The organism is Bradyrhizobium sp. S3.3.6 (genome assembly GCF_040546905.1).
Classification (GTDB): domain Bacteria; phylum Pseudomonadota; class Alphaproteobacteria; order Rhizobiales; family Xanthobacteraceae; genus Bradyrhizobium; species Bradyrhizobium cytisi.
This window is the reverse complement of record NZ_JBEPOT010000010.1, coordinates 1-55,371: the sequence shown is the minus strand read 5'-3', so window position 1 is coordinate 55,371 and position 55,371 is coordinate 1. Positions and strand designations below refer to the sequence as shown.

Below are 55,371 nucleotides of genomic sequence, written 5' to 3'. Positions count from 1 at the left end.
GGTACTCAGCGGCGGTCAGTCGGCGCTCGCCGGCGGCTTCTTCATCGCACAGGCCTTGACGCCCGCGGTGCCGTCGATCGCGAATGTCGCGGGCTATGCCGGGGTCGGCGCGCTCTACTTCTTCGTCTCGGCCGCATGGCTCGCCGCCAGCGACTGGCGCCGGCGCGCCGTGACGTAGCGCTGCGTCGCTTCCGGTCACGCGTCCGGATAGGGCGTGCCGTCCTTGTGCACGAACCTCCCGTCCGAATTTGCGCTCATCATGTCGATGTCCGAGCAGGTCGTGAGGTCGTCGGGCGAGCGCGAGCCGATCTCGAGATAGACGGCCACCGCGTCCGACCGGTTGATCATGTGATGGCCGTTGCCGCTGCCCTTCGGGAAGGCGGCGCAATCGCCTGCGCGCAGTACGGTTTCGCCGTCGTCCTCGATCAGCACCACCTCGCCTTCGAGCACGTAGACGAATTCGTCCTCGTGCGAATGCCAGTGCCGCTGGCTCGACCAGTTGCCCGGCGGCAGACGCATCAGATTGACGCCGAAATCAGAAAGGCCTCCGGCATTGCCGAGCCGCTTGCGGACGCGATCGGCGCAAGGAGCGTTGAAGGGCGCGGGATAGCCCGAACCCTTGCGGACTGGCAGGGCGGCAATGTCGATTTTTGGCATGGACATATTCCGTTCATTCGCAGTCGAGGCGAAGGCACATCTTGTTGGCTTGGAGCATCGACGTCTGGACCACGAACCGCTATTTTCCTGGAACGGGCGTGGCAGCGCGCCAGCATCGGCGGCGCGTTCGAACACTATAACGCTCTGGTCGAAACGGCTATGCTGCTGCCGATAATCTGGGTCGTGGAATCGCTGCAAGTGCTCTCGGACGTTCTCAAGCGAAAAGAAATCTATAGTTATTTCAACCGCTCGGCGATGGAGAAGGCGCACGCCTATCAGGCGCAGGGTCGCGTTTCGGCGGTCGGCGTCAGCGACGACCTGACCCACATCAGTTCCCGGGTGCTAGGCAGCGCGTCCTCGAATTATCGCGTTGACATCCAGCTGGAGTTCGACAACGGCAGGCTCACCGACATCGACGGCGATTGCAGTTGTCCGATGGCCCTCAACTGCAAGCATGTCGCGGCGACCCTGCTTGAAGCGCTGAGCGACAGGCAGCCGTCGACGCTGCCGCCGGTGCCACCCCCGCAGGCAGCAAAGCCTGCCAAGACGGAAGCGCCGTCGGCTCCGCCGGTCCTTGGTGTCGAGGTCAACAACTGGATCGACACTGTCGGCCGCGCGGCGCGGAGCGGCGATCATGCTGCGGACGAGAGCCAGCGATTGCTGTATTGCCTGCAGCCGTCGGACGACCCGATGCCTTACCTCGCGATAACCCTGCGATCGGTCCGGCTCCGCAAGGGCGGAGATTTTGCCGACAACTACACCAGTCCCAGCCTGTACGAATTCAAGCCGGAACGGGCGCCGAAATACTTCCGTGATGTCGACGTCGACATCGTGACGGAGGCGAACGGCCGCATCCGCAAGTCCTACACCCAAGGGCCGTGTCCGGAAGAGCTGTTGCACCGGATTGTCGCGACCGGCCGCGCATTCTGGCTTGACCACAAGCGGGCGCCGCTGAGCTGGGGCGAAGCGCGCGAGGGCCGGATCGAATGGCGCCCGGCGACCAGAGGCGTTGCACCGAACCTCGTCGTGTCGGGGGCGGTCGCGCTTAATGCCGAACCGCCGGTCTATGTCGACGAAGCCAGCGGTGTGATCGGGCCCGTACAGCTCGGCCTGCCGCCTCGGCTAGCCTGCCAGTTCCTGGCTGCACCCTCCATTCCGCGGGCGCAACTCGAAGAGGTGTCGCGCCGCCTGAGCCAGAGGCTGCCCGAGCTTCACCACGGTCTGCTGCCGGTGCCGCCGGCGGCTGCGGTGCTCGTCGACGAGGATCCGCGCCCCGTGCTGCGGCTGAAGCCGGGACATGTCGGTGCAAGCTATTACTACTATCGCAACAAGAACGAACAGTCGGGTCCCGCCGGCGTGGCCAGCCTCGGCTTCCGCTACGGCGGGTTCGACATCGATCCGAGCCAGCGAGCGAGCCGGCTGGAGCTGTTCCAAGGCGGGCAGGTCTATGCGATCGCGCGCCGCCAGGCGAAGGAAAAGCAGGCACGCAAGCGCCTCGCCGACGCCGGTCTCACCGAAGCGAGGTCGGCGCTTCCGATCCTCGACTACCGCCATGCCACGGACCTTACGCTGCGCGACCAGCGCGGCTGGTTCGATTTTCTTGCGCTGCACGCCGGGCAATTGCGGTCGGAGGGGTTCGAGATCCTGATCGACGACGATTTTCCGTTCCGGATGGCGGAGTCGTCGGGCGATTTCGATGCGGTGCTGGAGTCCAGCGGCATCGACTGGTTCGAACTGTCGCTCGGCATCGAGATCGAAGGCGAGCGGCGCGATCTCGCGCCGCTCCTGGCCGCGCTGGTTTCGACGCCCGGCTTCAGCCCCGAATCGCTGACGGCACTCGCGGACAAGGGCGAACGTTTCCTGCTGCCTCTCGCCGACGGCCGGCACGTCGCGCTGGCTGCGGATCGCTTCCTGCCGCTCGTGCTGGCGCTGCATGGCCTGCACATGAGTGGCGCTTTCGAGGACGCCTCCAGGAGCATCAGGCTGTCGCGCGCGGACGTCGTTCCGCTGCTCGGCGTCGAGAACGAGCGCTTCGCCTTTGGTGGAGCCGACAGTCTTCGCCGCCTCGCAGGCCTGCTCCAGGCGCGCGGCTTGACCGCGCCGGAACTGCCGCCGACCTTTCGCGCCACGCTTCGGCCCTATCAGGCGCAGGGTGTGGCATGGCTCGATCTGCTCCGCGAGAGCGGGCTGGGCGGAATCCTTGCCGACGACATGGGTCTGGGCAAGACCGTCCAGATCCTGGCCCTGATCGCGCTGGAGAAAGCGCGAGGTCATCTCGCCAATCCCGTGCTGGTCGTCGCGCCGACCAGCCTGATGACGAATTGGTCCGCCGAAGCGCAGAAATTTGCGCCGGAGCTGAAGGTCCTCGTCCTGCACGGGGCAGATCGCAAGCACAAGTTTCCCGCCATCGCCGAGCACGATCTGGTCCTGACCACCTATCCGCTGATCGCGCGGGATCGCGAAATTCTGCTGGCGCGGGAGTGGCATATGGCCGTGCTGGACGAGGCGCAGACGGTGAAGAATCCGGATGCCGCCACTACGCGATTTCTGCGCGAGACCAAGGCGCAGCATCGCTTCTGTCTCACGGGCACGCCGATGGAAAATCATCTCGGCGAACTCTGGTCGATCATGAGCTTCGTCAACCCCGGCTATCTCGGCGACAAGGCGGCCTTTTCGCGCCAGTGGCGCACGCCGATCGAAAAGCGCGCCGACAAGCCGCGGACCGCGGCATTGGCGCGGCGCGTCAAGCCCTTCCTGTTGCGACGGACCAAGACGGAGGTGGCGACCGAGCTGCCGGCCAAGAGCGAAATGGTGGAGACCATCACGCTGGAAGGACCGCAGCGCGATCTCTACGATTCGATAAGGCTCGCGATGTCGCGCAAGGTTCGCGAGGCCATCGCAAAGCGCGGCCTTGCCAAGAGCCACATCGTGGTGCTCGAAGCCCTGCTTCGGATGCGGCAGGCCTGTTGCGATCCGGCGTTGCTGAAACTGGACGACGGCGTCGAACGGCCATCGGCCAAGCTCGATCGTCTGATCGACATGGTGGGCGAGCTGCTGAGCGAGGGGCGCAAGATCATCATCTTCTCGCAATTCACCTCGATGCTCGATCTGGTCCGGAAGCGCCTTGACACGGGAGGCCTGCGCTACAGCATCCTCACCGGTCAAACCAAGGACCGAAAGACGGCGATTGAATCCTTTCAGCAAGGCGCGGCCGAAATCTTCCTGGTCAGCCTGAAGGCAGGCGGTGTCGGCCTCAATCTGACGGCCGCCGATACCGTCATCATTTTCGATCCCTGGTGGAATCCCGCTGTCGAGGAACAGGCGATCGATCGGGCCTATCGCATCGGGCAGGACAAGGCCGTCTTCGTTTACAGGCTGGTGGCCACCGGGACGATCGAGGAAAAGATGGACGAGCTCAAATCCAGAAAGCGCGCGCTCGCCGACGGCCTGTTCGACCGTGACGGCGGGATCGCGGCGGCCCTCACGGAGAGCGATGTGAATGCATTGTTCGACGCCTAGCCAGGCGCAGCAGACGCTCGGCGATGATGCGATCGAGTTCCACGGAATATGACATATTGCCGGTGTTTTGCCCGACGTGTCAAATTGCGGGTTTGCATCGTCGGCCGCCGGTAAGTCATTGATCCCGCAATGGCCGGCTACTGTGCATGGGGTTGTTTTCGGCATTTTGTTTTGGCGACACATCATGTGCCGGGCATAATTTAATCGCGCCGCCCTGTCTGCTTTCGCCAGTTCCATTCGTCTTCCACCCAGACAGACCTGACGGGAGACAAAGATGACTGCTTCCTCTTATCGCTGGGTGATCGTCGCCGCCGGCGGCCTGCTCGGCTGCGTCGCGATCGGCGGCATGTTTTCGCTGCCGGTGTTCCTGCAGCCGATCGCCAGGGACACCGGCTGGTCGGTGACCGGCATCTCCAGTGCGATGACGATCGGCTTCCTCGCGATGGCCTTCACCAGCATGGCGTGGGGCACGGTGACTGATAGGTTCGGGCCGCTGCCGGTGGTGCTGACGGGATCGATCGTGCTGGCGCTGAGCCTGTTCGCCGCGAGCCATGCGACCTCGCTGATCGTGTTCCAGTTCGTGTTCGGCCTCCTGGTCGGTGCCTCCTGCGCCGCCATCTTCGCGCCGATGATGGCGACCGTCACCGGCTGGTTCGACACCCATCGCGGCCTCGCGGTCTCGCTGGTGTCGGCCGGCATGGGCGTGGCGCCGATGACGATGGCGCCGCTCGCCGCGTGGCTGGTTTCCCATCATGACTGGCGCACCGCGATGCAGATCGTGGCGCTGGTCGTCGCTGCCATCATGATCCCGGTCGCGCTCCTGGTCCGCCGTCCGCCAGCGCTCGCGCATCCGCCGGTCGCGGTAGCCGGTCAAGGCGGCCCGCAATCCGAGATGACGGTGGGCGAAGCGTTGCGCTCGCCGCAATTCCTGATCCTGCTCGCCACCAATTTCTTCTGCTGCGCCACCCATTCCGGCCCGATCATCCATACCGTCAGCTATGCCGTGAGCTGCGGCATTCCGCTGATCTCGGCGGTGACGATCTACAGTGTCGAGGGGCTGGCCGGCCTCAGTGGCCGCATTGCTTTCGGCCTGATGGGCGATCGGCTCGGCGCCAAGCGCGTGCTAGTCTCGGGCCTGCTCGCACAAGCCTTCGGCGCGCTCGGCTATGTCTTCGCCCATCAGCTCACGACCTTCTACATGGTCGCGACGGTGTTCGGCTTCATCTATGCCGGCACCATGCCGCTCTATGCGGTGATCGTCCGCGAAAACTTTCCGCTCAAGATGATGGGCACCGTGATCGGCGGCACGGCAATGGCCGGCAGCCTCGGCATGGCGACCGGCCCGCTCGCCGGCGGCCTGATCTATGATGCGTTCTCCAGCTATGCCTGGCTCTATATCGGCTCCTGGGCGATGGGCTTGGGTGCGTTCCTGATGGCGATGACGTTCCGGCCGTTCCCCAAGCCGCAAGCCGAGCCGGCGCCGGCACCGGTGGCGGCATGACGAGAATGAGGCGCAGCCTCAGAGCTGCGCCTCAATCGCCGCCTTGTCGACGATCGACCACACCTGCCGGATCTTTCCGTCGCGAAATTCGTAGAACGCGTTTTCGCAGAAGCAGACGCGCCTTCCGTTGACAGCCAGCCCAAGGAATGTCCCGACCGGCGCGCACTCGAATTTGAGCCGGGCAGCGACGTTGGGCGGCTCGGAGATCACCATCTCGATGTTGAAGCGCAGATCCGGAACCTCGCGAAAATCCTGCTCCAGCATCGCGCGGTAGCCCGCGAGCCCGAGCGGCCGCGCATTGTGGGCGACCTCGTCGTGCACGAACCGGCCGAGCGCGGGCCAATCCTGCCGATTCAGGCAAGCGATGTAGTTGCGATAGATGTCAGCAAGCTCGACTCCGGTCACGGTGATACTCCTGCGGCCCCGAGCCTAACTAACGCGGCAGCAGGGGAATCGACGCGCCGCTCACAGGCGTTTTTCGAAGAACAGATCCGGGTACGGGTCATCGTTGAAGCGCGGGATCTCGCGCCAGCCGGTGGTGCGGTAGAGCCGGCCGGCTTCCGGCAGCGCGCTGTTGGTGTCGAGCCGCAGCAGCGCGATGGCGAGCCCGCGTGCGGCATCCTCGGCGCCATCCATCAGGCGCTTGCCGAGGCCCAATCCGCGCGCCGAGGGCGCCACCCACAGCCGCTTGATCTCGGCATAGCCATGGTCCGTTCCCTTCAGGCCGATGCAGCCGATCGGCAGCGTGTCCGACATCGCGACGATGAAGCTGCCGCGCGGCCGGCGCATGTCCTTGGCATCAGGGTCGCGCGACAGCGAGACGTCGAAGCCCTGCTTGAAGCGCCGGCCGAGCTCGGCGTAATATTCGCCAAGACAATAGCGCGCCTCGTCGCTGCGCGGATCCATTTCGGCGAGCGCGATGCGATCGCGCGTCAGCGCGGAGGCGACCAGATCCATCGCCGCGAGCAGCGCCTCGGCTTGCGCATTCCGGGCGAGAAAGCTTTCGGCCTGTGTGTTCGACAGCGCCTCATAGGCCGCGAATTCGCGCTTGCCGGCGCGGGTCAGGCTGGCCACGCGGCGGCGCGCATCGTCCTCGTGCGCTTGCGTCTCGATCAGGCCTTCGTCTTCCAGGCTGCGCAACAGCCGGCTCATCAGCCCGGAATCGAGGCCGAGATAGTCGCGGATCTCGCCGACATCGGAGCGTCCCTGTCCGATCGCATTGAGCACGCGCGCCGCGCCCAGCGGCCGGCTGCGCCCGAGGAATGAATTATCGAGCGCGCCGACTGCGGAGGTCACGGCACGGTTGAAGCGGCGGACGCGGGAGACGGGGTCGAGCATTATCTGACTGTAGTCAGATATAAATCTGCCGTCAATCGCCGCGGGGATCGATCATCGAGAAACGGTCGGTACCTCGCCTTCGTCCGCGATCCCCAAAACGGCTTCGTCTCGATGATGCCGCCGCTCAAGCGCGGCACGGAGCTGTCGCTGAAGGTCGCTTAGAAGTGATGCACGCCGAGCGCCGAGAACGCGCCGTCGTGCAGATCGTGGCTATCAGTCGGTTGGCCGAGAAAGCCAAGATGCAGCGTCACCGGCGGCAGCGTTGCCATCGGCACCGCGCCGACGGTGTCGAGGCCGCCGATATCGACGTGCGTCGCCGCGCTGTCATGAGGCGACGCCAGCGGTGTGCTGATGATATCCGTGACCAGCGCGCTGAACAAATCGGGGGAGGACGCCTCATGCCCGTCACCTCCGACGGAATGCAGCAGGCTGCCGACGAGGCCGGTGACGCTGTCAGTGAGCTGTCCGATTGTTCCGGTGACCGTAGATGTCAGCTGCGACACCGTATTGCTCAGGCTGTCGAGCGTGTGCGAGACGGCGGACAGCGAGGTGTCGACAAAGTTCGTGATCGTGCTGCCGAGATCGTGCAGCGATGGTGGCGGATCGATCGACGCGGACGTCGCGGCATCGGCGTGAGTGGGGCCGCCGACGGCTACTGCCGCATGATCGGATGCGACGGGAGCGTGGCTGTCAATCGGGGCGGTCGCGCTGACCGAGCTGTCCGTCATGGCAACGACACCGGTATTTCCGTCGGCATGCGAGACGCCGACACCGGTCCCATCCATATGAAGCGTCGTCGAGGTCTCACTCGTCGGCGGCACGCTCAGATCGGAATGCTGATCGCCTGAGACTGGCCGGTGATCGTCCGGTGTTGCCTCGGCGGGGGCCGGATCAGACGCATGCGCCGGCGAGGGTGGCACGTCGGACGGCAGCGGCTGCGCATCGTTGCCACCATGATATCCGGCGGCCTCGGCATCCTTCAGGAAGGCGATCAGCGCGGTCATGAACGCAATCGTCTCTTCCGTCGTGATGTGGCGGGCGATCTCGGCCTTTTCGGCGCGGCGGTTGTTCTGCTCGGATGCAGCCATTGGCTCCTTGCTCCTCAGCGTTCGCGGAAGGCGCGGGTCAGCTCGTCGCGCAGCGGACCAAACAGATACTCGAATAGCGTGCGCGGCCGCGTCGGCACGATCACCTCGGCCGGCATGCCCGATTGCAATTCGATGCGCGACTTCTTGACGTCCTCCGGCTCAAGAGAGACCTCGACCGCGTAATAGCCGGGGCCGCCGGCCTTGTCGTTGGTGACGCGGTCGGCCGAGACCGTTCGCACGGTGCCGTAAAGGCGGGGACGCTCAACATAGTTGACGCCGGTCAGCCGGATCTCGGCGCGGCGGCCGACGGTGACGTCGTTGATGTCGGACAGCTTGAGTTGCGCATCGACGATCAGCGGATTGTCCGACGGCACGATGTCCATGAGCTTTGCACCGGGCTGGATCACGCCGCCTTCGGTGAACACGTCGAGCCCCACCACTGACCCTGTCGCGGGTGCCCTGATCTGCGTGTGCGTCACGACATCCGTCGCAGCGTCAACCTTCGGGGCGAGCTCCGCGAGCTTGTTCTCGGTGGAGCGGAGCTGGTCGGTGATCTCGCTCATCCGGGCGCGCTCGGCCTTGGCGATCTCTGCCTCATTCTGCGAAATCTGCTGCTGCATGCCCGCGATGTTGGCGCGCTGCGCGCCGATATCGGCCTGGAGCTTGGCGTCCTCGCGCTGCAGCGCCAGGATCCGCGTCTTCGGCGTATAGCCCTGTTCGTACAGATGCTGCGCTCCGTTCATCTCGTCGGCCAGGAGCTCGCGCTGCTTTTCAGCGCCGGTGAGCTGTGCCTGCGTGCCGCCGATCTGCGCATTCAGCTCGGCGATCTTGCCCTTGAGCACGGATGTCTCCGCCTCGAACTGGTGTTTTCGCGCGGCCATCATCGCGGTCTCGTTCGCGATCGCCTGGCGCAAAGCGGGCTTTGCGTCCTTCGGATCGATGCCAAAGTCCATGGCATGGTCGTCGCGCTCGGCCATCAGTCGCGCCTCCGCCGCGCGGGCGGCGTCGCGATCGGCAATCAGCACTTCGAGCTTGGCGCGCGGATCGCTGTCGTCGAGCACCAGCAGAAGCTGTCCTTTTTCGACATGGGCGCCATCGCGCGCCTGAAGCTGGCGGACGACGCCGCCATAGGGATGCTGCACGCTCTGGCGCCGGCCCTCGACCTGGAGGTTGCCGCTGGCGATCGCAGCCCCCGAGATCGGGGCGAGCGTGCCCCACAGCGTCATGGCCGACGCGAACGCGCCGACCACGATGGCGCCGACCAGTGCGGGCCGTCCCGGCCGCGCATAATAGGCGCGCTCGCGATCGGCGACATAGGTTGCGGTGCTCATGACGCGGCCGCCCGTGCGGTGGCCTGCTGCTGCAAGGCCTGATAGACCTCGCCGGGCGGGCCGAGCATGTCGAGCATGCCGTCGCGGATCACCATCATGACGTCGACGATGTCGAGGATCGTGGTGCGGTGGGTGATGACGATGACGGCGGCGCCGTCGGCCTTGGCCTTGAGCAACGCGGCCTTCAGCGCCTCCTCGCCGGGTGCGTCGAGATTGGCGTTGGGCTCGTCAAGCACGAGCAGCGGCGGGCGGCCGAGCAGAGCGCGCGCCAAACCAAGCCGCTGGCGTTGTCCACCCGACAGGCCGACGCCGCCGCCGCCGAGCCGTGTGTCGTATTGCCGGGGCAGATCGAGTACCATGTCGTGGATGCCGGCGCGGATGGCGGCATCGATGATCTCGTCGGTCGAGGCATCGCCGAAGCGCGCGATGTTCTCGCGCACGGTGCCGGCGAACAGCCCGATATCCTGCGGGAGGTAGCCGACATGACGGCCGAATTCGACGGGGTCCCAGTGATTGTAGTCGAGGCCGCCGAAGCGCAAGCGGCCAGCGGCGGGCGACATGGCGCCGACCAGCAGGCGTGCCAACGTGCTCTTACCCGAACCGCTGGGCCCGACGATGCCGAGCGCCTGGCCGCCGGCGAGCTCGAAGGACAGGCCTTTCAGCACCGGCTCGGGCCGCGACGGCAATTCGCAGACTAGCTCGCGCACCTCGACTGTATTGCGCTGCTTCGGCACGATGGTCTGCGGCACGGTCAGGTCGACGGTCGCCAGCAGGTTGCGCACCTCTGTGTAGGAATCGCGTGCGCCGATGAACTGCTTCCAGGTACCGACCGCCTGTTCGACCGGAACCAGCGCACGGCCCATGACGATGCTGGCGGCGAAAATCGTTGCGGGCGTGATGGCGTGGTCGATCGCGAGCCACGCGCCGGTGCCGAGCATCAGGGATTGCAGTAGCAGGCGGAAGAAGCGGATCGACGACGTCATCACCGCGTTCTTGTCGCTGGCGATTGCCTGCTGCACCAGCATCGCCGAGCGCTGGGTCTGCCAGTTGCGCTCGACCGCCGGCTGCATGCCCATGGCGCGGATCACGTCGGCATGGCGCAGGACATTCTCGGTGAATACGTAGGACTGGTTGCCGGAGGACTCGGCCTGCTTCATCGGCGAGCGGGTCAGCACTTCGTTCACGCCTGCAAGTCCGAGCAGCAGCAGCGCGCCGATGGTCGCGACGAGGCCGAGCAGGGGGTGGATGAAGAACAGCAGCAGCAGATAGATCGGAATCCAGGGCAGGTCGAACGCGAAATAGATTCCGGGCCCGGTGACAAAGGTGCGGAATTGATCGAGATCGCGCAAATGCTGCGCGCCGCGCGAAGCGCCGCGCTCAGCCGATCGCACCACCAGCGCCTCGAACACGCGCGTCGACAGCTCCATGTCGAGCCGGATGCCGCAGCGGATCAGGATCCAGGCGCGCACCGCGTCGAGCGCGGCCATGGTCAGGAGCGCGATGGCGAGGATGAGGGTGAGAAGGACGAGGGTGGAAATGTTTTCGTTGAGCAGGACGCGATTATAGACCTGCATCAGATAGAGCGGCGAGGACAGATAGAGCAGGTTGATCGCGCTTGAGAACAGTCCGGCCCACAGGAAATGCGGCCAGAGTTTCAGCAGCGCTTCGCGGACGTCGTCGCCGCGCCGATACGGCGGCTCTGCCGCCTCGTCTGCGACCGTCGAAAGGGCTGCCGCCATCTGGATGTCCTTAATGTGTCGAAATGTGTCGAACGAATCTGCGCCGGGACGCTGGCGGGCTCACGCCTGGCGTGACGTGGGGCGGATCGCCCCACGTCACCTGTCGTCATCAGCGAACTAGGGCTCAGACCAGACCGTGGAGGAGACCACCAACGTCGAGATGGCCGACATCCGCACTAAGGCCGACGGCGGTCGGCGCGGAGATCGAGGCGTCGATGCCACCGGTTCCTGCAAGGCCCGACGTGGAGACGTCGATGCTCGGGTTGGTTTCGATCAGCGCTCCCACATCGAGCGTGTGAGACAGATCGACCGAGCCGCTGGCGCCGGCCGTTGCACTTCCACCTGCATTGGCGCTGCCCGACAGCGCACCTGTTGCTGTTCCAAGCAGGCCGTCGACCGTGCCGAGCAGGTTTCCGAGAAGAGCCATGTGTACTCCTTTGGGTTGGCAGTTGAGATCGCGACAGAAAAGTCGCTGCCCAAGAAGTCGCCCCGACGCCGAAGGTTGCGGACTCACATGCGGCCATTTGGTGCTGATTTGTTGGGCGAGGAACTTCGGGTGCGGGAAGGGCAGTGCGGTTGACTCGGTTGGACGAAGATTCTTTGCGATGATGCGCAGCCCGGATGGAGCGCGGCGAAATCCGGGACCGCTGCATCCGCCGGCGAAAACCCCGGATGACGTTGCGCTCCATTCGGGATACGAGAGCTTGCGTTGCCCGACGGGCAAAACACCCAAACCCTCGGTCAATCCGCACCGTCAAAAATATACCACTTTACCGAAATTCGGAAACAGCGTATGTGTCGCGCAACCCGGCCCAAGGAAGAGGGGCGTATCGCGATCGTCACGAACGCGGGCCGGATGGCGGTGGACGTGGTCACGTCGGCGCGAAGGGTTTTGCAGGGCGGGCAACCGTGAGCAAAACCATCGCGCACACGACCGGTGTGATCTGCGTACGGCGAAATCGTGTGGTCCTGGCGCCCGGAGCCTGTGCGCCAAGTCTTGCGGTGATGCGTGTGGCCCAACCGGGCCCTCACATCAGTCATCCGCGAGGCGACGGGGGCAATAGTGCATCGCTCCCCGGGGAGAGCGCGACATAAGCCGTAAAGCCACTGCGCAGGGAAGGCCGGTTGTTTGGCTTCACCTGTATGCCGCTGTGCAGATTCTTGTAGCGCAATTATCGCACAGTGGACCGCGGGTGCCAGCCGGCACCCGGTCTTCCCTGCGCCCTCTTTCAATTGAGGGCAAGGCGCCGAAGCAAAGCTCGGGTGAAACAAGCCGCGAGGCTGCGAAGCTGTGTTTATCGTTGCACAAAGGTCTCGTGCCCCGGACGCTGCGCAGCATGAAGTGATGCGCTGCAGAGCCGGGGCCCATGCATCGGCATAGTGTGCGGCCTGCTGGGTCCCGGCTCTGCGCAGCAGCGTAAGAACGCTGCAGCGCGTCCGGGACACGAGGGGGGGCGAATGTCGTCTCGCCATACGCCATCATTGCGCTCGCAATAACGGTGTTGATGGAGCTGTGCGCCTCTTTGTGAGTTGTGCCCGCGGCGCCAACCGCTACCATGCGCCCGCTCCCGGAACATGGGAGCCGGCAACAAGCGGAGGCGACATGAGCGAGCAGGAACGCAAAGCGAAGGGATCGGACCTGTTCGTCGCGGCGCTTGAGAACGAAGGCGTCGATCGCATTTTTGGCGTGCCCGGCGAGGAAAACCTCGACCTCGTCGAATCGCTGCGGACCTCCACGATTGAGCTGGTCCTGACCCGCCACGAGCAGGCGGCCGCCTTCATGGCAGCGACCCACGGCCGGTTGACAGGCAAGCCCGGCGTCTGCCTCTCCACGCTTGGCCCGGGCGCGCTCAATCTGTCGACCGGCGCGGCCTACGCACATCTCGGCGCGATGCCGATGATCCTCATCACGGGGCAGAAGCCGATCATGGGCAGCCGGCAAGCGCGCTTCCAGATCGTGGACGTGGTCGCGACCATGAAGCCGCTGACCAAGCTCTCGCGGCAGATCATCAGCGCCTCCTCGATTCCGACCGTGGTGCGCGACGCCTTCCGTGTGGCGATGGAGGAGCGGCCGGGTCCGGTGCATCTGGAGCTGCCCGAAGACATCGCGGGCGATGAGGTGCCGCCCGTCCCCGTGATCCCGATCCATCCAATCGAGATTCCCGTTGCGCACCGCGCCGCGCTCGACCGAGCCGCCGGGATGATATTGGCCGCGAAGCGTCCGCTGGTGATGATGGGCGCGGCGACCAGCCGGCCGCGCTCGACGCACGGCATCGCGAGCTTCGTGCGCCGGACCGGCATTCCGTTCTTTACCACGCAGATGGGCAAGGGCACCGTTCCCGGCGGCACCAATCTCTACATGGGCACCGCGGCGCTGTCGGAGCGCGATTATGTCCACGACGCCATCGACGCCGCCGACCTGATCGTGGCGATCGGCCATGATCCGATCGAGAAGCCGCCCTTCATCATGGGGCCGTCGGGGCCGAAGGTAATTCACGTCAGCTACACCTCGGCGAGTGTCGAGCTGGTCTATTTTCCTGACGCCGAGGTCGTCGGCGATGTCGGCCCGAGCCTGGAGCTTCTGGCTGACCGGCTCGAAGGCAAGCTGCCGCAGGCGGCGGCGCTGCTGCCGTTGCGCGAAGAGATACTCAACCACATCGCCGACCGCGCCACCGAGGCGCGTTGGCCGCCGACGCCGCAGCGCATCGTGCACGACATCCGCCAGGTCATCCCGGAGAACGGCATCGTCGCGCTCGACAACGGCATGTACAAGATCTGGTTCGCGCGCAACTACCGCACCCGCGTCGCCAACACGCTGCTGCTCGACAATGCGCTGGCAACGATGGGCGCCGGCCTGCCGTCGGCGATGATGGCTGCGATGCTCTATCCCGATCGCCGCGTGCTCGCGGTCGCCGGTGACGGCGGCTTCATGATGAACAGCCAGGAGATGGAGACCGCCGTCCGGCTCAAGCTCAACCTCGTCGTGCTGGTGCTGGAGGACCACGCCTACGGCATGATCCGCTGGAAGCAGGCCGTCGATCACTTTGCCGATTATGGCATGACGTTCGGCAATCCCGACTTTGCCATGTACGCCAAGGCTTACGGCGCCAAGGGCCACCGCATCGCAAGCATCGACAGCTTTGGCCCGACGCTGGATGCTGCCTTCAAGGAAGGCGGCGTGCACTTGATCTCGATCCCGATCGATTATTCGGAGAACGTGCGGGTGCTCGTCGACGAGCTGCGGGCCCATGAGAAATCGAAGGCCTGATGTGATGGGGCGAAGCTATTCCACATCGTCATTGCGAGCGCAGCGAAGCAATCCAGAGTCCCTCCGTGGAAAGATTCCGGATTGCGTCGCTGCGCTCGCAATGATGGAGCTTGTGGCGGAGATCACGCCTGAATACGACAACCGCACTTGTGTCGCGACCACCGATCGCCGACACTCCCAATCATCCAATCAGCCACAGGAATAAGACATGACTCGCGTTCGCTGTATCACCGAGATGGGCATGGGCGTCGACGTTCACGGCAGGGACGCCACCAAGGCGGCGAAGCGGGCGGTGTCGGATGCGATCCGGCATTCGAGCCTCGGTTTCTTTCGGATGATCGGCAAGACCGCGAACGACATGTTCGTCGACGTCACGATCGGCGTGCCCAATCCCGAGGCCGTCGACAAGGAGGCGGTTGCGAAGGAGCTTCCCTATGGCACCGTGACTGTCAACGCGGTCAAGGGCGGGCTGGAGATTGCGTCGGCCACCGAGCAGGCCAACGACCCCATCCTCATTGCCAATGCGGCCGTGATCGTTAGCTTCGACAAGGATTGAGCCGGTGTCCGACAACGATGTGCGGCTACTGGATCGTCCGATCTGGAGCGCGCTGACGACGAGCCATAAGCATCTGGCCGAAGGCGGCCCGCGCGCGCTGCGCTATCCCTTGGACATGACGCCGTTCGCCGACATGGTCGACATGTCGGCAGCAAGCTTTGCCGCGCTCGGTGATCTCATGTCCGGCTCGCAAGTCGCCGCGCTGTTCACGCCGGAGCCGGTCGATGTTCCCTCGGGCTTCAAGGTCGTGCTGACGGAGTCCGGCGAGCAGATGATCGGATCGCCTGCGGACAGTCCGTTGCGTGGCGTCGAGATCGTTACGCTCGGCGAGGCTGATGTGCCTGCCATGATGGCGCTGACGGCGCTGACCAAGCCCGGACCGTTCGCTTTACGGACGCACGAACTCGGCACGTTTCTCGGCATTCGCGCCGGGAGCGAGCTGGTCGCGATGACCGGCGAGCGCATGAAGCCGGGCAAGTTCGTCGAGATGACGGCCGTCTGCGTCCATCCCGACTATCGCGGGCGCGGCTACGCGCAGGCGCTGCTCGCCGCGGTCGCGCGCCAGATCGAGGCGCGCGGCGAGAATCCGTTCCTGCACGTGTTTTCGAACAACACATCCGCTATCGCGCTCTATCAGCGCCAGGGCATGCGCATCCGCCGTCGTCTGCACGTGACGGCGTTGATGAAGCAGGGGTGACGGCCCGACGGAGTGCGCCGGTCCGCAGCTCTTATGTCGAATAGTCGACGAGCAGCGCGCTCGATGCGTTGGAGGACGCCGAGTTGCCGCTGGAGCTATAGGAGGTCGACTGGCTGGTCGCGTTCTGGAGCAGCGAGATCAACTCCTTCATCAGCTCTGCGGTGGTGGCCGAAGACGAGCTGGACGAGGAATCGGACGAGGAGGTCGAATCCGTGCTGCTCGAGCTCGATGAGTCGCTGCTGCCATCGGGCGGCGGCGGTCCGCCGGCGCTGCCGGAGAAGGTGTTGGCGAACACGTTTTTCAGCTCGCTGGCCTGGTCGCTGGTCAGCTTGCCGCTCGCTACCTCGTTCTGGATGAGGTCGTCGATCTTGGACTGCATCTCGTCAGCCGAAGGCGGCGACGAGGAGCTCGCGCTCGATGCGCCGCTCTTGAGCGATGAATCGATGTCGTCGAGCGCGGACGAGAGCGCGGACTCATCGCTCGAGCTGATGGTGCCCGCCGAGACTTCCTTGGTGAGCTCGCTCTTGAGGCGGTCGAGTGGGGAGTAGGAATTGGTGGTCGTTGCGGAGATCGAGGTCATTGACGGTTACCCTTGATGGAATTGAAGATACGCTGAACATGACCGTGAGGCTAAAGGTCGCGCGCTTAATGAGGTCTTGCCGCAAGGATTGCTGGCGTTTTCGTTGTGTTGCTCGCGCGGGTGCGAACACGCGGTGAAACAAAAATGCGGGTGTTGCCGGCGCCGTCCGCGCCTCGCGCGAACGGGCTTCCCCGCGGCCGATTCGTCGCTATATCCATCGCAACCAATTCGGGGGGAGCCCATCTATGGACGCCAGGACAACAAATCCAGATTATTCCGCTGTGCGGACGGCGATGCAGCGCTATGTCGATCAGGAGATCGTCCCCGGCGTGTCCTGGGCGGTGCTGCGCGGACGCGAACTGGTCGACCAGCAATGCGTCGGGTTTGCCGATCGCGAGGCACAGACGGCGCTGCGGCCGAACTATATCTTCCGCGCGTTCTCCAATACCAAGATTTTCGTCACCTCTGCGATCATGCTGCTGGTCGAGGAGGGCCGCATCGGGCTCGATGACGCGATCGAAAAATTGCTGCCGCAGCTTGCAAATCGCAAGGTACTGAAGCAGGGCGCGGCAAATCTTGCTGATGTCGAGCCGGCGAAAAGCCCGATCACGATCCGGCAGCTTCTGACCCACACCTCGGGCCTCAGCTACGGCATCTTCGATCCCGGTACGGTGCTGTTCAAAGGCTACAACGAGGCGCGCGTGCTCAATCCGCTGACGCCGCTGACGGACTTGATCGACAAGCTGGCCGATCTGCCGCTGTCCTATCATCCCGGCACCAGCTGGGAATATTCGGTGGCGACCGACGTGCTCGGTCGCGTCGTCGAGGTCGTCTCGGGCAAGCCGCTCGATGCCTTCCTCAAGGCGCGCATCTTCGATCCGCTCGGCATGACCGATACCGGCTTCTCCGTGCCTGAAGCGCTGCAGGGCAGGCTGGTTGCGCACTATACCGGCGCCGACGTGCTTGATCCGACCAAGCCGGGCCTCACCCGCGCCGACAATCTGCCTTACCCGCAGGCCTATCGACGGCCGTTCCCGCGGCTGTCGGGCGGTGGCGGGCTGGTCTCGACGCTACCGGACATGCTCGCGCTGGTGCGTGCCCTGGTGCCCGGGCCGGAGGCGCTGCTGAAGCCGGAGACGCTGCGGCAGATGATGACCAACCAATTGCCGGCGGGCGAGACGATTCGCTTCGCCAATCTCGGGCCGATGCCTGGCAAGGGTTTTGGCCTTGGCGGCGCCGTCACCTTCGCGCCGACGCAGTTCGATCCCCCGAATTCCACCGGCGAATTCCAGTGGGGCGGGCTCGCCGGCACCCATTGGTGGATTTGCCCTGAGGCCAATACCGCCGGCGTCCTGATGGCCCAGCGCCACATGGGCTTCTGGAATCCGTTTTTCTTCGAGTTCAAGCGCCTGGCCTACCAGGCCGTTGGAGGCTGACCACGAACAAATTGCAGGCGCCCGCGAACCCTTTTGCGCGATCGCGCCCGCCGGCGGCACGCTCGGCGATGCGCTGCTGGCGCAACGGCTGTTCGAGGGTCGTCGGGGCGAAGGATGAACAAACGTTGGTAGGAGGCGCAACCGGACGCGTGAAAACCTATCTTGGTCTCGACGGATTTCGTTTCGGCTGGGTCGCCGCGTGGATCGACGAGTGTGGCCAGCACGGCTTCGACTATTCGCCGGGCCTCACGCGGCTGCTCGCGATGCCGCATGCGCGCGCGATGATCGACATGCCGATTGGGTTGAAGACCGAAGGTTATCGAACATGCGACTTGCGTGCGCGTGAAATGGTGGGCCCCGCCGTGTTTCTCGGGGCCCGCCGCGATCTCTGGAGGTTTCCCGATATGGCCGCAGCCAACCGGCACTATTGGGAGCACGAAGGCAAGGGGAGGGGCGTCTCGGCGCAGCTCTGGAATATCAGGGACAAGATCAGGGAGGTCGACGAGATCATGACACCGGTGCGGCAGGCGACGATCGGCGAAGCGCATCCGGAGCTGATCTTGTGGAATCTTGTGAGGGGAGTTCGGCTTGCGAAGAAGACATCGGCGGAAGGTCGCGAGCTGCGCATTGCACTGTTGGCGCAGCGCGGCTTCACGAAGCTCTCGAAATGGCTGATGCAGCGCCACGGCACCGGCATCGACCGCGACGATCTGATCGATGCCTGCGCATGTGCAGTCGCGGCGCGGGACAGCAAGCAGCGCGTCGGCGGGGATGAGATCGATCCGCGCGGTCTGCGGATGGAGATCAATTATTGAGCCAGCTCGCTGCATCGGGAAAAAGCGGCAATTTATTTGAAGTGTGGAGGAACTGCCAACGGCAACCCTGCGTTCCCTGTGCGAACCAAATACAGGGAAACGCTTGCGATGAATGATGTCAGTCAGTTTGCGACCGCAATGCTCGCACTTTTTTTCGTCGGAGCGCTGCTCGTGACCGGGCAGCTCTTCATCGAGCAACGCGCACAGCGCGACGCAGTGTACGCCACAAGTCATTTGCTGCGGCCATTGTGATCGAGTCTCGGCACCGAGACAGTTGAGATGGTAGCTCGGCCTTGCGCCGTTCGATGGCTCGCCTAGATTAAGCGGCAGCTCGCGAACGAAGCCGGGGTCTCGATGTCTGATTTGTCCGCCTTTCCGATCACCAAGCGCTGGCCTGCCAGGCATCCGGAGTTGCTTCAGCTCTATTCGCTGCCGACGCCGAACGGCGTCAAGGTTTCGATCATGCTGGAGGAGATCGGGCTGCCTTACGAAGTCCATCTCGTCGATTTCGGCAAGGACGACCAAAAGACGCCGGAATTCCTCTCGCTCAATCCCAACGGCAAGATCCCGGCGATCCTCGATCCCAATGGCCCCGGCGGCAAGCCGCTGCCGCTGTTCGAGTCCGGTGCGATCCTGCAATATCTCGCGGAGAAGACCGGCAAGCTGTTGCCGCAGGACGCCGCGCGGCGCTACCAGACCATCCAGTGGGTGCACTTCCAGATGGGCGGCATCGGGCCGATGTTCGGCCAGGTCGGCTTCTTCCACAAGTTCGCCGGCAAGGATTTTCAGGACAAGCGGCCGCTCGAGCGTTACGTGGGCGAGTCCAGGCGCCTGCTCGGCGTGATGGAGACGCATCTTTCCGGCCGGCAATGGTTCATGGATGACGACTACACCATCGCCGACGTCTCCATGCTCGGCTGGGTGCGCAACCTCATCGGCTTCTACGGCGCCGGCGATCTCGTCGCATTCAGCCAGTTCAAGTCGGTTGCCGCCTGGCTCGAACGCGGACTGGCGCGTCCTGCCGTGGAGCGCGGGCTCAACATCCCGAAGCGGCCGTGAAACTGGCTCAGAGCATTGTAGCGCCGCCCGCGCCGCGGGCAAGAAATCCGATGCCGATCCTGAGGATCCATGGCAAGGGGCTGCGGTTGCCGCTCCCCCACGCTAGAACAGCCGCCCGCCGTTCGGCACCGGCTTGCTCGGTTGCATCAGCACGACCTTGCCGTCGGCATCGGGGAAGCCGAGCGTCAGCACCTCCGAGACGACAGGTCCGATCTGGCGCGGGGGGAAATTGACGACGGCCGCGACCTGCTGTCCGACCAGCGTCTCGAGCGGATGGTTCTCGGTGATCTGCGCCGAGCTCTTGCGCACGCCGATGGCCGGGCCGAAGTCGATCCACAACCGCCAGGCCGGCTTGCGCGCCTCGGGAAACGGTTTTGCGTCGACGATGGTGCCGACGCGGATATCGACCGCGAGGAACGTGTTGAAGTCGATGGTCGGCGAGGCGGACGCGACTGGATCGTGGGTGACGTGCATGGTGTGTCCGTTCGGGTAGAGGTCGAAAGCGTCGTTGGCAATATTGTCGCGCGAAGCGGAGTTTCGTACAACGCCAAGGCCATGACCACGGCACGTAACGACGCATGCGCGAGGACCGTCTTGCCCAACTTCATCTACGGCATCAAGAACTGCGACACCATGAAGAAGGCGCGCGCCTGGCTTGACACCCATGGCGTCACCTACGAGTTCCACGATTACAAGGCCGCCGGCGTCGAGAAGGACAAGCTCAAGCAATGGAGCGACAAGCTCGGCTGGGAAACGCTGCTCAATCGCGCCGGCACCACCTTCAAGAAGCTCCCGGACACCGACAAGGAAGGCCTGACCGAGAAGAAGGCGCTAGCCCTGATGCTAGCGCAACCATCGATGATCAAGCGGCCGGTGCTCGAAATCGGCGGCAAGCTCCTGGTCGGCTTCAAGCCGGATATCTACGACAAGGAAGTCAGGGCCAAATCGCGCTAAGTGTCAGTTCAGCTCGATGATCTCGGCGGTGACGCTCGGATCGCCGGGCTGATCGGCGAATTCGACGACGTCGGCGGCCGCAATGCGTCCTGGGGCGCGGTGAAACAGATCGCGGTCGATCACCGTGCGCAGTTTCGGCCGCGGCAGCGCGTCATTTCCGCGCAGCAGATTCTTGATCTCGAAGCCGCCGTCCTCGCAGAAGGTCTTGAGCGAAGCGATGACGTGGCTGACCTTGTCGTCGGTCAGGAAAGGCAGCAGCAGCCGTTCATAGGCAACGACGCGGCCATAGATGTCGTCGACGTCGGCAACGCTGTAGACCGGAAGCGCGCGCGCGATGCATTCGCGATAGACCGGCATGACAAAGGGCGCGAGCCGCGGCCCGACATAGTCCTCCAGCAGGATTCCCTTACCGGTATGGCCGTAGGCGCGCGATATCCGTGTGCCCTCACTTTGAATGGTCAAGCGCGGCGTTGGCGTCGAATTGTCCACGGTGTAGTAGATGAGATCGGACAGCTCTTCCTCGAGCCGCGCGGGCTGGTACTCCCAGATCGCCGGCGCCGTATGGTGGCGCGCATAAAGCCGCAGCCACGTGTTGAGCAGGTCACGCTGCTTGATCGACTTGACGACGGAGGGAGCGGCGCTGGCGAAATCCAAAGCAATATTCCCGGCGAATGAAACCCGCCCATGATCGCCGCGGCGGGAAAATTTTTGATGAAGGCTGGCGCGCGGGACCAAAGACCGTTAACGACGGCTTGATGACCGGTGCCTTGCGAACCGGAAGGCCGGCAGGCGCGACATCACAAACCTCCAACTAAGGGAGCATAAGACTCCCGGCCGGAGGTCTGACCTGCTCAGCTTTCCGCCTTGCCTAACCCCCGTCACCTCCGGCATATTCCGCGCCCGGAGGCAGCGTTCCGGGAAGGCTCCAAGGCCCCCGGAAAGCCGAAGCAACAAGGACAGCCACGCGTTGCGCGGGCAGGGGGAAATCTGTTTGGCCGATGAGTTCATTCTCGAAACGGAAGGCTTGACCAAGGAGTTCGCGGGCTTCTTTGCCGTCCGCGACGTTGCGCTTAGGGTTCGCCGTGGGAGTATTCACGCGTTGATCGGCCCGAACGGGGCCGGCAAGACGACGTGCTTCAATCTTCTGACCAAGTTCCTCAAACCGTCTGCCGGAAAAATCCTGTACAAGGGACAGGACATCACCGCCATGCCGCCCGCCGACGTGGCGCGCATGGGGCTGGTACGTTCTTTCCAGATCTCGGCGGTGTTTCCGCACATGACCGCTCTGGAAAACGTCCGTGTTGCGCTCCAGCGTCAGCACGGCAGCTCCTTTGATTTCTGGCGTTCGAAATCGACGCTCAACCGTTTCAACAACCGCGCGCTCGAATTGTTGAACGATGTCGGCCTCAGCGAGTTTGCCAATACGCCGGCGGTCGAAATGCCTTACGGGCGCAAGCGCGCGCTCGAGATCGCGACCACGCTGGCGCTCGATCCGGAGATGATGTTGCTGGACGAGCCGATGGCCGGCATGGGCCACGAGGACATCGATAAGATCGCAGCGCTGATCAAGCGCATCTCGGCGAAATACACCATCCTGATGGTCGAGCACAATTTGAGCGTCGTGGCCAATCTCTCTGACATCATCACCGTGCTGACGCGCGGGCAGGTGCTCGCGCAGGGCAATTACGCCGATCTGACCAAGGACGAGCGCGTCAAGGAAGCCTATCTGGGAGCCGGTCATGCCTGAGACTGCAATGGCCGACGCTCCGGCGAAGGCCGCAACCGGCGGCACCATCCTCCAGGTCCGCAACCTCGAAGCCTGGTACGGCGAGTCCCACATCCTGCACGGGATCGACTTCGACGTGAACGCGGGCGAGGTCGTCACGCTGCTCGGGCGCAACGGCGCCGGCAAGACGACCACGCTGAAGTCGATCATGGGCATCATCGGCAAGCGTGCCGGCTCGATCAAATTCAACAACCAGGACATCATCCGCACGACCTCCGACAGGATCGCGCGCATGGGCATCGCGTTCTGCCCGGAGGAGCGGGGGATTTTCTCCAGTCTCGACGTGCGGGAGAATTTGTTGCTGCCGCCGGTGGTGCGCCCGGGCGGACTGCCGCTCGAACAGATATTCGATCTGTTTCCGAACCTGAAGGAGCGGCTCAACAGCCAGGGCACCAAGCTTTCCGGCGGCGAGCAGCAGATGCTTGCGATCGCGCGCATCCTGCGCACCGGCGCCAGCTTCCTGATGCTGGACGAGCCGACCGAAGGTCTTGCGCCCGTCATCATTCAGCAGATCGGTCACACCATTGCGCGGCTGAAGAAGGAAGGTTTCACGATCCTTCTGGTCGAGCAGAACTTCCGGTTCGCATCGACCGTCGCCGACCGCTATTACGTCGTCGAGCACGGCAAGATCATTGACGGGTTTTCCAATGCGGAGCTTGCCACCAACATGGACAAGCTCCACACCTATCTCGGCGTCTAGTACGGCCAAAGGGTCGGACGGTCGCGAGAAGATTCACGAGGGAAGTAGCATGAAAAAGTCCACTGCATCGTTGTTGCTTGGCACGGCGTTGGCCGTGACCGCCGCCGGCGCAGCCTTCGCGCAGGACAAGACGGTCAAGATCGGTGCGTTGTCCGATCAGTCCGGTCTCTATGCCGACCTCGGTGGGCCCGGCTCGACGCTTGCCGCGCAGATGGCGGTGGAAGATTCCGGCCTCGCCGCGAAGGGCTGGAAGATCGACATCATCTCCGGCGATCACCAGAACAAGCCGGATATCGGCACCGCGATCGCGCGACAGTGGTTCGACGTCGACAAGGTCGACATCATCGTCGACGTGCCGAATTCCGGCGTAGCGCTCGCAGTCAATAACGTCGTGAAGGAAAAGAACGGCGTCTACATCAACTCGGGTGCGGCGACCTCCGACCTCACCAACGCGCAGTGCTCGCCCAACACCGTGCACTGGACCTACGACACCTACATGCTGGCCCACACCACGGGCCAGGCGCTGGTGAAGGCCGGTGGTGACACCTGGTTCTTCCTGACCGCGGACTACGCCTTCGGTGCGGCGCTCGAGCGCGATACCACCGCCGTTATCACCGCCAACGGCGGCAAGGTCGTCGGCGGCGTCAAGCATCCGCTCAACACGCCGGACTTCTCGTCCTTCCTGCTCCAGGCGCAAGCCTCCAAGGCCAAGATCATCGGCCTTGCCAATGCCGGCGGCGACACCACCAACACGATCAAGCAGGCCGCCGAGTTCGGCATCGTCAAGGGCGGTCAGAAGCTCGCGGCGCTGCTCTTGTTCCTCACCGACGTCAAGGCGATCGGTCTGGAAACCGCGCAGGGCCTGAACTTCACCGAGACCTTCTACTGGGACATGAACGATCAGACCCGGGCTTTCTCCAAGCGGTTCTCGGAGAAGATGAAGAGCGGCGCGATGCCGACCATGGTGCAGGCGGGTGTCTATGCGGGCGTGCGCCACTATCTCAAGGCGCTGGACGCGCTCGGCGGCAATCCTCATGACGGCGTCAAGGTCGTCGAGAAGATGAAGTCGATGCCGACGGAAGACGACCTGTTCGGCAAGGGCGAGATCCAGCCCAACGGCCGCACCATCCACAACGCCTATCTGTTCGAGGTGAAGAAACCCTCCGAGTCCAAGGGACCGTGGGACTTCTACAAGCTCGTCGGCACCGTGCCGGGCGATCAGGCCTTCACGCCGCTCTCCGAGAGCAAGTGCGCGCTGCTTAAGAAATAAGACCGAAGCCCGCCGGCGACGAGCCGGCGGGCGCTACTTTGGGAACGCCGAAGGGACTGGGTGCTGGATCGATGCAGGCTCTCTACGCACAGCTACTGGTGGGACTGATCAACGGCTCATTCTATGCGCTGCTCAGTCTCGGGCTCGCCGTCATTTTCGGCATGCTCAACATCATCAATTTCGCCCATGGCGCACTCTACATGATGGGCGCCTTCGTCGCCTATTTCCTGCTGAACCTCGGCGGCATCAATTACTGGTGGGCGCTGCTGCTTGCGCCGATCATCGTCGGCATCTTCGGCATGATCCTGGAACGGACCATGCTGAAATTCCTGACCGGGCTCGACCATCTCTACGGTCTGCTGCTGACCTTCGGCATCGCGCTGATCGTCCAGGGCGTGTTCCAGAACTATTTCGGTTCGTCAGGCCTGCCTTACTCTATTCCGGACCAACTCAAGGGCGGCATGAATCTCGGCTTCATGTTCCTGCCGATCTATCGCGGCTGGGTCGTCATCTTCTCGCTGGTGGTGTGCCTTGCGACCTGGTTCCTGATCGAGAAGACGCGGCTTGGGGCCAACTTGCGCGCCGCCACTGAAAATCCGACGCTGGTGCGTGCCTTCGGCATCAACGTGCCCCGCATGATCACGTTGACCTACGGTCTCGGCGTCGGCCTGGCGGCGCTCGCCGGCGTGCTCTCGGCGCCGATCAACCAGGTCCGGCCGCTGATGGGCGCCGACCTCATCATCGTGGTTTTCGCGGTGGTGGTGATCGGCGGCATGGGATCGATCATGGGCTCCATCATCACCGGCTTCGCGCTCGGCGTGATCGAGGGCCTGACCAAATATTTCTACCCCGAGGCCTCCAACACCGTCGTGTTCGTGCTGATGGTGCTGGTGCTCTTGGTGAAGCCAACCGGATTGACGGGAAGGGCAGCCTGATATGACAGCCTTGACGGACGACACGCTGCCGATGAGCCCCCGCGCGATGCGTGACGAGATGATCGTATTCGCGGTGATGGCGCTGCTGCTGGCCTCGGTGCCGTTCAGCGGCATCTATCCGTTCTTCGTGATGCAGGCGTTGTGCTTCGCTCTGCTCGCCTGCGCCTTCAACCTTCTGATCGGCTATGGCGGGCTGCTGTCGTTCGGCCATGCGATGTTCATGGGCACGGCCGGCTATTGCAGCGCGCACGCGCTGAAGGTGTGGGCGCTGCCGCCTGAGCTCGGCATTCTCGTCGGCATCGCTGCGGCGTTCGGGTTGTCGCTCATCACCGGCTACATCTCGATCCGCCGCCAGGGCATCTATTTCTCGATGATCACGCTGGCGCTGTCGCAGCTGCTGTACTTCATCTACCTCCAGGCGCCGTTCACCCACGGTGAGGACGGCATCCAGGGCATTCCGCAGGGGCACATGTTCGGCGTGCTCGACCTGTCGAAGCCGACGGTGCTCTATTACGTCGTGCTGGTCGGCTTCCTCGCGGGCTTCCTGCTGATCTATCGCATCATCAACTCGCCGTTCGGCGAGGTCCTGAAGTCGATCCGCGAGAACGAGCCGCGTGCCATCTCGCTCGGCTACCGGACCGACCAGTACAAGTTCCTGGCGTTTGTCCTGTCGGGAACGCTGGCGGGCTTTGCCGGCGCGCTGAAAGTGTTCGTGGCGCAGAACGCCTCGCTCACCGATGTGCACTGGTCGATGTCGGGCGAAGTCGTGCTGATGACGCTGGTCGGCGGTCTCGGCACCGTTTTCGGTCCCGTGGTCGGCGCCTTCGCGATCATCGCCATGCAGCAATATCTGGCCGGTTTCGGCCAATGGGTGACGGTGATCCAGGGCTCGATCTTCGTGATCTGCGTGCTCACCTTCCGCCGTGGCGTCGTTGGTGAAGTTGCGCACTACTTTCGGCGGTCGCTCTAAATAATTGATATCGCACCAGTTTCATTGGTGCGCGAATCCGGTGGATGATCCGGCTCCGCGGGCGCGAGATGACACGCGCGCGAAGCGAAAATGGTCTATGACGGTTTTACGACGGTCCGTTCGGGCCGGGCCATGTCCAACCGGTAGACTATTCCCATGATGCGTTGGTTTCGCGCTTTCCTGCCCAAGGAAGAACGGTTCTTCGACCTGTTCGACCGCCACGCCCAGACCGTGATCCAGGGCTCCGTCGCGTTGCAGGGCATGCTGAACGGGGGGGAGGAGACGCCGGTCTACTGTCAGCGGGTCAATCAGTTCGAGAACGATGCCGACAACATCACCCGTGAGGTGCTGACGGCGGTGCGCCGCACCTTCATCACGCCGTTCGACCGCGGCGACATCAAGAACCTCATTACCTCGATGGACGATGCCATCGACCAGATGCAGCAGACCGCCAAGGCGGTGATGCTGTTCGAGGTCCGCACCTTCGAGCCGCCAATGCGAGAGATCGGCGCGCTCCTGATCGAGTGCGCCAATCTGGTGGGACGCGCGCTGCCGCTGATGCAGTCAATCGGGCCCAACGTCGCAATGCTGACCGCGATCACGGAGGAATTGGGCAAGCTAGAAGGCCGCGTCGATGATCTCCACGACATCGGCCTGAAGGAGCTGTTCCTCAAGCACCGCAACGGCAGCGCGATGGACTTCATCGTCGGCGTCGAAATCTACGACCATCTCGAGAAGGTGGCCGATCGCTTCGACGACGTCGCGAACGAGATCAACAGCATCGTCATCGAGCAAGTTTAGGGCAGGGCCGCGCCGTGGATGCTGCGTTGGGTCTTCCCGTCCTGGTCGGATTGATCGCCGTCGCGCTGCTGTTCGACTTCCTGAACGGCCTGCACGACGCCGCCAATTCGATCGCGACCATCGTCTCGACCCGCGTGCTGCGGCCGCAATTCGCGGTGATCTGGGCCGCGTTCTTCAATTTCGTCGCCTTCATGGTGTTCGGCCTTCACGTCGCCCAGACCATTGGCACCGGCATCATCGATCCCGCGATTGTCGATGCCCAGGTGATCTTCGCAGCGCTTGTCGGCGCCATCGTCTGGAATCTCGTGACCTGGGCGTTAGGCATCCCGTCTTCCTCCTCGCATGCGCTGATCGGCGGCCTCGTCGGCGGCGGCATGGCCAAGGCCGGACTATCGGCCGCGGTCTGGAGTGGGCTGACTAAGGCCGTACTGGCGATCGTGCTGTCGCCGCTGGTCGGCTTCCTGCTTGCAATGATGCTGGTCGCCATCGTGTCCTGGCTCTCGGTGCGTTCGACGCCGTTCGCGGTCGACCGCGCCTTCCGCATCCTGCAATTCGCCTCCGCCTCGCTCTATTCGCTTGGCCATGGCGGCAATGATGCGCAGAAGACGATGGGCATCATCGCCGTGCTGCTCTATTCGCAGGGCCATCTCGGCGGCGAATTCACCGTGCCGTTCTGGGTGGTGCTGTCGTGCCAGGCGGCGATGGCGCTGGGCACGCTGATGGGCGGCTGGCGGATCGTCCGCACCATGGGCTTGCGCATTACCAAGCTGACGCCGATGCAGGGTTTCTGCGCCGAGACCGGCGGGGCGGCGACCCTGTTCATGGCCACCTTCCTCGGCGTCCCCGTCTCGACCACCCACACCATCACCGGCGCCATCGTCGGCGTCGGCGCGGCCCGCCGCGTCTCGGCGGTGCGCTGGAACGTGGCGAGCTCGATCGTCTATGCCTGGGTGATCACGATCCCGGCCTCGGCCATCGTCGCGGCACTGAGCTGGTGGGCGGTCCAGATCTTCAAGTAACGAGCTTCAGCCCGACAATGCCGGCGACGATCAGCCCGATGCTGGCGAGGCGAAGCGCGGTCGCGGGTTCGCCGAACAGGATGATGCCCAGCGTCGCGGTGCCGACCGCCCCGATGCCGGTCCATACCGCATAGGCGGTTCCGACGGGCAATGACTTGAGCGCGAGCCCGAGCAGGATCACGCTGCCCGCCATCGCCGCGAGCGTGATGACGGAAGGAACCGCCCTGCTGAAACCTTCGGTATATTTCAGGCCAATCGCCCAGGTGATCTCGAGAAGACCGGCGACGAACAGGATGCTCCAGGCCATGACGACCCTCCATTCATGGCAGGGTCGTCCCCGCAGGCTGATAGGCTGATGAGCAGGAAGGTCGTCCTCCCGCAAAGATCTGTCTGATCGAAGCCGATATGGGGCTGGCCAAAGGGCTCCGCAATCACCAAATGAGGCTTGCTCAGGCCCATTTTCCCTGCCAAACGCTCCCGCAATGTCCGACATCGCCACCACAGCCGAATCGCCGGCCCGTTCCCCGCTTGCCGCAGAGGTGTCGCGACGGCGCACTTTTGCGATCATTTCGCACCCGGACGCCGGCAAGACCACGCTGACCGAAAAGCTGCTGCTGTTCGGCGGCGCCATCAATCTGGCCGGCCAGGTCAAGGCCAAGGGCGAACGGCGCAACACCCGCTCGGACTGGATGAAGATCGAGCGCGAGCGCGGCATCTCGGTCGTGACCTCGGTGATGACCTTCGAGTTCGAAGGCCTCGTCTTCAACCTCCTGGACACGCCGGGCCACGAAGACTTTTCGGAAGACACCTACCGCACGCTGACTGCCGTCGACTCTGCTGTCATGGTGATCGATGCCGCCAAAGGCATCGAGGCGCGGACGCGAAAGCTGTTCGAGGTGTGTCGTCTTCGAGATATCCCGATCATTACCTTCATCAATAAAATGGATCGCGAGAGCCGCGATGTTTTCGAGCTGCTCGACGAGATCGAGAAGACACTGGCGCTCGACACGACGCCGATGACCTGGCCGGTCGGCCGCGGCCGTGACTTTCTCGGCACCTATGACGTCGCTAATGGTGGCGTGCGCCTGCTCGAAGGTGGAGGCGCCAAGACCGGCGCCGCGCAGCAGATCGAGATCGCGGAACTTGCCAAGCTCAATGCCAATCTCGACATCTCGGCGGTGAAGGATGAGCTCGAGCTTGTCACTGAGGCCTCAAAGCCATTCGAGCTCGACGCGTTCCGCGAGGGCCATCTGACGCCGGTCTATTTCGGCAGCGCGCTGCGCAATTTCGGCGTCGGTGACCTGCTGGACGGCCTCGGCAAGTTCGCTCCCGAGCCGCGCGCGCAGGACAGCGACCAGCGCAAGGTCGAGGCGACCGATCCGCGCATGAGCGCCTTCGTGTTCAAGATCCAGGCCAACATGGATCCGAACCATCGGGACCGCATCGCCTTTGCGCGGCTCTGCTCCGGCAAGCTCAGCCGCGGCATGAAGGCGAAGCTGGTGCGCACCGGCAAGAGCATGCCGCTGTCGAGCCCGCAATTCTTCTTTGCCCAGGACCGTTCGGTTGCGGACGAGGCTTTTGCCGGCGACGTCGTCGGCATTCCCAATCACGGCACGCTGCGCATCGGCGATACCCTGACTGAGGGCGAGGATTTCAATTTCGTTGGCGTGCCGAGCTTCGCGCCTGAAATCGTCCGCCGGGTCCGTCTCACCGACGCGATGAAGGCGAAGAAGCTGAAGGAAGCGCTTCAGCAGATGTCGGAAGAGGGCGTTGTGCAGGTGTTCCGTCCGCGCGACGGCGCACCGGCGCTGGTCGGCGTGGTGGGCGCGCTGCAGCTCGACGTGCTCAAGGCGCGGCTCGAGGCGGAATATTCGCTGCCGGTCGAGTTCGAGGTGAGCGAGTTCCAGCTCGCGCGCTGGGTCTCCTCGGAGGACCGCAAGAAGCTCGACACGTTCCTCGCGGCCAACACCTCCAGCATCGCCGACGATGTCGACGGCGATCCCGTGTACCTCGCCCGGAACGAGTTCTATCTCGGCTACACCAGGGAACGCGCCGAGGGCATCGAGTTCACCAACGTCAAGGACGTCAAGAAGAAGGGGTAAGCGAAGCCCCGCCACTTAAGCGCGACCATGTGAACGCCCGTGGGCTTGACGCCTTCACAGGCGGTGCCACGTTTCATCACGTGACTTCTCATTACGTGATTTCGCGAGCTCAAGGCATGTGGCGCGCTATCCTCGTTCTTATTCTGCTGGCGCTATCGACGGTCGCCGCGGACGCGCGGCGTCGGCAGATCAATCCGATCCCGTTCTCGCATTCGCCGTGCAGCGTGCTCGACAATCGGCCCTGCACGCCGTCTTATTGCAGCGTACTCGATCACGGGCCCTGCATTCCCGAGATCGATTATCCCTACGGCGAGAACCTCCAGCTGACGATCGAGAGCGTCCCGTCAGACGCCGACCGCGCCAAATACCAGAAGCCGGATCACGATCTCGATACGATCGGCGACCTCTTCGCTGAGCTGCGTACCTGCTGGTCGCCGCCGTCGGACAATGCGCGGATGGGGATGCAGATGTCGGTGCGCTTCAGCTTCAACAAGGCCGGCGGCCTGATCGGACCGCCACGCCTGACATACGCGACCGCAGGCGTCCCTGCGGATACAAGGGCGACTTATCTCAATGCGATCAGTTCGTCGCTGAACGCCTGCCTGCCGCTAAAATTCACCAACGGTCTCGGCGGTGCCCTGGCCGGGCGTCCGATCGCGATCCGGTACGTCGATAACCGCGGGACCGGCAAGTAGCGCATCAGTTGCGACCCGCGGCCAATCGATGATACGCCATGGCCTGGGGCTGGTTGAGGGGAGGATGTCGTGGGTCTGCTGATCATGATCCTGGGGCTGGTGCTGTTTTTTGCCGCCCATATTTTCACAACGAAACGAGACGCGCGCGCGCAGGCGATCGAACGGCTGGGCGAGGGGACCTACAAGATCCTCTATTCGGTCGTCTCGCTCGCGGGACTGGCGCTGATCGTCTGGGGCTTTGGCCATTATCGCGCGACCGGCTGGATCGATGTCTGGTACCCGCCCAAGGCGATGAAGCACATCACGGTCGCGCTGATGCTGCCTGCCGTCATCCTGGTGGTCGCGTCATATTTGCGCGGGCGCATCTATGCGACGCTGAAGCATCCGATGCTCGCCGGCATCAAGCTGTGGGCGGCGGCGCATTTGCTCGCCAATGGCGATCTCGGCTCCATCATCCTGTTCGGCTCGTTTTTGGGTTGGGGGGTCTATGACCGCATTTCATTCAAGCATCGCACCGATAGCGGCGGCCCGCCGATTCCGGTGGGTGGCGTCACCAACGACCTGATTGCGATTGCCGTCGGCGTCGTTGCCTATCTGGCGCTGGCGTTTGCATTCCATCCTGTCGTGATCGGTGTTCCCGTCATGGGTGGCTAGCCGATCGGCGCAAGACAGCACCGCGTGCCCATGCGCGGAAGGTAACAAAAGCAACAAGCCGAGGGCCCTCCGATGGACTGGTCGCAATCTCAGATTCCGCCGATGCGGTTCGAGGCGCGGTTTGGCGATCGGGTAGTCCCGGCCTTCACCGATCGACCGGCCAGTCTTTGGGCGATGATTGCCGAGGCTTCCGCGCGCAACGGCGATGGCGAAGCGCTGGTCTGCGGCAATGTCCGGCTCAGTTGGCGGCAGGCGGTGGAGCAGGCCGCGCGGATTGCATCGGGCTTTCGCAAGCTTGGCCTGCGGCGCGGCGACCGCGTTGCGATCCTGCTCGGTAACCGCATCGAATTCCCACTGTTGCTGTTTGCCGCAGCGCATGAGGGGCTGGTCACCGTGCTGCTCAGCACGCGCCAGCAGAAGCCGGAGATCGCCTATGTCCTGACCGATTGCGGCGCCAAAATCCTGATCCACGAAGCGGGTCTCGCCGAGCGGCTGCCCGATGCGCAGGATGTGCCCGATGTGATCCATCGCGTCGCCATCGACGGCGATCCGGCTCTGTCGCGCTTCGCGGTGCTCGCCGACAACGCACGGGCCGCGGCACCGGTCGAAGTCAACGAGGAAGATACCGCGATGATCCTCTACACCTCGGGCACGACAGGCAAGCCGAAGGGCGCGATGCTCGCCCATTGCAACATCGTGCATTCCTCGATGGTGTTCGTGTCCTGCCTGCAATTGACGGCAGCCGACCGCTCGATCGCGGCCGTGCCGCTCGGGCACGTCACGGGCGTCGTCGCCAACATCACGACCATGATCCGCTGCGGCGGCGCGCTGATCATCATGCCGGAGTTCAAGGCGGCGGATTATCTCAAGCTCGCGGCGCGCGAGCGTGTCACCTACACGGTGATGGTGCCGGCGATGTACAATCTCTGCCTGCTGCAGCCGGATTTCGGCAGCTGCGATCTCTCGAGCTGGCGCGTCGGCGGTTTTGGCGGCGCCCCGATGCCGGTCGCGACCATCGAGAAGCTCAAGGCGACAATTCCGGGCCTGAAGCTTGCAAATTGCTACGGCTCGACCGAGACGGCGTCGCCGTCCACGATCATGCCGGCCGAGCTGACGGCCAGCCATATCGACAGCGTCGGCCTGTCGTGTCCGGGCGCGCGCATCATCGTGATGGGGACGGACGGGCGCGAGCTGCCGCCCGGCGAGATCGGCGAGCTCTGGATCCAGAGCTCCTCCGTCATCAAGGGTTACTGGAACAACCCGAAGGCCACGGCCGAGAGCTTCTCCGGCGGCTTCTGGCATTCGGGCGACCTCGGCTCGGTCGATGCAGAAGGATTCGTCCGTGTGTTCGACCGCCAGAAGGACATGATCAACCGCGGCGGGTTGAAGATCTATTCGGCCGAGGTCGAATCCGTGCTGGCCGGCCACCCCGCCGTGGTCGAGAGCGCGATCATTGCAAAGCCATGCCCGGTGCTGGGTGAGCGCGTCCATGCGGTCGTGGTCACACGTATCCAGGTCGGCAGCGACGACCTACGGGCCTGGTGCGCGGAGCGGCTGTCCGATTACAAGGTGCCGGAGACCATGACAGTCACGGGGGAGCCCCTGCCGCGCAACGCCAATGGCAAGGTAGTGAAGCGCCAGCTGCGGGAGCTGCTGGTCGGGGCCTGACCCGGGCTGGGGTAGGGGCACCGGGATATTCCGGATCGCGCGTTAACGCCTTGATCGGCCTTGCTTTGCCTTGCCACCGCCATATCGATAGGGTATCGCCGCCGCGACGTGGGGACGGGCTTTAGACGCGCACGATCTGGCGCGCGCTCCCGGCCGGGCATGGGATTGGCATAAGTGTCTGAATTATTTGACGAAGTCGACGAGGAAGTACGTCGCGAGCAGCTCAAGAAGCTGTGGGACAAATATTCGCTCTACTTCATCGCCCTCATGGTGCTGGTGGTGGCGGCCGTGGGCGGCTGGCGCGGCTATCAGTATCTGGAGGCCAAGAAGGCCGCCGAGGCCGGCGCGATCTTCGAGAAGGCCGTCGAGCTGTCGGAGCAGGGCAAGCACGCGGAGGCCGAGACGGCCTTTGCCGATCTCGCCGCCAAGGCGCCGTCCGGCTACCGCACCCTGGCGCGGCTTCGCGCTGCAGCCGAGGCATCGGCCCGCGATCCCAAGGCTGCGGCCAAGATGTACGACGACATCGCCGCCGACTCCGGTGTCGGCAGCGAGTGGCGGGATCTTGCAAAGGTCCGCGCCGCCGGCCTGCTGGTAGACAGCGCGAACTACGCCGACATCCAGCAGCGGCTGGAGACCTCTGCCGAGCCTAAATCGACCTTCCGCCACAGCGCTCGCGAGATGCTGGCGCTGTCGGCCTGGCGCAACAACGACATGACCGCGGCCCGCAAATGGCTCGATGCGATCGCCGAGGACGGCGAAACGCCGCCGGGCCTGCGTTCGCGCGCCGAGGCGCTCCAGGCCTTGCTGCCGCCCGTCGCCAAGAGCTGACGGCCCCGAGAGCTGAGACGAGATAGTAATATGCGCGCCACGCCCCGCTTGATCGCAGCCGCCGTCCTGATCGCCTTCACAGGTGTTCTGGGCGGTTGCTCCAGCTTCGATCCGAGCGATCTGCTCGACTTCCTCGATACCAAGAAGAAGCTGCCGGGCGACCGCAAGCCGGTATTCCCCGAGGGCGTTCCGGGTCTCGAGCAGGGCGTACCGAAGGACATGTATAAGGGCGCGCAGCAACAGCAGGATCCCAACGCGCCTGCCGTCGCGGCACTGCCGGCCGAGCCGCCGCCCGCCGAGCCCGCGAAACCGTCGAAATCCGCCAAGGGCAAGAAGACCAGGCAGCCGGCCGCGACCGCAGCCGCACCGGCCGAAGCGCCGGCCGGCGAGGTCGATGGCGAGGTCCAGCCCGAGGCGGCGCCGGCGCCTGCCGCGCCGCCGCCCAAGCAGAAGATCGTCCGCAAGCGCACCACCGCGCCGCCGCCGGACCAGCAACCCGCACAGCAGCCGGCACAATCGGCACAGACCACCCAGCAACAGCAGTCGCAGGGGGCGTTCCCGGCGCCGATGCCCAGCGGCAGTTTCTCCCGCTGATATTTTTCACCGAATTGACAGGCGCTACCTCCACGGCGCACGAATGACTGATGTCCTTTACGATTGCCATTATCGGCCGACCCAATGTCGGCAAGTCGACGCTTTTCAACCGCCTGGTTGGACAGAAGCTCGCGCTTGTCGATGATTTGCCCGGCGTCACCCGCGACCGCCGCGAAGGCGAGGCCAGGCTCGGCGATCTCGAATTCACCATCATCGACACCGCCGGCCTCGATGAGGGCGCCAAGGGCTCGCTGACGGCGCGCATGCAGGAGCAGACCGAGACCGCGATCGCGCTGGCCGATGCGCTGTTCTTCGTGATCGATGCCCGCATAGGCCTCACACCCACCGACCGTGCCTTCGCCGATTTCGCCCGCAAGGCCAACAAGCCGGTGCTGCTGGTCGCCAACAAGAGCGAGGGCAAGCACGGTGACGCCGGCGCAATGGAATCCTTTGCGCTCGGCCTCGGTGATCCCATCCAGATCTCGGCCGAGCACGGCGAGGGTATGGGCGAGCTCTACGACGAGCTCGCCAAGCTGATGCCGGAGCCCGTCGACGAGGATGAGGCCGAGGACGACGAGCCGCTCACCGAGGAAGAGGCCGCGACGCGCCCGATCCGGGTTGCCATCGTCGGCCGGCCCAATGCCGGCAAGTCGACCATGATCAACCATCTGCTCGGCGAGGAACGCCTGCTGACGAGCCCGGAGGCCGGCACCACGCGCGATTCGATCGCGGTCGAGCTCAACTGGAAAGGCCGGGAATTCCGCGTGTTCGACACCGCCGGCCTGCGCCGGCGTTCGCGCATCGAGGAGAAGCTGGAAAAGCTCTCGGTTGCTGATGCGTTGCGCGCGGTGCGCTTTGCCGAAGTCGTCGTGATGATGATGGATTCGCAGAATCGCTTCGAAGAGCAGGATCTGCGCATCGCCGATCTGATCGAGCGCGAGGGACGCGCGGTCGTCCTCGCCGTCAACAAATGGGACCTGATGGAGACCAAGGGCGGCGGCGCGATCTCGACGTTGCGCCGCGACGCCGACCATTGGCTGCCGCAGATCAAGGGCGTGCCGATCGTCGCCGTCTCCGGCCTGATGGGCGAGGGCATCGATCGCCTGATGCAGGCGATCCAGGACGCCTATGCGCTGTGGAACAGGCGCGTCTCGACGTCGGCATTGAACCGTTGGTTCGAGGAGGCGGTTCAGGCCAATCCGCCGCCGGCCGTGTCCGGCCGCCGGCTGAAACTGAATTATATCACCCAGACCAAGGCGCGCCCGCCAAGCTTCGTCTTGTTCTGCTCGCGTGCGGACGCAGTTCCGCAATCTTATCTGCGCTACCTCATCAACTCGATGCGCGAGGCTTTCGAGCTGCCGGGCACGCCGGTGCGCATCACCTTGCGCGAGAAGGCCAACCCCTTCGCCCACAAGCGCAAGCGGCCCTCGTGAGCGCGACGCTGGTGACAAAACAGGTTTCGTAGGGTGGGCAAAGCGAAGCGTGCCCACCGCGTCTTGCAGTCTCGGAGAGATGGTGGGCGCGGCGCTTTGCGCCTTTGCCCACCCTACGATAGCATCAGATGCCGTGCGAGATCCCGGGTTCGCTGCTGCGCATCGCCCCGGGATGACTGCTACGCGGTCACTTCTTCACCAGCGGACACTCGCTGTCCTTGAGCGGCCTGGCGGCATCTTCGGCCGGGATGTTCGCGACCAACTTGTAATAGTCCCACGGTCCCTTCGACTCCTCGGGCTTCTTCACCTCGAACAGATAGGCCGGGATGATACGGCGGCCGTCCTCGCGCAGCGGGCCCTTGCCGAACAGCGGATCGTCGGTCGGGATTTCCTTCATCTTGGCGACGACCTTGACGCCGTCGTGCGGATTGCCGCCGAGCGCCTCGAGCGCCTTGAGATAGTGTATCACGCCGGCATAGTTGCCCGCCTGCGTCATCGACGGCATCGCCTTGTTGGCGGTCTTTTCCTGGAAGCGCTTGGACCAGGTGCGGGTGTTGTCATTCAGATCCCAGTAGAAGGATTCGGTGAAGGTCAGGCCGTGCGCGGTCTTGAGGCCGAGCGAGTGGACGTCGTTGATGAAGAGCAACAGCGCTGCGAGCTTCTGGCCGCCTTCGACGATACCGAACTCGGCCGCCTGCTTGATCGCGTTGGTGGTGTCGCCGCCAGCGTTGGCAAGCCCGACGATCTTCGCCTTCGAGTTCTGCGCTTGAAGCAGGAAAGAGGAGAAGTCGGACGTGTTGAGCGGATGCTTGACGCCGCCCAGCACCTTGCCGCCGTTGGCTGTGACGACCGCGCTGGTGTCGCGCTCGAGCGCGGCGCCGAAGGCATAGTCGGCGGTCAGGAAGAACCAGCTGTCGCCGCCGGCCTTGGTCAGCGCCTTGCCGGTGCCGTTGGCGAGCATGTAGGTGTCGTAGGTGTAGGAGATGGTGTTGGCGTTGCAGGCCTTGCCGGTGAGGTCGGCGCTGGCGCCGCCATTGTTGAGCAGGACCGCGTTCTTTTCCTTGGCGACGTTGCTGACTGCCAGCGCCACGCCGGAGTTCGGCGTGTCGGTGATCATGTCGACCTTCTGGGTGTCGATCCACTGCCGCGCGATGTTGACCCCGATGTCCGGCTTGTTCTGGTGATCGCCGCTGAGGACCTCGATCTTCCAGCCTTTGGCGCGGAGACCGGAATCCTCCACCGCCATGTTGACGGCCAGCACGGAGCCCGGACCGCCGATGTCGGCGTAGAGACTGGACATGTCGTTGAGCACGCCGATTGTGACGGTCTTGTCTTGTCCTTTTTCCTGGGCGTAGGCGGATGTGGCAAAACCGAAAGCGGCGCAGGCAAGAAGGGCCGCAGAGCGGCGCGCGAACGTCGTCGTCATAAAAGGTTTCCTCCATTGTCAAATATGCGGACGGCTCTCTTGGATGAAGCCTTGGTCCGGCCGATTCCGTAGCCTGTCCCGGGGACGGCGGCAATGCGCCTAAAGCCGGATGACGCCGTGTCGTGGCGTCATCCGTCGGTTAACCTTTGGGCAAAATGCGTTGAATTGCTATTTGAGCGCGTCCGAGGTCAGCTTGAATTTCTGGATGCGCTTTCCGGTGTCGACCTCGGCGGTATAGACGTTACCCCCGGCATCGACCGCCATAGCATGCACCCAGTGGAATTGCCCGGCATTGCGCCCGTTGTGGCCAAAGCTGCCGACGACGCTGCCGTCCTCGCGCTTGAGCACCCTGATCTCGTTGTTCTCGCCATCGGCGCTGAGCAGCCAGGTCTGCTTCGGATCGGGCCAGATCGCGATGTCCCACACCGCGCCGTTGCCGAGCGTGTTCTTCTCGAACAAGAACTCCTTGACGAAAGTACCGTCCTTTTTGAACACCTGGATGCGGTTGTTGATGCGGTCGCAGACGTAGACGAGGCCGTCATTGGCAATCTTCACGCAGTGCACGGGATTGCCGAATTGCTGCGAGATCGGGGCCTTGGGATCATAGGCTGCCTGCTTGCTGTCGTCGGGCTTGTTGCCGTAGGCGCCCCAGTGCCGCTTGTAGGCGAGCGTGGTTGCATCGAACACGATGACGCGGCGGTTGCTATAGCCGTCGGCGACGTAGATCTCGTTGGCGTCCTTGTCGAGCGCGGTTTCGGCGGGCTTACCGAGCTGCGTCGTGTCGTTACTTCCGAGGCTCGGCGCGATCTTGCCGATCTGGGCCACGAACTTGCCGTCGAGCGTGAATTTCAGGATCGCGTTGTCGTTGTCGGCATTGCCGCCGATCCAGACGAAGCCTGCCGGATCGATCTCGATGCCGTGCTCGCGGCCGACCCATTCATAGCCGGTGCCGGGCCCGCCCCAGGACCGCAGCAGATTGCCGTCGGCATCAAATTCGAGCACGGGCGGCGCCGAGACGCAGCACTTCGAACGAGGTGGGTTGAGGCTTGCGCCTTTCTCGTCGTCAGTGAGCGAGCGCGGGCGATGGATCATCCAGATATGGCCCTGCCAGTCGACGGTAATGCCGCCGACCTGGCCGAGGATCCAGTTGTTCGGGAGTTGCTTCGGCCAGGACGCATCGACCGCGAAGGTCGGCACGTCGCCGGCTTTGGCAACGTTCGGAAACGCGAATGCGATGGCTGCAATCAGGATGGAGAAAGCGTGAGAGACGCGTGCAACCGCATGGTTGAGGCCTGCACGATCAAGCCCCGTGCGATGAAGCCCTGCGCGATCATGCCATGGCGCCATGGCAACCTCCCTTTTTTGGCTTGCGGCTTGCTGCCGCTTGAGCGCGGGCAGTCAATCGCGGGGAGGTGATCAAGTCAATCAGGCCGGTGCACGGAAGCTCATCAGGGTGCGCGTCTTGTAGTCGTAGAATTTGCCGGTCTCGGTCCAGCCGGGCGCGCACAGCGGGACGATGAACGCGGCGACCTGCTCGGGGGTCTCAAGCGTCGTGGGATCTTCGCCCGGCATCAGGGTTGCGCGCATGCGGGTGCGGATCGGGCCCGGGTTGAACAGGTTGACGCGCAGCGGCGTGTTTGCGGTCTCCTGCGCCCAGGCGCGCGCCAGCGTCTCCAGCGCGGCCTTGGAGGCGGCGTAGGGGCTGACATAGGCGGTCGCCTTGTTGGCGGCGCCCGAGGTGATGAATACGGCGCGGCCGGCATCGGACTGCCTCAGCAACGGCTCCATGCAGCGGATCAGCTGGAAGTTCGCGGAGACGTTGACGGCCATGACGTCGTTGAACGTATTGAGCTCGATATGGCCGACCGGCGAGGAGGGACCGAGCACGCCGGCATTGCCGACGAGGATGTCGAGCTTGCCGTACCGCTCATGCAGGCCCGCGCCGAGCCGTGCGATGCCATCGGAATCGGTGAGGTTGAGCGGAACCAGCGTGGCGCTGTTGCCGCCCGCTTTGCGGATCTCGTCGTCGAGCTCCTCGAGCCCGCCCTGGGTGCGTGCGGTTGCAACGATATGCGCACCGGCCTTCGCCAGCGCGAGCGCCGTAGCAAAACCGATGCCGCGCGAGGCGCCGGTGACGAGAGCGATGCGGTCAGCGAGGGGAAGTGTCATGGCGGGGGTTTTACAGGCGTGGGTGGCCGGGACAAGCCCCCACCACGACGTCATTCCGGGGCGGTCCGCAGGACCGAACCCGGAATCTCGAGATCCTCAGGTGCGCAATTGCGCACCATAGTTCGCGCTGTCGCACGCCCCGGGATGACGCCTTCGCCGTCAGCTCGCCTCCGCCAGCAACGACAGCTGCCGCGGTTGCGGCTCGGTCTGGGTCTGGTCGGTGAGGTGGGTCGGATAGGCGCCGGTAAAGCAGTGATCCGAGAACTTCGGATTGGCGGGATCGCGGCCTGGCTCGCCCATGGCGCGGTACATGCCGTCGATCGACAGGAACGCGAGCGAGTCGGCTCCGATGATCTCGCGCATCTCCTCCAGCGAGTGCGTCGCGGCCAGCAGGCCGCCACGGTCGGGCAGATCGATGCCGTAATAATCGGGATAGAGGATCGGCGGCGAGGCGAGGCGGAAATGCACCTCCTTCGCGCCGGCATCGCGCATCATGCGCACGATCTTCTTCGAGGTGGTGCCGCGCACCAGCGAGTCGTCGATCAGGATGATGCGCTTGCCTTCGATCGCGGCGCGGTTGGCCGAATGCTTCATGCGCACGCCGGATTCGCGGATCGCCTGCGTCGGCTGGATGAAGGTGCGGCCGACATAGTGGTTGCGGATGATGCCGAGCTCGAACGGCACGCCGGAATGCTGGCTGTAGCCGATCGCAGCGGGCACGCCGGAATCCGGCACCGGCACGACGACGTCGATCGGCACATGGCTTTCGCGCGCGAGCTGCGCGCCAAAGGCCTTGCGCACCTCGTAGACCGAGCGGCCGTGGACGATGGAATCCGGACGCGAGAAATAGATGTATTCGAAGATGCAGGGACGTGGCGCGATCGGCGGGAACGGCTTGTGGATGTCCTGGCCGTTCTCGTCGAACACGATGACTTCGCCGGCCTCGATGTCGCGGACGAAGCGGGCGCCGATGATGTCGAGCGCGCAGGTCTCGGACGTCAGGATCGGGCAGCCGTCGAGCTCGCCAAGCACCAGCGGACGGATGCCGCGCGGGTCGCGCGCGCCGACCAGCTTCTTGTTGGTGAGCGAGACCAGCGCGTAGGCGCCCTCGATCTCGCGCAGCGCATCGATATAGCGCTCGATGAAGCGGGCGCGCCTGGAGCGTGCGACCAGATGCAGGATCACCTCGGTGTCGGTGGTCGACTGCATCATCGCGCCGTGCATCACGAGCTCGCGGCGCAGCGTCAGGCCGTTGGTGAGGTTGCCGTTGTGGGCGACCGCGAGGCCGCCGGCATTGAGCTCGGCGAACAGCGGCTGCACGTTGCGCAAGATGGTTGCGCCGGTCGTGGAATAACGGACATGGCCGACCGCCATGTTGCCGGGCAGGCGGTCGATCACCTCGCGGCGGGAGAAGGTGTCGCCGACCAGGCCGAGGCGGCGTTCTGAGTGAAAGCGGCTGCCGTCGTAGGAGACGATGCCGGCGGCTTCCTGGCCGCGGTGCTGAAGGGCGTGAAGGCCGAGCGCCGTGATGGCGGCGGCGTCCGGGTGTCCATAGATGCCGAAGACGCCGCATTCCTCGCGCAGCGTATCTCCCTCCAGGTCGTCCTGAAGCTCTAGCGCGGCCGGGCCGGTATCGAGATCAAGTTGGGCGTCCTGGTCAGGGTGTCGCATCTCGTCCGCGCCTCTCTGTTGGCTCAATCAACGCGCCGCAGGTTTCTCGATCAGCTTCTTCATGCTGTCACGAGCAGGTTTACTGTATCCGTCGCCACTGCCCGAAGGCTGCTGCTCGGTATCAGCTTGATCATCATCTGGTTTGTTTTTCTTGAATCTCTTCAAGATGGTGTTCTCGGGGTCGTCAGGCAAGAGGGACATCAGCCAATCCCCGGTTCCCTGGAGCACCACGCGGGACTTGGCCCCCGTGACCCAATCCGGGCGCTGCTTGTCCGGCACCAGCCAGGTGAAGAACAGGAAGGCCACCACGACAATTAAGAGCCCGCGAGCCAGGCCGAACAGGAAGCCGAGGGTGCGATCCAGCGCGCCAATGCGCGAATCCAGGATCATGTCGGAGATCCGGACCGTGATCACGGAGACCACGACCAGGGTACCGACGAACACACCGGCGACCACGACCACGCTCGCGACGGTGTCGTTGTTGAAATAGGTCTTGGCGGTCGGCAGCAGCTTGGAGAAAGAGTACAGAGTCACGATTGCCGCCGTGCCCCAGGCTGCGATCGAGAGGATTTCGCGCATGAAGCCGCGAACCATCGCGAGCAGGCCCGAGATCAGCATCACACCGAGCAGGATCAGGTCGAGGAGTGTAACTGGCATCGGCTGGTCTGGTCCGCTCGTACTCTCAAAGGATGCTCAGCGAATCGGTGTTTGGCCGCCGCCCTAAAAGAGGGGCAGACGGCGCTTCCGGCAAGGCCGCAACCACGCAATCCCATGCTGCTTTTGTGACGGCTGTATAGCTGTGGGGGCGCTTGACGTCACCTCTAGCTACCCCTCTCCACGGCGGAATCTTGCCGGTGTGGCATTTTTCTCCGCCGGCGGGCTCGAGTCGCCGCGGCGGGAGCCCTTGGCGGCGATTTCGGCGACCAGCGTGGTCAGGCTGTTGACCGCGTTCAGGGTCAACCCCGCGTCACCGCTGGCCTCGGCGCCCCGGGCCGATTCGGGCAGCACGGCGCGTTTGAAGCCGAGCTTGACCGCTTCCTTGAGCCGGGCCGGGGTCTGTGCCACCGGGCGGATGACGCCGGAGAGTGAAATCTCGCCGAAATAAACGGCATCGGTGGGTAACTGCGCATTAACCAGGGATGAAACCAGCGCGGCCGCAGCGGCCATATCAGCTGCCGGCTCGTGAATGCGCAGGCCGCCCGCGACGTTCAGATAGACGTCGTGGCCGGACAGCTTGACCCCGCAATGCGCTTCCAGCACCGCCAGCACCATCGAGAGCCGGCTCTGATCCCAGCCGACCACGGCGCGGCGCGGGGTGCCGAGCGAGGTCGGGGCCACCAGCGCCTGCAATTCGACCAGAACGGGCCGCGTGCCCTCGATACCCGCGAAGACTGCGGTGCCGGGCGTGCCGAGATCGCGCTCCGACAGGAACAGCTCGGAGGGGTTGGTGACCTCGCGCAGGCCGAGCCCGGTCATCTCGAACACGCCGATCTCGTCGGTCGGGCCGAAGCGGTTCTTGACGGCGCGTAAGATTCGGAATTGCTGCGAGCCTTCGCCCTCGAACGACATCACGGCATCGACCATGTGCTCGACGACGCGGGGGCCGGCGATCTGGCCGTCCTTGGTGACGTGGCCGACCAGGATGATGGCCGCGCCGGTTTTCTTGGCGAACCGAATCAGCGCCTGCGCCGAGGCGCGCACTTGCGTGACCGTGCCGGGCGCCGATTCCACCGTGTCGGTCCACATCGTCTGGATCGAGTCGATCACGATCAGCCGGGGGACGGCGCCTTCCGACAAGGTTGATACGATGTCCTCGACCGAGGTCTCGGCCGCGAGCTGCACGGGCGCATCCGACAGCCCGAGCCGTTCGGCGCGCAGCCGCACCTGGGCGATGGCTTCTTCGCCGGAGATGTAGACGATGCGGTGGCCGGCGCGCGCCATCAGGCTGGTCGCCTGTGTCAGCAATGTCGACTTGCCGATGCCTGGATCGCCGCCGACAAGCAGCACCGAGCCGCGCACGAAACCGCCGCCGGCGACGCGGTCGAGCTCGGTCATGCCCGAGGACAGGCGCGGTGCGTCTGGGCTTTTTCCCGCGAGGCTCTCCAGCGCAAACGTGCGACCCTTGCGCTTGGAGCGGATCGAGACCGGCACGCTGCCGGTCGCGTCCTCCTCGGCCAGCGTATTCCACTCGCCGCAGGACTCGCACTTGCCCTGCCAGCGGTTATAGGCCGCGCCGCAGTTCTGGCAGACAAAGGAAAGCGTGTTCTTGGCCATGGGGAGGGGGATTCGAGGGGCTCGGATTTGGTGATAGCACGGATAGTCGCGGAAGATCGCTACTGTCTTCAGGGCCGAATTTGGGGACATCCCGGCAATTGTCAGTTTGCCAGATGCCCATGCGCGTCACGGGAGAGCAGCCGCTGATCGGCGATCCTTCTTCGTCCTGGCCTTGCGGACCTTGAAAGCGGGACCCAGTTAGCGGCGTCTCTGGGGAGAGCCTATCGGATTGTCTGAAACCTCAGGTCCTAAGCATGAGATCCCAGGGTGGCATGTCTCCCAAACTGGCGCTCAGATGCTCGATAAACCGACGAAGTTTCAAGGACACGTGCCGTTTGGTTGGGTAGACGGCATGTATCGCCAGTTCCGGCGTCTTGTGGTCTGACATCAAGACTTGCAGGGTTCCCGCGGCGACAGACTCTCCGAACACGAAGCTGGGTCCGTAGGCCACGCCCGTTCCCGCCAATGCCGCAGCCAGTAGCATTTGCATGTTATTCGCGGCCAGCCGCACCGGGCCGTTGATGACATGAGTGTTGCCGCAAGGATCTGTAACCGTCCAATCGCCGGCTGAAACAGCTTCAGTGAATGCGAGTCGTGGAGCTTGGCGGAGTTGCTCAACGTCTTTCGGCGCGCCGTGCCACGACACAAAAGATGGCGCTGCGCAGAATACCATGCGGCACGGGGCAAGCCGTCGGGCCACAAGATCGGAATCTTCCAACAGCCCGATGCGAATGGCCACATCGATACGATCCGCCAGCAAGTCGACATAGCGGTCGCTAAGCACGGTCTCAACCGCGACGTCGGGATATGCGGCCAGATAGCTCGCCACAACGCTGCCGAGATGCATGGTTCCGAAGGTGGTCGGTGCGGCAACGCGCAGCATTCCGCGCACTGTCTGCTGCGCATCCCGAGCCTCCCTATTCGCATCCTCGTATTCTTCGAGTATGTGCTTGCACCGTGTGTAATAGGACCGTCCCACGTCGGTCAGCGTCAGCATGCGCGTGCTCCGCTGAAGCAGCCGCACCTTCAATTGCTCCTCGATCGCAGAAACATGCTTACCTGCCATTGAAGGCGACAGGCCGAAGCGCCCGGCAGCACCTACAAGACTGCCCTCTTCGACCGCGGCGACGAATACCGCCATGCTGATGAACCGATCCATGAAAGCTCCGATCTGATAATCCCATTATCAGGTGCCGATAAAATTAGGCCGATTATCGATCGATCCAACGGCAATTATCTCCGTTCGTCGTCCGACCGATCCCCGGTTGGCTCGGAAAAAAGGAGATCACGATGAAAGTCGCCTCGAATGGCTTGGAACTGAACGTTGAAGAGCGCGGCGGCGGCAATCTGTCACTTGTGTTTTTGCATTACTGGGGCGGCTCATCCCGCACCTGGAAGCACGTCACTGCCAAGCTGGCGCCGCACTTTCGCACCGTCGCTATCGATCATCGCGGCTGGGGCGAGTCCGATGCGCCAAGCGATGGATATGCTTTGGCCGATCTTGCGGCTGATGCCGAAGGAGTGATCCAGGCACTCCAGCTGAAGCGCTATGTGCTCATCGGGCATTCCATGGGCGGCAAGGTTGCCCAGCTCATGGCATCCCGTCGGCCCGCTGGGCTGGCCGGCCTCATTCTCGTAGCGCCGTCTCCGCCTCAACCCATGACGATGCCGGCGGACGCGCGCGAGATGATGGCTGGGTCGTACGCCTCGCGCCAAGCCGTGGAGGCGGCCATAGACAATGTGTTGACAGCCAAACCGCTCTCCGCCGCGGATCGCGAACAGGCGATAACGGACAGTCTGCGCGGCGCGGCTCCGGCGAAGATTGCCTGGCCGAGAGCCACCAGCCTGGAAGACATCACGGCTCAGGTCGGCGCGACCAGCGTTCCCACGATTGTGGTTGCTGGTGAATTGGACCGTGTGGATAGCCCCGACTTGCTAAGAGCAGAATTGCTCTCCCGAGTTCCGCGAGCCGTCATGCGTGAGCTGCCCGGCACGGGGCACTTGTCGATGCTGGAATCGCCTGATGCGCTGGTCTCGATTATCGAGGATTTCTGCCTTTCATTGGGCGGCTCCACGCGGTGATGATCCAAGCTTGCTTCGGATATACCCCATCGCTCTCACCTGTCGAGGTCATGAATCTCAGGCCGCAGAACGCCGGCGTCATCCAGATCGAGCGTTGCCAATGTGACCGGCAATTTGAAGCGCCTCGGGCCGGCGCTTCCCGGGTTCAAGAACAGCATTCCGTTGATCCTGTTGATCTGCACCCGATGCGAGTGACCGGAAATCACGGCGTCAATGTCGTGAGCCGCCGGGTCGATCTGTAGAGCCTTGAGATCGTGCAAGAGATAGAAGCAGCGGCCGCCGAGGAGGAGCGTTTCGGTTTCAGGATAGTGCTTCGCCCAGTTGCCGACATCGACATTTCCTCTAATCGCGGTGACGGGCGCAATTCGCCGGAGCCGTTCCAGAACGTCCGGCGCGCCGATATCGCCGGCGTGGATGATGTGCGAGACTCCGGCAAGGCATTGTTCTGCCTCCGGCCTCAGGAGACCGTGCGTGTCTGAGATCACTCCGATCCTCAACGACATCTCGGGCCGAAACTCCAGTGCGAGGGTGCGTAACCCTCACGTTTGAATAGCGGTCCACAGCATCGAGAGTCCGGCTGCGATCATGATCGCGTCCATCACCAGGCGGAACATCTCGGGCTTCAGGTGCAGCACGAAGCGTTTTGCGATGAAAGCGCCGGCCATCAGTGACGAGCCCGCGACCAGACCCTTGATGAAGACCTCCTGCGTGAGGGCGCCGAAACGTTCGAACGTCACGGATTTGGCGAAGTAGAGACCAAGCGAGGCGGCGGCCTCGGTCGCGAGAAAGGCGCCTTTGGAAAGGCCGTAGAACAGGAACAGCGGTACACTGAGCGGGCCGGTCGAGACCACGATGCCGGTGAGATAGCCGATGATCGCGCCGCCGATCGCGAGATGCCAGAGATTGGCCTTGAGGTCGTGCCGCGCCAGCCAGTGCCGCACCGGCACCATCGCGATCAGGAACATGCCGATGGCGAGATCGACGGCATGCGAGGGCAGGGCGAGCAGCGTCCGTGCGCCCAGCACCGCAGCCGGAATGCCCGTGACCGAATAGGCCAGACAGGCCCGCCAGTCGACCTCGCGCCACCACGCCAGGATCCGTGAAAAATTCGCCATCACGGAGGCGACCGCCATGATCGGCACGGCTTCCTTCGGCCCATAGGCATAGACCAGCACAGGCATCAGCATGATCGACGATCCCGTGCCGACGATGCCTGAGATGGTGCCGGCGACGAGGCCGACGGCGAGGACGAAAAGAAAGGCCAAATGACTCTCCACGAATCGGAGGAGTTTAGCCGCGGCCAGCAATGTGGGCGATCCATGTTAGGCGGGGGAACCGATCGCTTTGCGCATGGCAGGCAGGCCGTCAGCCTTGTTCGTCCATGACGCGCAGCTTCTCGACGCGGCGGCGGAAATCCTCGTCGGTGGAGAATTCCGCGGACAGGTAGGAGGAGACGAGATCGACGGCGAGCCATGCCCCGACGATCTGCGCGCCGATGCACATCACGTTGACGTCGTCGTGCTCGACGCTCTGATGGGCGGAGTGGATATCATGGCAGACCGCGGCGCGGATGCCCTTCATCTTGTTGGCTGCGATCGAGGCGCCGACGCCGGTGCCGCAGACCATGATGCCGCGCGCGGCTTCGCCCGACGTCACCTTCTGCGCCACGGCGCGTGCGATGTCGGGGAAGTCGACCGGCTTGTCGTCGTAGGAGCCGATGTCGACGATGTCGTGGCCAAGCTTGCGGATATGGTCGATGACGGTCTGCTTGAGCGGCCAGCCGGCGTGGTCGGATCCGATGACGAGACGCATGTGATGTCCTTCTTGATTTTGCATAGGTCGTGACAGCCGCGAGTGGCCGTCACGACTATTTCTGGTCCTAGCTACGCATGTCGGGCGGCAGTTCGACGCCGTGGAATTTCTTGTAGATCGCGTTGAGCTTGCCGTTCTTGACGTTTTCGGTGATCCAGACGTTGAGCTTGTCCATCAGGCGCTGCTCGCCCTTCTTCAGGCCGATGGCGAGATCGAAGGTTGCCAGCGGAATCCTGGACTCGAACACGCGCGCGGGGTTCTTCACGCCGATCTGGTTGATGATCGTCGCGGACGAGGCGACGCAGTCGACCTGGCCCGAGACGGCGGCCGTCACCATGGTGGCGTCGTCGTCGTAGCGGGCGATTTTGAGGTCCTTGTCCTTCATGTTGGACAGGGTGGTGTCCTGCGTGGTGCCGCGCGAAACGCCGATCGACTTGTCCTTGAGGTCGGGCCAGTCCTTGATATTCAGCGACTTCAGGCAGCCAATGTCGGACTGCAGCGTGGCGTAACGCTTGCTGAAATCGATGACCTTGGCACGCTCGGGTGTCACCGACAGGGTCGAGATGATGATGTCGGCCTTGCCGGTCAGGACGTTCGGAATACGCGTCGCGCCCGTGGTCTGAACAAATTCGAGCTCGAGCCCCCAGTCCTTGGCAAGCAGCTGCGCCACTTCGACATCGGAGCCGATCGGCTTCATGCTGGAATCCATCATGCCCGACGGCGGAATGGCGACGTCCGTCGAAATGCGGATCTTCTTGGCCTGCATGATGTCGTCGAGCAGGTCGGCTGATGCGGGCGTTGCTGATATCATGACGAGGCCGCATAGCGCGGCAGCAGCGGCCAGCAATGTTTTATTGGTCATCCCTAGTTCTCCTCTCCCTGTTATGATTTTAAGTTTCCCGTGCCCACGAATTGCGTGAGCTCGGGGGTCGTCGGCGACGTCAGGATCGAGGCGGGTCCGGTCTCGTGGACCTTGCCGCGATGCATGAACACGATCCGGTCGGCGATGCCTTTGGCAAACCCCATCTCGTGGGTGACCATCACCATGGTCATGCCGTCGGCCGCGAGCTGCTCGATCACCCTCAGCACTTCGGCGGTGAGCTCCGGATCGAGCGCCGAGGTGACTTCGTCGAACAGCATGACCTTCGGCTGCATCGCCAGCGAGCGGGCGATCGCGGCGCGCTGCTGCTGGCCGCCCGAGAGCTGCTCGGGATAAGCGAGCAGCTTCTCTTCGAGTCCGACCTGCGCCAGCACCTTGCGCGCGAGGTCCTTCGCTTGCGATGTTGCCATGCCCTTCACCGCGCAAGGCGCAAGCGTGATGTTCTGCTCGATCGTCAGGTGCGGAAACAGATTGTAGCTCTGGAACACGATGCCGACGTCCTGTCGCAGCGCGCGGAGGTCGACGTCGGGCCGGTCGACCCGGTGTCCGCAGACCACGATCTCGCCGCCATCGACCTTTTCAAAGCGATCAATGCAGCGCAGCGCCGTGCTCTTGCCGGAGCCGGAGCGGCCGATCAGCGCCAGCACCTCGCCGCGCTCGACGGCGAAGCTGACGCCATCGAGCACCCGGAGCGGGCCAAAGCTCTTCTGCACGTCGCGGAGCGACACGATGGGTTCGGGCGAGGGGGTGTTTTGCTGCATGTCAGGCTGGCGCGAGGTTGGACCTGCCACGTCCCATGCGCCGTTCGAGCTTCTGGCTGAACAGCGACAGGGGATAACACATGGCGAAATAGACGACGGCGATGATCGCGTAGATGGCGAACGGTTCGAACAGCGAGTTGTTGACGATCTGGCCGGAGCGCATCAGCTCGACGAAGCCGACGACGGAGGCGAGCGAGGTGTTCTTGACGATTTGCACCATGAATCCGACGGTCGGAGGCGTCGCGATGCGGATGGCCTGCGGCAGGATCACCTTCATCATGCGCTGGGTCCGGCTCAGCGCCAGGCCTTCAGCCGCCTCCCATTGCGGCTTCGGCACGGACTGGATGCAGCCGCGCCAGATCTCGCCGAGATAGGCGGCGACATACAGCGTCAGCGAGGCGCCGGCGGCGGTGAGTGACGAGACCTTGAGGCCGATCGCGGCGAGGCCAAAATAGCCGAGGAACAGGATGACCAGCAGCGGCGTGCCCTGGATCAGCTGGACATAGACGGCGCTGGCGAGCCGCACGGATTTGAGCGGCGATATCCGCGCGAGCGCGATTGCAAAGCCGACGATGCCGCCGCCGATCAGCGCGATCACGGATAGACCAATCGTCCACAGCGCGCCTTGGCCGAGGAACGTCAGATGATTGATGTTGAGATGTCCGCCCATGGTCATCTCACAGCGGCGTGCCGAGCCGGCGCCGGCGCGGAAACAGCACAAGCCCGAGACCCCAGAAACCCGCGCGCATGACCAGCGACAGGGCGATGTAGAGCACGGCGACGATGATGTAGGTCTCGAAAGCGCGGTAGGTGTCGGACTGGATGTAGTTGGCGACCGCGGTGAGTTCTTCGGCCGAGATCTGCGAACAGACCGAGGAGGCCAGCATCAACAGCACGAACTGGCTGGTGAGGGCCGGATAAACCTTCTCGATCGCCGGCAGCAGGATGATGTGCCAGTAGATCTGGAGGCGCGATAGCGCCAGCCCTTCGGCCGCCTCGATCTGCCCGCGCGGGATGGCCTCGAAGCCGGCGCGCATGATCTCGGCGGTATAGGCGCCGACGTTGATGGTCAGCGCCGCGACTGCCACCGTGAAGGCCGAAAGTTTCAACCCCAAGCTAGCAAGGCCGAAATAGACCAGGAAGATCTGCACCAGCAGTGGCGTGTTGCGGATGGACTCGACATAGACCTTGCAGGCGCCCGCGATCAGCGAGCTCTGCGAGCTGCGGCCGACGGCTGCGAGCGTGCCGAACAGGGCGCCGAGCACAGTAGCAAAGAAAGCCAACTCCAGCGTCAACGCGGCACCGCCGAGCAAGCTCGGCCATCGCTCCAGCACTGCAGGGAAGTCGAGTTGGAGGCTCATCGTCGTCGGGTCAACCCGTCACCTGGTTGGTCATACGGTCGTAGACGCGAAACAGCGCCTGGTTGCCGTTGCTTCCTTCGCCGTGCGCGCGTGCATCGACATATTGGCTGGTGACGAGCGCAGTGCCGGGTAGGGGGACGTTCAGCGCCTGCGCATGCTCCTGCACCAGGCGGAGGTCCTTCAGCATCAGGTCGATGCGAAAGCCGGCGCCGGTATCGCCCGCGATCATGGACGGGCCGAGCTCGTCGAGCATCCAGGATGCAGCGGAGCCACCGAGCAGCACCCGGCGCAGCAGATCGAGATCGACGCCCGAGGCGCGCCCGAGCGCGAGCGCTTCGCAGATCGCCTGGATGTTGATGCCGCAGATGAGCTGATTGCAGAGTTTGACGGTCTGGCCGGCGCCGCTGTCGCCGGCATGCGTGATGGTGGTGCCCATCGCGCGGAAGAACGGTTCGGCCTTGGCAAAGGCGTCAGCCTCGCCGCCGGCCATGATGGAGAGCGCGGCGTCCTTGGCGCCCAGCGGCCCGCCGGAGACGGGCGCGTCGATGAAGCTCACGCCAACCTTTTGCAGGTCGGCATGGATGCGGCGCACGGCGACCGGTGAGATCGTGCTCATGTCGACGATCAGTTTGCCGGGCGGTGGTGATTTCAAAAGACCGTTCTCGCCGTAAACGGTCGCTTCGACGTGAGGCGTGTCGGGCAGCATCGTTATGACGATGTCGGCGCGCTGCGCGGCGTCTGCCGGAGTTCTCGCGCGGCTCGCGCCTTCCTTGACGATATCGGCCACAGCGGCTTCGTTGAGATCGAAGGCGCTGACCGTGTGGCTGGCCTTCAACAGGTTGCGCACCATCTCAAGGCCCATCGTCCCAACGCCGATGAAGCCGACGCTGCCCTTGTCATCCCGTCCCATGTTGCCCGTCCGTTTCTTGATTGGTCTGTTCGCGGTCAGCGCGAGGCGCTGGTCTTGTCCATGTCGCCGACGACGGCGCGCCGCCGGTATTCGTCGCCGATGGCAAAATGCTTGCGCAGCGTTGCATCTGCGCGCTCGGGATCGCGCGCGATGACTGCTTCGAAGATGCGGCGGTGGTCGTCGATCAGATAAGTCTTCATCGACGGGAAGGCCTGCACCAGCTCGCGGCGGCTGCGATGCGAATGCGTCAGCAGACCGGCCATCGAATTGTGCAAGACAGTCAGCGTTTCCGAGTGCGAGGACAGGACGATGGAACGATGGAATTCGAAGTCGGCCATGCCGCCGGCGTCCGCCTCGTCGATGGTCTCCTCGATCTTCGCAAGCGAGCGCTGGAGGCGCTCGAAATCGGCAATGTTGGCGCGCTCGCAGGCGAGCCGGATCGCCTGACACTCGATCGCGACGCGCGCCTGCATGACGTCGTCGACCATGTCCGCCTGCTGGGCGAGGGCGAAGGTGAAGAAGTCGTTGAGCACCGAGACGTCAGGCCGCGTCACCACGGTGCCGATGCGGTCGCGGATTTCGACGATGCCGAGCACGGTGAGAGCGCGCAGCGCCTCGCGGACGATGGGGCGGCTGACGCCGAGGAGGCTGGCGAGCTCGCGTTCGGAGATCAGGCGGTCGCCGGGCTTTAGCGAGCCTGCGAGCAGTTGCTCCCGCAAGAAGGCAAATACCTTCTCGAAGCCCTTTTCGCCTTCGGCGGCCCGCCTGAGTTCCATTCCCGTCTCGTCTTGAGCTGACCTTGGTTAGACCAGTAGGATGACCAGATCGCGACGTCAAGGGCATTGGTTAATCGCGCGTGTCGCAGGCATCCACAATGCGAGCGGGTCGCCGGCCTGATCCTTAGAATTTGAAGCGTATTGATCGGAGTGCTCGCTCAAAGAATTTGAGGTCCGCGATGCCCGATCACCATTGCTTCTCCGCCCTCGACCGCCATGCGGTGCTCGGCGGATCCGACAACGGCTTTCCCTGGTATGCCGGCGCGATGCTTGCGGTCGAGGCCAGCGAGGTGGTGCGGCTGCGCTGCGAGAGGCTCAGTCATGGCGACGAGGCGGCCGGGCAGGAGGCCGTGCTGATGGTGAGCGAGAAAATCGCTGCCGCTTTCGAAGCGTTTGCGAGCCTGCTTGCGGGCGCGACGCCGGCCTCGGTCGTCCAGCGCTATCGCGAGCACGTGGCCGCGAACGCCAAGCGGCTGTCCGCAAACTAGACCCTTTGGCCGGGCGGCTCGCTGCTGACAGCATGTTGGCAGCAGTGGCGGGCTATGACCACCTCCTGACAAAGGGAGGATGCGGGACATGCCGATCGAGGCAAGCTGTCATTGCGGTGAGACGGTGTTCGAGGTGACAGAGGCGCCATCGAGCGTGACGCGTTGCACCTGTTCCCTCTGCGCCAAGCGCGGGGCGCTGTGGGCCTATTACAAGCCGGCGCAATTCCGACTGCTGTCACCGCCGGAGAACGTGGCGACCTACCTCTGGGGCAGCCGCACCGTCAAACATCATTTCTGCGCAAACTGTGGCTGCGGCACATACTCGGAATCGCCGGATTGGTCGACCGGCAAGCCCGATTTCGACAATCCCAAGGTCGGCGTCAATGCGCGCCTGTTCGACGATTTCGATCTCGAAGCGGTGCCGGTGAATGTGATCGACGGCAAGAACCTGTGGTAAGGGCGCAGTCCCGCGCATAGCTCCTGCACGATCGTCCTCTTGAGGCCGTCCGGGAAAGCTGATTTGTTTCCGGCCCAAGAAAAAGGGGAGGAAGCTATGATGCGTCTTTTTGCGCGAGTGATGCTCGCGATTTGTCTGGCCTTTGCAGCCGGCTTCGATGCGCAAGCGCAGACGAAGCCGAAGGTCACGACCCTCGGACCGGACTTTCCAAAGGCCGCGCTGTTCGTCGGCAACAGCTTCTTCTATTACAACAACGGCATGCCCGGGCATCTCTCCTTCATGGAGCGGGCTGCGGATGATGCCAACAAGGGTGCCTATCGCAACACCATGGCCACGATCGGCGGCTCCGGCCTCGACTGGCATGACATGGACAATCTGCTGCGGCCGGGCGGTCTCGGTGCTTATTCCTTCGACGACCAGAACGTTGTCGTCTTCAACAAGCCGGGCAAACAGTTCGATGCCGTCGTGATGATGGATTGCAGCCAATGTCCGATCCATCCGCAACTGAAGGACGCGTTCACGACCTTCGCCAGGAAGGACAGCGAGATTGTTCGCGGCCACGGCATGCGGCCGGTGCTGTTCATGTCCTGGGCCTATCTCGACAAGCCGGAAATGACGGAAGGGCTGGCCGAGGCCTATACGATCGCCGGCAATGCCAATGATATGCTGGTCATCCCCGCGGGCCTCGCGTTTGCGCGCGTGCGCAAGCTGCAGCCGGAGCTCAATCTCTATGCGCCGGACAAGCGGCATCCGAGTCCCGCCGGCACCTATCTCGCGGCCTGCGTGACGCTGGCCGCGCTGACCGGCCGCTCGCCGGTCGGCAATTCCTACACGATGGGGATCGATCAGGAGACGGTGCAATTGCTGCAGAAGGCGGCGTGGGACACGGTGCAGGATTATTACGGGCGGTGATCCACGGCGCTCGTTCGTAGGATGGGCAAAGCGAAGCGTGCCCACCAATACTTTATCGATATGGGATGGTGGGCACGGCGCAAGCGCGCCTTTGCCCACCCTACAGCACCTCGCTTATTTCAGCACCACCCAGGCCGGAGCATGATCGCTCGCACCATCCTCGCCACGAACCTTCTTGTCGACGCCGGCCTTTGCCAGGCGTGAGACGAGGGTAGGGCTGAGCAGCAGATGGTCGAGCCTGAGGCCCGCATCGCGCGGCCAGCGGTTTCGCTTGTAGTCCCAGAAGGTGTAGATGCGCTTGTCTCCGTGCAGCTCACGGATCGCATCGCACCAGCCTTGCTCGACAAGCGAGGCGAACGCCGCACGGCTTTTCGGCTGGATCAGCGCATCCTTGTCCCATGACCGCGTCGGATAGATGTCGATCTCATCAGGCGCAACGTTGAAGTCGCCGGCGAGCACGACGGGCAGCTCCTGCTTGATGAAGGTCTTGGCGTGGCGTCTCAGCCGCGCAAGCCAGTCCAGCTTGTAGTCGAACTTCGGCCCGGGCTGCGGATTGCCGTTCGGCAAGTAGATGCTGGTGACGATGATGCCGCGCACGGCAGCTTCGATGTAGCGCGCCTCTTGGTCGTCGGGCCGTCCCGACAGCCGGTCGCGCGTCAGCACCGGCTGGGCGTTGCGGGCGAGGATAGCGACACCGTTCCAGGTCTTCTGTCCGCGCCAGACTGCGCCGTAGCCGGCCTTTTCGATTGCCGTCGCCGGAAATTCGCCATCACTTGCCTTCAACTCCTGGAGTGCGACGACATCCGGCTTCGCCGCGCGCATCCATGCGAGCAGATTGGGCAGGCGGCGGTTGATGTTGTTGATGTTGAATGTCGCAATCTTCATGTAGAGCTGATCGCCTCGCACGTCCCGACACCGGAGATACAATGTCCAAGTTGAGCTTTGCCGCTATCGCATTCGTCGTCGCACTCTCCGGGGCCGCTTCCGCACAATCGGCCGATCCGCGCGGCGCATGCAAGGCGGACTACGACAAATTCTGCTCCGGCATCGCGCCCGGCGGCGGCATCGTGGCCTGCCTCAACGGCAAGCGCGATCAGCTCAGCACGACCTGCAAGGCAGCGCTGGATAGCAGGAAGAAGAAGTAAGCACCCACTCTCGTGTCCCGGACGCGGTGCAGCGTGCAACGCTGCTCCGCAGAGCCGGGACCCAGAAAGCGACACGGTATGCTGTTGAGAGATGGGCCCCGGCTCTGCAGCGCACCGCCGAAGGAGCGCTGCGCTGCGTCCGGGGCACGGACGTGTGCTCTAGAGCGTTAGCCCATCTGACTGAATCGTTGGGGATTCACAAATCAGCGTTTTGGTGATTCAAGCTACCCGCCGGGACGGGAGGCCGGCGGGCA

General features: G+C 63.9%; 58 protein-coding genes (1 of these 58 only partly in view). 30 read left to right on the top strand and 28 right to left on the bottom strand.

Translation table 11 applies throughout. The features are described 5' to 3' along the window. Positions 1–178: the end of a DUF308 domain-containing protein gene (locus ABID59_RS25795; RefSeq protein WP_148754225.1), read on the top strand. It extends 401 nt beyond the left edge of the window; only the last 178 of its 579 coding nucleotides appear in the window; its start codon lies beyond the left edge, outside the window; it ends in the stop codon at positions 176–178. Positions 179–195: 17 nt separating this feature from the next. Here the strand turns inward: ABID59_RS25795 and ABID59_RS25790 are convergent, their stop codons facing one another. After that, entirely contained in the window at positions 196–657 is a 462-nt protein-coding gene (locus ABID59_RS25790; RefSeq protein ID WP_148754226.1) for a cupin domain-containing protein, read from the bottom strand. Positions 658–816: 159 nt separating this feature from the next. On the opposite strand from ABID59_RS25790, the gene ABID59_RS25785 reads away from it, so the two are divergent. Both ABID59_RS25785 and ABID59_RS25780 read left to right on the top strand, forming a co-directional pair. Beyond that, positions 817–4,176: a DEAD/DEAH box helicase gene (locus tag ABID59_RS25785; protein ID WP_354085247.1), complete on the top strand. Its 3,360-nt coding sequence runs from the start codon at positions 817–819 to the stop codon at positions 4,174–4,176. A 274-nt stretch (positions 4,177–4,450) separates the two neighbouring features. Next, positions 4,451–5,677 (top strand): MFS transporter, encoded by a 1,227-nt coding sequence (locus ABID59_RS25780; RefSeq protein WP_354085246.1) that lies wholly within the window; start codon positions 4,451–4,453, stop codon positions 5,675–5,677. 18 nt (positions 5,678–5,695) lie between these two features. Here the strand turns inward: ABID59_RS25780 and ABID59_RS25775 are convergent, their stop codons facing one another. The 6 genes from ABID59_RS25775 to ABID59_RS25750 all read right to left on the bottom strand — a co-directional run bounded on the left by ABID59_RS25775 (position 5,696) and on the right by ABID59_RS25750 (position 11,600). Further along, positions 5,696–6,082 (bottom strand): ester cyclase, encoded by a 387-nt coding sequence (locus tag ABID59_RS25775; protein WP_354085245.1) that lies wholly within the window; start codon positions 6,080–6,082, stop codon positions 5,696–5,698. Between the two features lie 60 nt (positions 6,083–6,142). Then, complete coding sequence (locus tag ABID59_RS25770) at positions 6,143–7,015, bottom strand: GNAT family N-acetyltransferase (protein ID WP_354085244.1); 873 nt, start codon at positions 7,013–7,015, stop codon at positions 6,143–6,145. Between the two features lie 158 nt (positions 7,016–7,173). Further along, entirely contained in the window at positions 7,174–8,103 is a 930-nt protein-coding gene (locus ABID59_RS25765) for a hypothetical protein (protein WP_354085243.1), read from the bottom strand. Between the two features lie 14 nt (positions 8,104–8,117). After that, the gene (locus ABID59_RS25760) at positions 8,118–9,434 is read right to left on the bottom strand and encodes an HlyD family type I secretion periplasmic adaptor subunit (protein WP_354085242.1); all 1,317 of its coding nucleotides are present in this window, start codon (positions 9,432–9,434) and stop codon (positions 8,118–8,120) included. Next, positions 9,431–11,173 carry a type I secretion system permease/ATPase gene (locus ABID59_RS25755; protein WP_354085241.1) on the bottom strand — a complete coding sequence of 581 codons (1,743 nt, stop codon included), beginning with the start codon at positions 11,171–11,173 and terminating at the stop codon, positions 9,431–9,433. The genes ABID59_RS25760 and ABID59_RS25755 overlap by 4 nt, the downstream gene beginning before the upstream one ends. A gap of 124 nt (positions 11,174–11,297) precedes the next feature. After that, on the bottom strand, positions 11,298–11,600 hold the full coding sequence (locus ABID59_RS25750; protein WP_148754233.1) for a hypothetical protein: 303 nt from the start codon (positions 11,598–11,600) through the stop codon (positions 11,298–11,300). Between the two features lie 1,176 nt (positions 11,601–12,776). On the opposite strand from ABID59_RS25750, the gene ABID59_RS25745 reads away from it, so the two are divergent. The 3 genes from ABID59_RS25745 to ABID59_RS25735 all read left to right on the top strand — a co-directional run bounded on the left by ABID59_RS25745 (position 12,777) and on the right by ABID59_RS25735 (position 15,694). Further along, positions 12,777–14,441: an acetolactate synthase large subunit gene (locus ABID59_RS25745; RefSeq protein WP_354085240.1), complete on the top strand. Its 1,665-nt coding sequence runs from the start codon at positions 12,777–12,779 to the stop codon at positions 14,439–14,441. Between the two features lie 208 nt (positions 14,442–14,649). Beyond that, a complete protein-coding gene (locus tag ABID59_RS25740; RefSeq protein ID WP_148754235.1) occupies positions 14,650–14,997 on the top strand; it encodes a Lin0512 family protein in 348 nt (115 codons plus the stop codon). A 4-nt stretch (positions 14,998–15,001) separates the two neighbouring features. Beyond that, entirely contained in the window at positions 15,002–15,694 is a 693-nt protein-coding gene (locus ABID59_RS25735) for a GNAT family N-acetyltransferase (RefSeq protein ID WP_354085239.1), read from the top strand. Between the two features lie 31 nt (positions 15,695–15,725). Here ABID59_RS25735 and ABID59_RS25730 read toward each other — a convergent pair whose 3' ends face one another. Beyond that, a complete protein-coding gene (locus tag ABID59_RS25730; RefSeq protein WP_354085238.1) occupies positions 15,726–16,274 on the bottom strand; it encodes a hypothetical protein in 549 nt (182 codons plus the stop codon). 245 nt (positions 16,275–16,519) lie between these two features. Between ABID59_RS25730 and ABID59_RS25725 the strand changes: the two genes are divergently transcribed. The 4 genes from ABID59_RS25725 to ABID59_RS25710 all read left to right on the top strand — a co-directional run bounded on the left by ABID59_RS25725 (position 16,520) and on the right by ABID59_RS25710 (position 19,584). Further along, positions 16,520–17,710, top strand: a complete 1,191-nt coding sequence (locus tag ABID59_RS25725; protein WP_354085237.1) for a serine hydrolase domain-containing protein — start codon at positions 16,520–16,522, stop codon at positions 17,708–17,710. A gap of 149 nt (positions 17,711–17,859) precedes the next feature. Then, positions 17,860–18,525, top strand: a complete 666-nt coding sequence (locus ABID59_RS25720) for a DUF429 domain-containing protein (protein ID WP_354085236.1) — start codon at positions 17,860–17,862, stop codon at positions 18,523–18,525. Between the two features lie 108 nt (positions 18,526–18,633). Further along, positions 18,634–18,777: a hypothetical protein gene (locus tag ABID59_RS25715; protein ID WP_187435202.1), complete on the top strand. Its 144-nt coding sequence runs from the start codon at positions 18,634–18,636 to the stop codon at positions 18,775–18,777. A 102-nt stretch (positions 18,778–18,879) separates the two neighbouring features. Next, positions 18,880–19,584, top strand: coding sequence for a glutathione S-transferase family protein (locus ABID59_RS25710; protein ID WP_354085235.1), 705 nt, complete (start codon positions 18,880–18,882; stop codon positions 19,582–19,584). 102 nt (positions 19,585–19,686) lie between these two features. Here the strand turns inward: ABID59_RS25710 and ABID59_RS25705 are convergent, their stop codons facing one another. Continuing rightward, complete coding sequence (locus tag ABID59_RS25705; RefSeq protein WP_148754241.1) at positions 19,687–20,058, bottom strand: tRNA-binding protein; 372 nt, start codon at positions 20,056–20,058, stop codon at positions 19,687–19,689. Between the two features lie 120 nt (positions 20,059–20,178). On the opposite strand from ABID59_RS25705, the gene ABID59_RS25700 reads away from it, so the two are divergent. After that, positions 20,179–20,538, top strand: a complete 360-nt coding sequence (locus tag ABID59_RS25700) for an ArsC family reductase (RefSeq protein WP_354085234.1) — start codon at positions 20,179–20,181, stop codon at positions 20,536–20,538. 3 nt (positions 20,539–20,541) lie between these two features. Here ABID59_RS25700 and ABID59_RS25695 read toward each other — a convergent pair whose 3' ends face one another. Then, positions 20,542–21,192 carry a PAS domain-containing protein gene (locus tag ABID59_RS25695; protein ID WP_354085233.1) on the bottom strand — a complete coding sequence of 217 codons (651 nt, stop codon included), beginning with the start codon at positions 21,190–21,192 and terminating at the stop codon, positions 20,542–20,544. 337 nt (positions 21,193–21,529) lie between these two features. Here ABID59_RS25695 and ABID59_RS25690 point away from each other — a divergent pair, with 337 nt between their 5' ends. From ABID59_RS25690 to ABID59_RS25660, 7 genes are all read left to right on the top strand, one after another. Continuing rightward, on the top strand, positions 21,530–22,285 hold the full coding sequence (locus ABID59_RS25690) for an ABC transporter ATP-binding protein (RefSeq protein ID WP_354085232.1): 756 nt from the start codon (positions 21,530–21,532) through the stop codon (positions 22,283–22,285). Then, positions 22,278–23,024, top strand: a complete 747-nt coding sequence (locus ABID59_RS25685; protein ID WP_354085231.1) for an ABC transporter ATP-binding protein — start codon at positions 22,278–22,280, stop codon at positions 23,022–23,024. Before ABID59_RS25690 ends, ABID59_RS25685 begins: the two co-directional genes overlap by 8 nt. 49 nt (positions 23,025–23,073) lie before the next feature. After that, a complete protein-coding gene (locus ABID59_RS25680; RefSeq protein WP_354085230.1) occupies positions 23,074–24,294 on the top strand; it encodes an ABC transporter substrate-binding protein in 1,221 nt (406 codons plus the stop codon). 71 nt (positions 24,295–24,365) lie between these two features. Next, entirely contained in the window at positions 24,366–25,229 is an 864-nt protein-coding gene (locus ABID59_RS25675) for a branched-chain amino acid ABC transporter permease (protein WP_354085229.1), read from the top strand. Position 25,230: 1 nt separating this feature from the next. Continuing rightward, on the top strand, positions 25,231–26,199 hold the full coding sequence (locus ABID59_RS25670; RefSeq protein ID WP_148754248.1) for a branched-chain amino acid ABC transporter permease: 969 nt from the start codon (positions 25,231–25,233) through the stop codon (positions 26,197–26,199). Positions 26,200–26,355: 156 nt separating this feature from the next. After that, entirely contained in the window at positions 26,356–27,000 is a 645-nt protein-coding gene (locus tag ABID59_RS25665) for a DUF47 domain-containing protein (protein ID WP_148754249.1), read from the top strand. A 14-nt stretch (positions 27,001–27,014) separates the two neighbouring features. Continuing rightward, positions 27,015–28,019, top strand: a complete 1,005-nt coding sequence (locus ABID59_RS25660; protein ID WP_148754250.1) for an inorganic phosphate transporter — start codon at positions 27,015–27,017, stop codon at positions 28,017–28,019. On the opposite strand, the gene sugE is transcribed toward ABID59_RS25660, so the two are convergent. Beyond that, entirely contained in the window at positions 28,012–28,326 is a 315-nt protein-coding gene (gene sugE / locus ABID59_RS25655; RefSeq protein ID WP_148754251.1) for a quaternary ammonium compound efflux SMR transporter SugE, read from the bottom strand. The genes ABID59_RS25660 and sugE overlap by 8 nt on opposite strands. A gap of 175 nt (positions 28,327–28,501) precedes the next feature. On the opposite strand from sugE, the gene ABID59_RS25650 reads away from it, so the two are divergent. The 7 genes from ABID59_RS25650 (at position 28,502) to der (ending at position 35,993) form a co-directional block, all read left to right on the top strand. Beyond that, positions 28,502–30,121, top strand: coding sequence for a peptide chain release factor 3 (locus ABID59_RS25650; protein ID WP_354085228.1), 1,620 nt, complete (start codon positions 28,502–28,504; stop codon positions 30,119–30,121). Between the two features lie 116 nt (positions 30,122–30,237). Next, entirely contained in the window at positions 30,238–30,816 is a 579-nt protein-coding gene (locus ABID59_RS25645; protein ID WP_354085227.1) for a UCP034077 family protein, read from the top strand. Positions 30,817–30,885: 69 nt separating this feature from the next. Next, complete coding sequence (locus ABID59_RS25640) at positions 30,886–31,470, top strand: NnrU family protein (RefSeq protein ID WP_354085226.1); 585 nt, start codon at positions 30,886–30,888, stop codon at positions 31,468–31,470. A gap of 72 nt (positions 31,471–31,542) precedes the next feature. Next, positions 31,543–33,138, top strand: a complete 1,596-nt coding sequence (locus ABID59_RS25635) for a class I adenylate-forming enzyme family protein (protein WP_354085225.1) — start codon at positions 31,543–31,545, stop codon at positions 33,136–33,138. A 174-nt stretch (positions 33,139–33,312) separates the two neighbouring features. Continuing rightward, positions 33,313–33,966 carry a tetratricopeptide repeat protein gene (locus ABID59_RS25630; protein WP_354085224.1) on the top strand — a complete coding sequence of 218 codons (654 nt, stop codon included), beginning with the start codon at positions 33,313–33,315 and terminating at the stop codon, positions 33,964–33,966. 30 nt (positions 33,967–33,996) lie between these two features. Then, entirely contained in the window at positions 33,997–34,560 is a 564-nt protein-coding gene (locus ABID59_RS25625) for a hypothetical protein (RefSeq protein WP_354085223.1), read from the top strand. 50 nt (positions 34,561–34,610) lie between these two features. Next, positions 34,611–35,993, top strand: a complete 1,383-nt coding sequence (gene der, locus ABID59_RS25620; RefSeq protein WP_354085222.1) for a ribosome biogenesis GTPase Der — start codon at positions 34,611–34,613, stop codon at positions 35,991–35,993. Positions 35,994–36,180: 187 nt separating this feature from the next. On the opposite strand, the gene ABID59_RS25615 is transcribed toward der, so the two are convergent. The 7 genes from ABID59_RS25615 to ABID59_RS25585 all read right to left on the bottom strand — a co-directional run bounded on the left by ABID59_RS25615 (position 36,181) and on the right by ABID59_RS25585 (position 44,692). Further along, entirely contained in the window at positions 36,181–37,419 is a 1,239-nt protein-coding gene (locus ABID59_RS25615; protein ID WP_354085221.1) for an ABC transporter substrate-binding protein, read from the bottom strand. 168 nt (positions 37,420–37,587) lie between these two features. Continuing rightward, entirely contained in the window at positions 37,588–38,766 is a 1,179-nt protein-coding gene (locus ABID59_RS25610) for an NHL repeat-containing protein (protein ID WP_354085220.1), read from the bottom strand. A gap of 78 nt (positions 38,767–38,844) precedes the next feature. Further along, positions 38,845–39,588, bottom strand: a complete 744-nt coding sequence (locus ABID59_RS25605; RefSeq protein WP_148752911.1) for an SDR family NAD(P)-dependent oxidoreductase — start codon at positions 39,586–39,588, stop codon at positions 38,845–38,847. A gap of 159 nt (positions 39,589–39,747) precedes the next feature. Then, positions 39,748–41,259: an amidophosphoribosyltransferase gene (gene purF / locus ABID59_RS25600; protein WP_354085219.1), complete on the bottom strand. Its 1,512-nt coding sequence runs from the start codon at positions 41,257–41,259 to the stop codon at positions 39,748–39,750. Between the two features lie 27 nt (positions 41,260–41,286). After that, positions 41,287–41,916: a CvpA family protein gene (locus ABID59_RS25595; protein WP_148752913.1), complete on the bottom strand. Its 630-nt coding sequence runs from the start codon at positions 41,914–41,916 to the stop codon at positions 41,287–41,289. Between the two features lie 168 nt (positions 41,917–42,084). Continuing rightward, on the bottom strand, positions 42,085–43,533 hold the full coding sequence (gene radA, locus ABID59_RS25590; protein ID WP_148752914.1) for a DNA repair protein RadA: 1,449 nt from the start codon (positions 43,531–43,533) through the stop codon (positions 42,085–42,087). 241 nt (positions 43,534–43,774) lie between these two features. Next, positions 43,775–44,692: a LysR family transcriptional regulator gene (locus ABID59_RS25585; protein WP_354085218.1), complete on the bottom strand. Its 918-nt coding sequence runs from the start codon at positions 44,690–44,692 to the stop codon at positions 43,775–43,777. Positions 44,693–44,823: 131 nt separating this feature from the next. Between ABID59_RS25585 and ABID59_RS25580 the strand changes: the two genes are divergently transcribed. After that, a complete protein-coding gene (locus ABID59_RS25580) occupies positions 44,824–45,615 on the top strand; it encodes an alpha/beta fold hydrolase (protein ID WP_354085217.1) in 792 nt (263 codons plus the stop codon). Between the two features lie 35 nt (positions 45,616–45,650). On the opposite strand, the gene ABID59_RS25575 is transcribed toward ABID59_RS25580, so the two are convergent. The 9 genes from ABID59_RS25575 to ABID59_RS25535 all read right to left on the bottom strand — a co-directional run bounded on the left by ABID59_RS25575 (position 45,651) and on the right by ABID59_RS25535 (position 52,115). Beyond that, a complete protein-coding gene (locus tag ABID59_RS25575; RefSeq protein WP_354085216.1) occupies positions 45,651–46,118 on the bottom strand; it encodes a metallophosphoesterase family protein in 468 nt (155 codons plus the stop codon). A 36-nt stretch (positions 46,119–46,154) separates the two neighbouring features. Continuing rightward, the gene (locus ABID59_RS25570; protein WP_148752918.1) at positions 46,155–46,880 is read right to left on the bottom strand and encodes a sulfite exporter TauE/SafE family protein; all 726 of its coding nucleotides are present in this window, start codon (positions 46,878–46,880) and stop codon (positions 46,155–46,157) included. A gap of 100 nt (positions 46,881–46,980) precedes the next feature. Further along, on the bottom strand, positions 46,981–47,427 hold the full coding sequence (rpiB, locus tag ABID59_RS25565; protein ID WP_148752919.1) for a ribose 5-phosphate isomerase B: 447 nt from the start codon (positions 47,425–47,427) through the stop codon (positions 46,981–46,983). A 67-nt stretch (positions 47,428–47,494) separates the two neighbouring features. Further along, the gene (locus ABID59_RS25560; RefSeq protein WP_354085215.1) at positions 47,495–48,289 is read right to left on the bottom strand and encodes a transporter substrate-binding domain-containing protein; all 795 of its coding nucleotides are present in this window, start codon (positions 48,287–48,289) and stop codon (positions 47,495–47,497) included. Between the two features lie 20 nt (positions 48,290–48,309). Continuing rightward, the gene (locus tag ABID59_RS25555) at positions 48,310–49,068 is read right to left on the bottom strand and encodes an amino acid ABC transporter ATP-binding protein (RefSeq protein WP_354085214.1); all 759 of its coding nucleotides are present in this window, start codon (positions 49,066–49,068) and stop codon (positions 48,310–48,312) included. Position 49,069: 1 nt separating this feature from the next. Continuing rightward, positions 49,070–49,738 carry an amino acid ABC transporter permease gene (locus ABID59_RS25550; RefSeq protein WP_354085213.1) on the bottom strand — a complete coding sequence of 223 codons (669 nt, stop codon included), beginning with the start codon at positions 49,736–49,738 and terminating at the stop codon, positions 49,070–49,072. 7 nt (positions 49,739–49,745) lie between these two features. Beyond that, a complete protein-coding gene (locus ABID59_RS25545) occupies positions 49,746–50,429 on the bottom strand; it encodes an amino acid ABC transporter permease (RefSeq protein ID WP_354036064.1) in 684 nt (227 codons plus the stop codon). Positions 50,430–50,439: 10 nt separating this feature from the next. Next, on the bottom strand, positions 50,440–51,339 hold the full coding sequence (locus tag ABID59_RS25540; protein ID WP_354085212.1) for an NAD(P)-dependent oxidoreductase: 900 nt from the start codon (positions 51,337–51,339) through the stop codon (positions 50,440–50,442). A 35-nt stretch (positions 51,340–51,374) separates the two neighbouring features. Next, on the bottom strand, positions 51,375–52,115 hold the full coding sequence (locus ABID59_RS25535) for a FadR/GntR family transcriptional regulator (protein WP_354085211.1): 741 nt from the start codon (positions 52,113–52,115) through the stop codon (positions 51,375–51,377). 179 nt (positions 52,116–52,294) lie between these two features. Here ABID59_RS25535 and ABID59_RS25530 point away from each other — a divergent pair, with 179 nt between their 5' ends. From ABID59_RS25530 to ABID59_RS25520, 3 genes are all read left to right on the top strand, one after another. Next, a complete protein-coding gene (locus ABID59_RS25530) occupies positions 52,295–52,603 on the top strand; it encodes a hypothetical protein (RefSeq protein WP_148752926.1) in 309 nt (102 codons plus the stop codon). A gap of 88 nt (positions 52,604–52,691) precedes the next feature. Continuing rightward, positions 52,692–53,060 (top strand): GFA family protein, encoded by a 369-nt coding sequence (locus tag ABID59_RS25525; RefSeq protein ID WP_354036066.1) that lies wholly within the window; start codon positions 52,692–52,694, stop codon positions 53,058–53,060. A 96-nt stretch (positions 53,061–53,156) separates the two neighbouring features. Beyond that, on the top strand, positions 53,157–53,972 hold the full coding sequence (locus ABID59_RS25520; protein WP_354036177.1) for a DUF4886 domain-containing protein: 816 nt from the start codon (positions 53,157–53,159) through the stop codon (positions 53,970–53,972). A 114-nt stretch (positions 53,973–54,086) separates the two neighbouring features. On the opposite strand, the gene ABID59_RS25515 is transcribed toward ABID59_RS25520, so the two are convergent. Next, positions 54,087–54,857, bottom strand: coding sequence for an exodeoxyribonuclease III (locus ABID59_RS25515; RefSeq protein WP_354085210.1), 771 nt, complete (start codon positions 54,855–54,857; stop codon positions 54,087–54,089). Between the two features lie 41 nt (positions 54,858–54,898). On the opposite strand from ABID59_RS25515, the gene ABID59_RS25510 reads away from it, so the two are divergent. After that, positions 54,899–55,117 carry a cysteine rich repeat-containing protein gene (locus tag ABID59_RS25510; protein ID WP_354036068.1) on the top strand — a complete coding sequence of 73 codons (219 nt, stop codon included), beginning with the start codon at positions 54,899–54,901 and terminating at the stop codon, positions 55,115–55,117. Positions 55,118–55,371 lie beyond the last annotated feature (254 nt).

What these genes read in the sequence shown, in the direction of transcription:
- ABID59_RS25560 (WP_354085215.1), bottom strand. Translation starts at nt 48,289, where the DNA reads ATGACCAATAAAACATTGCTGGCCGCTGCTGCCGCGCTATGCGGCCTC.
- ABID59_RS25750 (WP_148754233.1), bottom strand. Translation starts at nt 11,600, where the DNA reads ATGGCTCTTCTCGGAAACCTGCTCGGCACGGTCGACGGCCTGCTTGGA.
- ABID59_RS25515 (WP_354085210.1), bottom strand. Translation starts at nt 54,857, where the DNA reads ATGAAGATTGCGACATTCAACATCAACAACATCAACCGCCGCCTGCCC.
- ABID59_RS25725 (WP_354085237.1), top strand. Translation starts at nt 16,520, where the DNA reads ATGGACGCCAGGACAACAAATCCAGATTATTCCGCTGTGCGGACGGCG.
- ABID59_RS25605 (WP_148752911.1), bottom strand. Translation starts at nt 39,588, where the DNA reads ATGACACTTCCCCTCGCTGACCGCATCGCTCTCGTCACCGGCGCCTCG.
- ABID59_RS25615 (WP_354085221.1), bottom strand. Translation starts at nt 37,419, where the DNA reads ATGACGACGACGTTCGCGCGCCGCTCTGCGGCCCTTCTTGCCTGCGCC.
- ABID59_RS25550 (WP_354085213.1), bottom strand. Translation starts at nt 49,738, where the DNA reads ATGGGCGGACATCTCAACATCAATCATCTGACGTTCCTCGGCCAAGGC.
- ABID59_RS25595 (WP_148752913.1), bottom strand. Translation starts at nt 41,916, where the DNA reads ATGCCAGTTACACTCCTCGACCTGATCCTGCTCGGTGTGATGCTGATC.
- ABID59_RS25675 (WP_354085229.1), top strand. Translation starts at nt 24,366, where the DNA reads ATGCAGGCTCTCTACGCACAGCTACTGGTGGGACTGATCAACGGCTCA.
- ABID59_RS25520 (WP_354036177.1), top strand. Translation starts at nt 53,157, where the DNA reads ATGATGCGTCTTTTTGCGCGAGTGATGCTCGCGATTTGTCTGGCCTTT.
- sugE (WP_148754251.1), bottom strand. Translation starts at nt 28,326, where the DNA reads ATGGCCTGGAGCATCCTGTTCGTCGCCGGTCTTCTCGAGATCACCTGG.
- ABID59_RS25525 (WP_354036066.1), top strand. Translation starts at nt 52,692, where the DNA reads ATGCCGATCGAGGCAAGCTGTCATTGCGGTGAGACGGTGTTCGAGGTG.
- ABID59_RS25680 (WP_354085230.1), top strand. Translation starts at nt 23,074, where the DNA reads ATGAAAAAGTCCACTGCATCGTTGTTGCTTGGCACGGCGTTGGCCGTG.
- ABID59_RS25575 (WP_354085216.1), bottom strand. Translation starts at nt 46,118, where the DNA reads ATGTCGTTGAGGATCGGAGTGATCTCAGACACGCACGGTCTCCTGAGG.
- ABID59_RS25610 (WP_354085220.1), bottom strand. Translation starts at nt 38,766, where the DNA reads ATGGCGCCATGGCATGATCGCGCAGGGCTTCATCGCACGGGGCTTGAT.
- ABID59_RS25715 (WP_187435202.1), top strand. Translation starts at nt 18,634, where the DNA reads ATGAATGATGTCAGTCAGTTTGCGACCGCAATGCTCGCACTTTTTTTC.
- ABID59_RS25730 (WP_354085238.1), bottom strand. Translation starts at nt 16,274, where the DNA reads ATGACCTCGATCTCCGCAACGACCACCAATTCCTACTCCCCACTCGAC.
- ABID59_RS25635 (WP_354085225.1), top strand. Translation starts at nt 31,543, where the DNA reads ATGGACTGGTCGCAATCTCAGATTCCGCCGATGCGGTTCGAGGCGCGG.
- ABID59_RS25545 (WP_354036064.1), bottom strand. Translation starts at nt 50,429, where the DNA reads ATGAGCCTCCAACTCGACTTCCCTGCAGTGCTGGAGCGATGGCCGAGC.
- rpiB (WP_148752919.1), bottom strand. Translation starts at nt 47,427, where the DNA reads ATGCGTCTCGTCATCGGATCCGACCACGCCGGCTGGCCGCTCAAGCAG.
- ABID59_RS25540 (WP_354085212.1), bottom strand. Translation starts at nt 51,339, where the DNA reads ATGGGACGGGATGACAAGGGCAGCGTCGGCTTCATCGGCGTTGGGACG.
- ABID59_RS25705 (WP_148754241.1), bottom strand. Translation starts at nt 20,058, where the DNA reads ATGCACGTCACCCACGATCCAGTCGCGTCCGCCTCGCCGACCATCGAC.
- ABID59_RS25580 (WP_354085217.1), top strand. Translation starts at nt 44,824, where the DNA reads ATGAAAGTCGCCTCGAATGGCTTGGAACTGAACGTTGAAGAGCGCGGC.
- ABID59_RS25555 (WP_354085214.1), bottom strand. Translation starts at nt 49,068, where the DNA reads ATGCAGCAAAACACCCCCTCGCCCGAACCCATCGTGTCGCTCCGCGAC.
- ABID59_RS25665 (WP_148754249.1), top strand. Translation starts at nt 26,356, where the DNA reads ATGATGCGTTGGTTTCGCGCTTTCCTGCCCAAGGAAGAACGGTTCTTC.
- ABID59_RS25585 (WP_354085218.1), bottom strand. Translation starts at nt 44,692, where the DNA reads ATGGATCGGTTCATCAGCATGGCGGTATTCGTCGCCGCGGTCGAAGAG.
- ABID59_RS25790 (WP_148754226.1), bottom strand. Translation starts at nt 657, where the DNA reads ATGCCAAAAATCGACATTGCCGCCCTGCCAGTCCGCAAGGGTTCGGGC.
- ABID59_RS25780 (WP_354085246.1), top strand. Translation starts at nt 4,451, where the DNA reads ATGACTGCTTCCTCTTATCGCTGGGTGATCGTCGCCGCCGGCGGCCTG.
- ABID59_RS25650 (WP_354085228.1), top strand. Translation starts at nt 28,502, where the DNA reads ATGTCCGACATCGCCACCACAGCCGAATCGCCGGCCCGTTCCCCGCTT.
- ABID59_RS25785 (WP_354085247.1), top strand. Translation starts at nt 817, where the DNA reads ATGCTGCTGCCGATAATCTGGGTCGTGGAATCGCTGCAAGTGCTCTCG.
- ABID59_RS25745 (WP_354085240.1), top strand. Translation starts at nt 12,777, where the DNA reads ATGAGCGAGCAGGAACGCAAAGCGAAGGGATCGGACCTGTTCGTCGCG.
- ABID59_RS25685 (WP_354085231.1), top strand. Translation starts at nt 22,278, where the DNA reads ATGCCTGAGACTGCAATGGCCGACGCTCCGGCGAAGGCCGCAACCGGC.
- ABID59_RS25765 (WP_354085243.1), bottom strand. Translation starts at nt 8,103, where the DNA reads ATGGCTGCATCCGAGCAGAACAACCGCCGCGCCGAAAAGGCCGAGATC.
- ABID59_RS25740 (WP_148754235.1), top strand. Translation starts at nt 14,650, where the DNA reads ATGACTCGCGTTCGCTGTATCACCGAGATGGGCATGGGCGTCGACGTT.
- ABID59_RS25510 (WP_354036068.1), top strand. Translation starts at nt 54,899, where the DNA reads ATGTCCAAGTTGAGCTTTGCCGCTATCGCATTCGTCGTCGCACTCTCC.
- purF (WP_354085219.1), bottom strand. Translation starts at nt 41,259, where the DNA reads ATGCGACACCCTGACCAGGACGCCCAACTTGATCTCGATACCGGCCCG.
- ABID59_RS25760 (WP_354085242.1), bottom strand. Translation starts at nt 9,434, where the DNA reads ATGAGCACCGCAACCTATGTCGCCGATCGCGAGCGCGCCTATTATGCG.
- ABID59_RS25770 (WP_354085244.1), bottom strand. Translation starts at nt 7,015, where the DNA reads ATGCTCGACCCCGTCTCCCGCGTCCGCCGCTTCAACCGTGCCGTGACC.
- ABID59_RS25670 (WP_148754248.1), top strand. Translation starts at nt 25,231, where the DNA reads ATGACAGCCTTGACGGACGACACGCTGCCGATGAGCCCCCGCGCGATG.
- radA (WP_148752914.1), bottom strand. Translation starts at nt 43,533, where the DNA reads ATGGCCAAGAACACGCTTTCCTTTGTCTGCCAGAACTGCGGCGCGGCC.
- der (WP_354085222.1), top strand. Translation starts at nt 34,611, where the DNA reads ATGTCCTTTACGATTGCCATTATCGGCCGACCCAATGTCGGCAAGTCG.
- ABID59_RS25535 (WP_354085211.1), bottom strand. Translation starts at nt 52,115, where the DNA reads ATGGAACTCAGGCGGGCCGCCGAAGGCGAAAAGGGCTTCGAGAAGGTA.
- ABID59_RS25755 (WP_354085241.1), bottom strand. Translation starts at nt 11,173, where the DNA reads ATGGCGGCAGCCCTTTCGACGGTCGCAGACGAGGCGGCAGAGCCGCCG.
- ABID59_RS25645 (WP_354085227.1), top strand. Translation starts at nt 30,238, where the DNA reads ATGTGGCGCGCTATCCTCGTTCTTATTCTGCTGGCGCTATCGACGGTC.
- ABID59_RS25530 (WP_148752926.1), top strand. Translation starts at nt 52,295, where the DNA reads ATGCCCGATCACCATTGCTTCTCCGCCCTCGACCGCCATGCGGTGCTC.
- ABID59_RS25625 (WP_354085223.1), top strand. Translation starts at nt 33,997, where the DNA reads ATGCGCGCCACGCCCCGCTTGATCGCAGCCGCCGTCCTGATCGCCTTC.
- ABID59_RS25710 (WP_354085235.1), top strand. Translation starts at nt 18,880, where the DNA reads ATGTCTGATTTGTCCGCCTTTCCGATCACCAAGCGCTGGCCTGCCAGG.